General features: G+C 68.4%; 46 protein-coding genes and 1 pseudogene. 32 read left to right on the top strand and 15 right to left on the bottom strand.

From position 1 onward, the window contains the following. A partial coding sequence (locus tag IJ15_RS26405) for a hypothetical protein (protein ID WP_197059770.1) occupies positions 1 to 559 on the top strand: 559 nt, incomplete at its 5' end. Here IJ15_RS26405 and IJ15_RS0106865 read toward each other — a convergent pair. Beyond that, on the bottom strand, positions 505 to 1,248 hold the full coding sequence (locus tag IJ15_RS0106865; RefSeq protein ID WP_031937602.1) for an SDR family NAD(P)-dependent oxidoreductase: 744 nt from the start codon (positions 1,246 to 1,248) through the stop codon (positions 505 to 507). The genes IJ15_RS26405 and IJ15_RS0106865 overlap by 55 nt on opposite strands. Positions 1,249 to 1,450: 202 nt before the next feature. Here IJ15_RS0106865 and IJ15_RS0106860 point away from each other — a divergent pair, with 202 nt between their 5' ends. The 10 genes from IJ15_RS0106860 to IJ15_RS0106815 all read left to right on the top strand — a co-directional run bounded on the left by IJ15_RS0106860 (position 1,451) and on the right by IJ15_RS0106815 (position 10,219). Continuing rightward, the gene (locus tag IJ15_RS0106860; RefSeq protein ID WP_031937601.1) at positions 1,451 to 2,737 is read left to right on the top strand and encodes a hemolysin family protein; all 1,287 of its coding nucleotides are present in this window, start codon (positions 1,451 to 1,453) and stop codon (positions 2,735 to 2,737) included. Between the two features lie 182 nt (positions 2,738 to 2,919). Further along, positions 2,920 to 3,222: an urease subunit gamma gene (locus tag IJ15_RS0106855; RefSeq protein WP_031937600.1), complete on the top strand. Its 303-nt coding sequence runs from the start codon at positions 2,920 to 2,922 to the stop codon at positions 3,220 to 3,222. A gap of 23 nt (positions 3,223 to 3,245) precedes the next feature. After that, on the top strand, positions 3,246 to 3,719 hold the full coding sequence (locus tag IJ15_RS26930) for an urease subunit beta (RefSeq protein WP_051918592.1): 474 nt from the start codon (positions 3,246 to 3,248) through the stop codon (positions 3,717 to 3,719). 51 nt (positions 3,720 to 3,770) lie between these two features. Further along, positions 3,771 to 5,489: an urease subunit alpha gene (locus tag IJ15_RS0106845; protein WP_031937598.1), complete on the top strand. Its 1,719-nt coding sequence runs from the start codon at positions 3,771 to 3,773 to the stop codon at positions 5,487 to 5,489. A 10-nt stretch (positions 5,490 to 5,499) separates the two neighbouring features. Further along, on the top strand, positions 5,500 to 6,090 hold the full coding sequence (gene ureE, locus IJ15_RS0106840) for an urease accessory protein UreE (RefSeq protein ID WP_031937597.1): 591 nt from the start codon (positions 5,500 to 5,502) through the stop codon (positions 6,088 to 6,090). Continuing rightward, complete coding sequence (locus tag IJ15_RS0106835; protein WP_197059769.1) at positions 6,074 to 6,805, top strand: urease accessory protein UreF; 732 nt, start codon at positions 6,074 to 6,076, stop codon at positions 6,803 to 6,805. Before ureE ends, IJ15_RS0106835 begins: the two co-directional genes overlap by 17 nt. Before the next feature lie 10 nt (positions 6,806 to 6,815). Next, positions 6,816 to 7,460 carry an urease accessory protein UreG gene (ureG, locus tag IJ15_RS0106830; protein ID WP_031937595.1) on the top strand — a complete coding sequence of 215 codons (645 nt, stop codon included), beginning with the start codon at positions 6,816 to 6,818 and terminating at the stop codon, positions 7,458 to 7,460. Further along, the gene (locus tag IJ15_RS0106825; protein WP_031937594.1) at positions 7,457 to 8,371 is read left to right on the top strand and encodes an urease accessory protein UreD; all 915 of its coding nucleotides are present in this window, start codon (positions 7,457 to 7,459) and stop codon (positions 8,369 to 8,371) included. The genes ureG and IJ15_RS0106825 overlap by 4 nt, the downstream gene beginning before the upstream one ends. 5 nt (positions 8,372 to 8,376) lie before the next feature. Beyond that, the gene (gene yut / locus IJ15_RS0106820) at positions 8,377 to 9,483 is read left to right on the top strand and encodes an urea transporter (RefSeq protein ID WP_081880623.1); all 1,107 of its coding nucleotides are present in this window, start codon (positions 8,377 to 8,379) and stop codon (positions 9,481 to 9,483) included. After that, positions 9,476 to 10,219: a GAF and ANTAR domain-containing protein gene (locus tag IJ15_RS0106815; protein ID WP_031937592.1), complete on the top strand. Its 744-nt coding sequence runs from the start codon at positions 9,476 to 9,478 to the stop codon at positions 10,217 to 10,219. The genes yut and IJ15_RS0106815 overlap by 8 nt, the downstream gene beginning before the upstream one ends. A 12-nt stretch (positions 10,220 to 10,231) precedes the next feature. On the opposite strand, the gene IJ15_RS0106810 is transcribed toward IJ15_RS0106815, so the two are convergent. The 3 genes from IJ15_RS0106810 to IJ15_RS0106805 form a co-directional block, all read right to left on the bottom strand. Next, complete coding sequence (locus IJ15_RS0106810; protein ID WP_031937591.1) at positions 10,232 to 10,438, bottom strand: hypothetical protein; 207 nt, start codon at positions 10,436 to 10,438, stop codon at positions 10,232 to 10,234. After that, positions 10,435 to 10,587, bottom strand: coding sequence for a hypothetical protein (locus tag IJ15_RS26005; protein ID WP_156112043.1), 153 nt, complete (start codon positions 10,585 to 10,587; stop codon positions 10,435 to 10,437). Before IJ15_RS26005 ends, IJ15_RS0106810 begins: the two co-directional genes overlap by 4 nt. 154 nt (positions 10,588 to 10,741) lie before the next feature. After that, a complete protein-coding gene (locus IJ15_RS0106805) occupies positions 10,742 to 12,289 on the bottom strand; it encodes a bifunctional 3'-5' exonuclease/DNA polymerase (RefSeq protein WP_031937590.1) in 1,548 nt (515 codons plus the stop codon). Positions 12,290 to 12,413: 124 nt separating this feature from the next. Here IJ15_RS0106805 and IJ15_RS0106800 point away from each other — a divergent pair, with 124 nt between their 5' ends. The 6 genes from IJ15_RS0106800 to IJ15_RS0106775 all read left to right on the top strand — a co-directional run bounded on the left by IJ15_RS0106800 (position 12,414) and on the right by IJ15_RS0106775 (position 18,547). After that, the gene (locus tag IJ15_RS0106800; protein ID WP_031937589.1) at positions 12,414 to 13,370 is read left to right on the top strand and encodes an STM4015 family protein; all 957 of its coding nucleotides are present in this window, start codon (positions 12,414 to 12,416) and stop codon (positions 13,368 to 13,370) included. Further along, the gene (locus tag IJ15_RS0106795; protein WP_031937588.1) at positions 13,367 to 14,461 is read left to right on the top strand and encodes an STM4014 family protein; all 1,095 of its coding nucleotides are present in this window, start codon (positions 13,367 to 13,369) and stop codon (positions 14,459 to 14,461) included. Before IJ15_RS0106800 ends, IJ15_RS0106795 begins: the two co-directional genes overlap by 4 nt. Then, complete coding sequence (locus IJ15_RS0106790; RefSeq protein ID WP_231569444.1) at positions 14,445 to 15,269, top strand: STM4013/SEN3800 family hydrolase; 825 nt, start codon at positions 14,445 to 14,447, stop codon at positions 15,267 to 15,269. Before IJ15_RS0106795 ends, IJ15_RS0106790 begins: the two co-directional genes overlap by 17 nt. Then, the gene (locus IJ15_RS0106785) at positions 15,266 to 16,630 is read left to right on the top strand and encodes an STM4012 family radical SAM protein (protein ID WP_081880621.1); all 1,365 of its coding nucleotides are present in this window, start codon (positions 15,266 to 15,268) and stop codon (positions 16,628 to 16,630) included. Before IJ15_RS0106790 ends, IJ15_RS0106785 begins: the two co-directional genes overlap by 4 nt. Before the next feature lie 2 nt (positions 16,631 to 16,632). Continuing rightward, positions 16,633 to 17,490 carry an STM4011 family radical SAM protein gene (locus tag IJ15_RS0106780; protein WP_197059771.1) on the top strand — a complete coding sequence of 286 codons (858 nt, stop codon included), beginning with the start codon at positions 16,633 to 16,635 and terminating at the stop codon, positions 17,488 to 17,490. A 100-nt stretch (positions 17,491 to 17,590) separates the two neighbouring features. Continuing rightward, positions 17,591 to 18,547 (top strand): DUF808 domain-containing protein, encoded by a 957-nt coding sequence (locus IJ15_RS0106775; protein WP_031937584.1) that lies wholly within the window; start codon positions 17,591 to 17,593, stop codon positions 18,545 to 18,547. 7 nt (positions 18,548 to 18,554) lie between these two features. Here the strand turns inward: IJ15_RS0106775 and IJ15_RS0106770 are convergent, their stop codons facing one another. Beyond that, positions 18,555 to 19,400, bottom strand: a complete 846-nt coding sequence (locus IJ15_RS0106770; protein ID WP_031937583.1) for an alpha/beta fold hydrolase — start codon at positions 19,398 to 19,400, stop codon at positions 18,555 to 18,557. Positions 19,401 to 19,562: 162 nt separating this feature from the next. Beyond that, positions 19,563 to 19,778, bottom strand: a complete 216-nt coding sequence (locus IJ15_RS26400) for a response regulator transcription factor (RefSeq protein WP_031937582.1) — start codon at positions 19,776 to 19,778, stop codon at positions 19,563 to 19,565. Between the two features lie 456 nt (positions 19,779 to 20,234). Here IJ15_RS26400 and IJ15_RS26000 point away from each other — a divergent pair, with 456 nt between their 5' ends. Then, positions 20,235 to 20,423, top strand: coding sequence for a class F sortase (locus IJ15_RS26000; RefSeq protein ID WP_156112042.1), 189 nt, complete (start codon positions 20,235 to 20,237; stop codon positions 20,421 to 20,423). Between the two features lie 49 nt (positions 20,424 to 20,472). Here IJ15_RS26000 and IJ15_RS0106760 read toward each other — a convergent pair whose 3' ends face one another. Then, the gene (locus IJ15_RS0106760) at positions 20,473 to 20,880 is read right to left on the bottom strand and encodes a helix-turn-helix domain-containing protein (RefSeq protein ID WP_031937581.1); all 408 of its coding nucleotides are present in this window, start codon (positions 20,878 to 20,880) and stop codon (positions 20,473 to 20,475) included. A gap of 479 nt (positions 20,881 to 21,359) precedes the next feature. Between IJ15_RS0106760 and IJ15_RS25995 the strand changes: the two genes are divergently transcribed. Beyond that, positions 21,360 to 21,728, top strand: coding sequence for a hypothetical protein (locus IJ15_RS25995; protein ID WP_156112041.1), 369 nt, complete (start codon positions 21,360 to 21,362; stop codon positions 21,726 to 21,728). Positions 21,729 to 22,000: 272 nt separating this feature from the next. Here IJ15_RS25995 and IJ15_RS0106755 read toward each other — a convergent pair whose 3' ends face one another. From IJ15_RS0106755 to IJ15_RS24840, 3 genes and pseudogenes are all read right to left on the bottom strand, one after another. Beyond that, entirely contained in the window at positions 22,001 to 22,204 is a 204-nt protein-coding gene (locus IJ15_RS0106755) for a cold-shock protein (RefSeq protein ID WP_031937580.1), read from the bottom strand. Positions 22,205 to 22,457: 253 nt separating this feature from the next. Further along, on the bottom strand, positions 22,458 to 22,628 hold the full coding sequence (locus IJ15_RS25990) for a hypothetical protein (RefSeq protein ID WP_156112040.1): 171 nt from the start codon (positions 22,626 to 22,628) through the stop codon (positions 22,458 to 22,460). Positions 22,629 to 22,913: 285 nt separating this feature from the next. Then, positions 22,914 to 24,873 (bottom strand): annotated as a pseudogene (locus IJ15_RS24840) (acyl-CoA dehydrogenase family protein). 166 nt (positions 24,874 to 25,039) lie between these two features. On the opposite strand from IJ15_RS24840, the gene IJ15_RS0106740 reads away from it, so the two are divergent. From IJ15_RS0106740 to IJ15_RS0106725, 4 genes are all read left to right on the top strand, one after another. After that, entirely contained in the window at positions 25,040 to 26,476 is a 1,437-nt protein-coding gene (locus IJ15_RS0106740; protein ID WP_051918587.1) for a DUF1254 domain-containing protein, read from the top strand. 5 nt (positions 26,477 to 26,481) lie between these two features. Further along, the gene (locus tag IJ15_RS0106735; protein ID WP_031937578.1) at positions 26,482 to 27,408 is read left to right on the top strand and encodes a LysR substrate-binding domain-containing protein; all 927 of its coding nucleotides are present in this window, start codon (positions 26,482 to 26,484) and stop codon (positions 27,406 to 27,408) included. Positions 27,409 to 27,665: 257 nt separating this feature from the next. Next, entirely contained in the window at positions 27,666 to 29,000 is a 1,335-nt protein-coding gene (locus tag IJ15_RS0106730) for an MFS transporter (RefSeq protein ID WP_031937577.1), read from the top strand. 4 nt (positions 29,001 to 29,004) lie between these two features. Further along, complete coding sequence (locus IJ15_RS0106725; protein WP_031937576.1) at positions 29,005 to 30,921, top strand: FAD-dependent monooxygenase; 1,917 nt, start codon at positions 29,005 to 29,007, stop codon at positions 30,919 to 30,921. Positions 30,922 to 31,005: 84 nt separating this feature from the next. On the opposite strand, the gene IJ15_RS0106720 is transcribed toward IJ15_RS0106725, so the two are convergent. Then, on the bottom strand, positions 31,006 to 31,488 hold the full coding sequence (locus IJ15_RS0106720; protein ID WP_031937575.1) for a hypothetical protein: 483 nt from the start codon (positions 31,486 to 31,488) through the stop codon (positions 31,006 to 31,008). A 51-nt stretch (positions 31,489 to 31,539) separates the two neighbouring features. Beyond that, on the bottom strand, positions 31,540 to 31,869 hold the full coding sequence (locus IJ15_RS0106715; protein WP_031937574.1) for a UBP-type zinc finger domain-containing protein: 330 nt from the start codon (positions 31,867 to 31,869) through the stop codon (positions 31,540 to 31,542). 80 nt (positions 31,870 to 31,949) lie between these two features. Between IJ15_RS0106715 and IJ15_RS0106710 the strand changes: the two genes are divergently transcribed. Further along, positions 31,950 to 33,548, top strand: a complete 1,599-nt coding sequence (locus tag IJ15_RS0106710; RefSeq protein WP_031937573.1) for a Na+/H+ antiporter — start codon at positions 31,950 to 31,952, stop codon at positions 33,546 to 33,548. A 65-nt stretch (positions 33,549 to 33,613) separates the two neighbouring features. Here the strand turns inward: IJ15_RS0106710 and IJ15_RS0106705 are convergent, their stop codons facing one another. Then, positions 33,614 to 34,327: an IclR family transcriptional regulator gene (locus IJ15_RS0106705; protein WP_231569443.1), complete on the bottom strand. Its 714-nt coding sequence runs from the start codon at positions 34,325 to 34,327 to the stop codon at positions 33,614 to 33,616. Between the two features lie 164 nt (positions 34,328 to 34,491). On the opposite strand from IJ15_RS0106705, the gene IJ15_RS0106700 reads away from it, so the two are divergent. The 8 genes from IJ15_RS0106700 (at position 34,492) to IJ15_RS0106665 (ending at position 42,427) form a co-directional block, all read left to right on the top strand. Next, a complete protein-coding gene (locus IJ15_RS0106700; protein WP_031937571.1) occupies positions 34,492 to 34,941 on the top strand; it encodes a nuclear transport factor 2 family protein in 450 nt (149 codons plus the stop codon). Positions 34,942 to 35,011: 70 nt separating this feature from the next. Then, positions 35,012 to 35,848, top strand: a complete 837-nt coding sequence (locus IJ15_RS0106695; RefSeq protein ID WP_031937570.1) for an SDR family NAD(P)-dependent oxidoreductase — start codon at positions 35,012 to 35,014, stop codon at positions 35,846 to 35,848. Further along, the gene (locus IJ15_RS0106690; RefSeq protein ID WP_031937569.1) at positions 35,841 to 36,653 is read left to right on the top strand and encodes an SDR family NAD(P)-dependent oxidoreductase; all 813 of its coding nucleotides are present in this window, start codon (positions 35,841 to 35,843) and stop codon (positions 36,651 to 36,653) included. The genes IJ15_RS0106695 and IJ15_RS0106690 overlap by 8 nt, the downstream gene beginning before the upstream one ends. Continuing rightward, positions 36,650 to 38,110, top strand: coding sequence for an FAD-dependent oxidoreductase (locus IJ15_RS0106685; protein ID WP_031937568.1), 1,461 nt, complete (start codon positions 36,650 to 36,652; stop codon positions 38,108 to 38,110). The genes IJ15_RS0106690 and IJ15_RS0106685 overlap by 4 nt, the downstream gene beginning before the upstream one ends. A gap of 108 nt (positions 38,111 to 38,218) precedes the next feature. Beyond that, a complete protein-coding gene (locus IJ15_RS0106680) occupies positions 38,219 to 39,508 on the top strand; it encodes an MFS transporter (protein WP_031937567.1) in 1,290 nt (429 codons plus the stop codon). Positions 39,509 to 39,574: 66 nt separating this feature from the next. Next, a complete protein-coding gene (locus tag IJ15_RS0106675; RefSeq protein WP_031937566.1) occupies positions 39,575 to 40,063 on the top strand; it encodes a nuclear transport factor 2 family protein in 489 nt (162 codons plus the stop codon). A gap of 243 nt (positions 40,064 to 40,306) precedes the next feature. After that, positions 40,307 to 40,828, top strand: a complete 522-nt coding sequence (locus tag IJ15_RS0106670) for an NfeD family protein (protein ID WP_197059767.1) — start codon at positions 40,307 to 40,309, stop codon at positions 40,826 to 40,828. 9 nt (positions 40,829 to 40,837) lie between these two features. Continuing rightward, a complete protein-coding gene (locus IJ15_RS0106665; RefSeq protein WP_081880619.1) occupies positions 40,838 to 42,427 on the top strand; it encodes a flotillin family protein in 1,590 nt (529 codons plus the stop codon). 54 nt (positions 42,428 to 42,481) lie between these two features. On the opposite strand, the gene IJ15_RS0106660 is transcribed toward IJ15_RS0106665, so the two are convergent. Both IJ15_RS0106660 and IJ15_RS0106655 read right to left on the bottom strand, forming a co-directional pair. Next, positions 42,482 to 43,243: an alpha/beta fold hydrolase gene (locus IJ15_RS0106660; RefSeq protein ID WP_031937563.1), complete on the bottom strand. Its 762-nt coding sequence runs from the start codon at positions 43,241 to 43,243 to the stop codon at positions 42,482 to 42,484. Positions 43,244 to 43,326: 83 nt separating this feature from the next. Beyond that, on the bottom strand, positions 43,327 to 44,645 hold a 1,319-nt coding region (locus tag IJ15_RS0106655), incomplete at its 5' end, for an MFS transporter (protein ID WP_031937562.1).

Below are 44,645 nucleotides of genomic sequence, written 5' to 3'. Positions count from 1 at the left end.
CCACGACGTGGTAGTAGATGCGGTCGCCGCGAGCGACCGCATCTACTGCCAACTCGGCCAGCGCGGCGACGAACGGCGCGGACTCCTCGGACGGCTCGGCGGCCTCGTCGAAGATCCACACCCGGGCCGCCGCAGTCACGGCGCCGCCATCCACGCCGGCGAGCGCGTCGCGCAACTCGTCGGCGACGGCGAGGACGACGGAATCCTCGCCCGCGGCGACCAGGGACCCCCGCCGCGGCCCCGCCACGATCTCCTCGTAGGACCGGCCGGTGAGGGCCTCCTCGAGCCTGCCGAGGGCGACACGCGGCTCGATGCGCTTGGCCTCCAGGACCGGAGTGCCGCTCGCCGCCGCGCGGACGCGCGGACGGGAGGCCTCCGCCGGGTCGATGCGGTACAGCGCCCGGTCCGCCTCGACGACGTCCGGGTCGAGATCGAGCAGCCCGTCCAGAGCGGCGGCAGCAGCCTCGTCGGACGGGGCCGTGATCTCGGCGAGGCCCTCCCCGGTCAGCGCAGCATGATGCTGCCGCCGTCCACCATGATCGTCTGTCCGGTGATGTAGGAGGCGTCGGCGCTGGCGAGGAACACCGCGACCCGTCCGATGTCGGCCTCGGGATCCCCGAAGCGATGCAACGGGGTGCGCCCGAGCAGCTTGTCCTCGATGCCCGGGTTCGCCGCGATGTACGCCTGCACACCCTCGGTGAGGGCGAGGGGCGAGATCAGGTTGACATTGATGTTGTCCGGCGCCCATTCGTTGGCGGCGACACGGCTGATGGCGCGAATGGCCTCCTTCGCCGCCGCATACGACGCCTGATTGACCTGTCCGTCGATCCCCGCGCCCGACGCGAAGTTGATCACCGAACCCTCCGTGGCCTTCAACTGCTCGTGGCACGCCTTCATCAGCCAGAACGTGGGATAGAAGCCGGTACCGAACGACAGGTCCATCATGTCCTGCGTGGTCTCCAGCAGGGGCGCCTGACGCGAGACGTGTGCGTTGTTGACGAGGACGCCGACAGATCCGAACGCGTCGACGGCGGCGCCGCAGATCTCCGCCGCACTGGGCTCGAGCGAAATGTCCGCGTGCAGATAGCGGACCGAGTCGCCGAGTTCGGATTCGAGCGCGCGTCCCGCCTCGTCGTTGATGTCGACGGCCAGCACGCGCGCACCCTCCTTGGTGAAGGCGCGGGTGATGCCCCGGCCGATGCCACCGACGCCGCCCGTGACGATCGCGACTTTTCCGTCAAGCCTCATGATTCTCCTCCGATTGGTTTGTGGTCCTTGCCGATTCGTGGAGCGCTGCTGTCCGTCGATTCGACGATACGGGGAGGTCGACGTCTCCGTCGCCTACAGGCCGCGCGCGACGGCGCTAGTCTCGGGGTGAGGGCGCCGACGCGTCCAGGTGAGGTGAAAGGACCATGGACCGCCACCGACGAAGACACCGACGGTGTCCGCCGTGACCGGCGGCACGCTCCTCAACGTCGTCCTGGTCGTGGTCTTCATCCTGATCGGCGGCGTCTTCGCGGCCACCGAGATCGCACTCGTGTCGCTGCGGGACGGTCAGCTCCGTGCCCTCGAACTGCGTGGGCGTCGTGGCGAACGAGCGGTCGGCCTGGCCCGGAATCCGAATCGGTTCCTGTCCGCGGTGCAGATCGGCGTGACGGTCGCGGGCTTCTTCTCCGCGGCGTACGGCGCGTCCACTATCGCGCCCAGTTTCGCTCCGGCGCTGCAGAACTGGGGGCTGTCGAGCGGGGAGGCGGACGCGGTGGCGTTGATCGTGACCACGCTCGTGATCGCCTACCTGTCGCTGGTCCTCGGTGAACTGGTACCCAAACGCATTGCGCTCCAGAACGCGACCGGGGTGGCACTGGTGACCGCGCCACCGCTCGAACGATTCGCCGGACTGGTCCGTCCGGTGATCTGGCTGCTGTCGATCTCCACCGATGCGCTGGTACGGATTCTCGGTGGCGATCCGTCGCGCAAGGGCGAGGAGATCACGCACGAGGAACTGCGTGATCTGGTGACGGGGCACAGTGCCGTGGCCGAGGAGGAGCGCCGGGTGCTGTCGGAGGTGTTCGACGTTGCCCGGCGCTCGCTCGTGGAGGTCATGCGTCCCCGCCCCGATGTGGACTTCCTACGGGCCGACAGTCCGGTGCGGCGCGCCCGCGGTGACGCCCTCGCGCGGGGGCACAGCCGCTACCCGGTTCTCGCGGAAACCCTCGACGACGTCGCCGGATTCGTCCACCTGCGGGATCTGCTGCTCGCGCACCCGGAGGACACGCCGACCGTCGGTGATCTGGTGCGCCCGCTGCTGCGTATGCCCGGTTCCAAGCCTGCCCTCGCGGCCCTGACGGTGATGCGCCAGGACAACTCGCAGATCGCACTGGTGGTCGACGAGTACGGCGGCACCGCCGGGATCGTGACCCTCGAGGACATCGTCGAGGAGGTGGTCGGCGAGATCGGGGACGAGTTCGATCCGCACCCGTCGGAGACGGTCGGCGCGGAGGAGGAACCCCGGCTCGTGGACGGGCGCCTGCTCGTCGAAGATTTCGAAAGTGTCACGGGAACAGTGCTTCCCGACGGTCCGTACGAGACGGTAGCCGGTTTCGTGCTGGCGGAGTTGCAACGCCTGCCGCGGGTGGGCGACCGCGTCGACGTCGACGGGTGGCGGCTCACCGTCGACGCACTGGACGGCCACCGCATCTCGACCCTGCGTCTGGCATCGCGACGGGACGGTCCGTAGGAGCGGTCGCGGTGACCGGTGGGTCGGTCGGTCCGCCCCCCCGTGGTCGTTACGGTCTTGATCCCTCAATCGGGGGAGCCGTCCGGCGGATCTGACGTAGCGTTCGGTGAGTCCAGTAGAGAGCGTCGACGGTCGGTGCTGCCCTGCCCTGGCCGCGCTCTCCCGGGCCACAGGAGGCCGGCATGCATCTGACGCCGCGTGAACTCGACAAACTGACCATCCTCATGCTTGCGGATGTCGCGCTCAGGCGGAAGGCGAAGGGGCTCAAGCTCAATCATCCCGAATCGGTTGCGGTGATCTCCGCGGCCGCCCTCGAGGGCGCGCGGGAGGGTAAGACCCTCGAAGAGGTGATGACCGACGCGTCGCATGTCCTCACGGTCGACGACGTGATGGAGGGCGTGCCCGAATTGATTCCCCGGGTGCAGGTCGAGGCGGTGTTCCTCGACGGGAGTCGACTGGTCACGGTGCACTCACCGATCCGCTAGCGAACGACGAGAAGGCTGCTGCGATGAGCAAATCCGGCAAGACAGGCAAGTCAGGAAAGGCGGGGAAGCCCGCCGGACCCGGTAAGTCCGGGCGGTCCGGTCAGGCCTCGCGCGCGGTGCCCGTCGGCGGGTACGTGTTGCGTGACGAGCCGATCGAACTGAACGTCGGGCGCCCGCGGCAGAAGGTGACGGTCCGCAACACGGGGGACCGTCCCATCCAGGTCGGGTCGCACTTCCATTTCATGGAGGTCAACCGCGCCCTCGCGTTCGACCGGGAGGCCACCTTCGGGTGGCGGCTCGACATCGCGGCCGGCACCGCCGTCCGGTTCGAGCCCGGGGACCGGAAGGAGGTCACGTTGGTTCCCTTCGGCGGCAAGCAGCGCGTGTACGGCTTCAACGGCTTCGTCGACGGCTGGGGACCGACGCATGCGCCGTACCGTCCCCGGTTGGCGAGGGCGGTCGCGTTGGCGAAGGAATACGACTTCCGATCCGATTGAGCAGCACAGGTTTCGGCGACACATTCCGATGTGGAGAAGAGGTACGGACTCATGACCAAGATCTCGCGGGCGGAGTACGCGGGCCTGTTCGGCCCCACCGAGGGCGACAAGATCCGCCTCGGGAACACGGACCTGTTCGTGGAGATCGAGAAGGATCTGCGGGTCATCGGTGACGAGGCGCTCTACGGCGGAGGCAAGACCCTGCGGGACGGCATGGGGCAGGACCCCACGTCGTGCAGCGTCGACGGTGCACTGGACCTGGTGATCACCAACGTGGTCGTCCTCGACGCGTTGCTGGGAGTCGTCAAGGCCGACGTCGGGATCAAGGACGGCCGGATCGCCGGCATCGGCAAGGCGGGTAACTCCGGCACGATGGACGGTGTGACGCCGGGCCTGACGACGGGGCCCGCGACGGACGCCATCTCGGGTGAGCAGTTGATCCTCACGGCCGCCGGTATCGACCCGCACGTGCACCTGGTGGCCCCCCAGCAGGCGTACGCCGCGCTGAGCAACGGCGTCACGACCCTGTTCGGGGGCGGATTCGGGCCGACCGACGGCACCAACGGCACCACCATCACCTCCGGCACCTGGAACATGGCGATGATGTTGCGGGCGAACGAGGGGCTACCCGTCAACATCGGCATGCTCGGCAAGGGCAACTCGTCCGGCGACCAGTCGCTCATCGAGCAGATCGAGGCGGGCGCCGCGGGCCTGAAGGTGCACGAGGACTGGGGTGCCACTCCCGCCGCGATCCGTGCGGCCCTCCGGGTGGCCGACGACATGGACATCCAGGTGGCCATCCACACCGACACCCTCAACGAGTCGGGCTACGTCGAGGACACCATCGCGGCCTTCGAAGGCCGCACCATCCACACGTACCACAGCGAGGGTGCCGGCGGCGGCCATGCGCCGGACATCCTGCGGGTCACCGGCGAGGACAACGTGCTGCCCGCGTCGACCAACCCGACACTGCCGTACGGCATCAACACCCAGGCCGAGCTGTTCGACATGATCATGGTGTGCCACAACCTCAATCCGAAGGTCCCCTCGGATGTGTCGTTCGCGGAGAGCCGGGTGCGCGCCGAGACGATCGGCGGCGAGAACGTGCTGCAGGACATGGGCGTCATCTCGATGATCTCGAGCGACTCCCAGGCGATGGGCCGGGTCGGCGAGACCTGGCTGCGTGCGATCCAGCTCGCCGACTGCATGAAGCGGGCACGGGGCAAGCTGCCGGAGGACGCGGACGGCAACGACAACTTCCGGGTCCTGCGGTACGTCGCGAAGGTGACGATCAATCCCGCACTGACGTTCGGTGTTTCGCACGTTCTCGGCTCGATCGCGCCGGGCAAGATGGCCGACCTCGTGTTGTGGGATCCGGGCTTCTTCGGCGCCAAACCCAAGATGGTGATCAAGGGCGGGATGATCAATTGGTACGCGATGGGTGATCCCAACGCGTCGCTACCGACACCGCAGCCGGTTATCTACCGACCGATGTTCGGCGCCCACGGCAAGGCGCTGGCGGAGAGCTCGGTGTCGTTCGTGTCGCGGGCGGCGCTGGACAGCGGCATCAAGGAGCGCCTCGGGCTCGACCGTCAGGTGATGGCGGTGAAGGGGACCCGGACCATCACCAAACGGGACCTGATCCGCAATACCGCGACCCCGCGGATCGAGGTGGATCCGGAGACGTTCGCAGTGAAGGCCGACGGGGTGCACGCCTACGTCGAACCCGCGGAATCGATTCGGCTGAACCAACTCTACTTCTTCAGTTAGGGGTGTTCTCGTGCCGGACGAGCGATTTCGGGAGCCTGTTCGCGTCGACGCGGTCCTCGGCAACGTCGACGATCCGGACTGGCGGTCCCGCCTCGAGGGAGCAAAGGTCGACCTGCTGGTCCTCGACCAGTGGGAGGCACAGAAGAGCCGGCTGCGGCGCACCACCCAGGACGGTGTCGAGATCGCGCTCTCGCTCGACCGCGGCGTCCAGTTGCGCGACGGCGACGTTCTGGTCCGGGACGCCGGCGACGGCAGCCTCGTGGTGGCACGGATCAACCTCAAGGACGTCATGGCGATCGAGCTGACCGGTCTACTCGACGCGACACCCGAGACGATGATGCAGACCTGTCTGGAGTTGGGCCACGCGATCGGGAATCAGCACTGGCCGGCAGTGGTGAAGGGCGGCACCGTCTATGTGCCCCTCACCGTCGACAAGGCGGTGATGGGGTCGGTGATGCGCACGCACGGATTCGAGGGCATCACGTACGAGTTCCGGCCCGGCGCCGAGGTGATCCCGTACCTCGCGCCGCACGAGGCGCGCAGGTTGTTCGGAGCAGCGGCGCGCGAGGGTGAAGGGCACACCCATGCCCCGCAGCCCTGAGCCTGACGGCATCGATCCGGCATCGCCCGCGGGGATCACCCGGGCGATGCGGCTGATCCAGTTCGCCGACTCGATGTTCCCGGTCGGGGCGTTCTCGTTCTCCAACGGACTCGAAGCGGCCGTGGCCGAGTCGGTGGTGACCGACGCCGTGACGCTGCGCGAGTTCGTACTTACCGTCGTCCGTCAGGCGGCCACGTGCGACGGCATCGCGGTGCTGGCGGCGCACCGCGGCACCGTCGACGACGACTTCGGCCGGGTGCTGGCCGCGGACCACGCGGTGCTCACGCGCAAGCTCGGCGAGGAGGCACGCACCATGTCGACGCGGATGGGAAAGAAGCTCGCCGAACTCGGCTGCGAGCTGACCGGAGGAGTGACGTTCGGCAAGTGGCTCGCCGCTGTCGAGGCGGGGGAGACGCCGGGCACGTATCCGGTGGGTGTCGGGATCGCGCTCGCCGAGATGGGATGCCCCGAGCAGGACGCCTTCGCGGCGCATCAGTACGGGGCGGCGACGACCGTACTCGGCGCGGCACTGCGGCTGCTGCGGGTGGATCACGTGGCGACGCAACGAATCCTGTTCGACGTCAACGGAAACGTCGAGGACGACTACGCCGCGGTTGTCGATCACACGCTCGACGACATGGCGACGTTCGCCCCGATGGCCGACGTCCTGGCGGCCGTCCATGTGCGTGCCCACGTCCGGATGTTCATGACCTAGGAGGTCGACGATGAAGAAGACGACGCGCATCGGGATCGGCGGTCCCGTGGGGTCGGGCAAGACCGCCCTCATCGAGGCGATGACGCCCGAGTTCATCGACCGCGGCACCAGCGTCCTGGTGATCACCAACGACGTGGTCACCACCGAGGACGCCAAGCACGTCCGCCGCGCGCTCAAGGGCGTCCTCGTCGAGGAGCGGATCGTCGGGGTCGAGACCGGCGCCTGCCCGCACACCGCGGTCCGGGAGGACCCCAGTATGAACCTCGCGGCCGTCGAGGACATGGAACGGATGTTCCCCGGCACCGACGTGGTGTTCATCGAAAGTGGTGGCGACAACCTGACTCTCACGTTCAGCCCGGCATTGGTGGACTACTTCGTCTACGTCATCGACGTCGCGGCCGGTGACAAGATCCCCCGCAAGAACGGCCCCGGTATCTCGCAGTCGGACATCCTGGTGATCAACAAGACCGACCTGGCGCCGTACGTGCACGCGGATCTCGGAGTGATGGCGCACGATTCGGCGCTGATGCGAAACGGGAAGCCGTTCATCTTCACCAACTGCATGACCGGCGAGGGGATCTCGGACGTGGTGGAGCAGATCGTGCACGGCGTCCTGTTCGACGCCCCGGGGAAGGCCGAGGCGGCCTCGACATGACGACGCGTTCGGTCGGGTCGGTCCCGGAGCTGGCCCCGTACCAGGACGAGCCCCGGCAGGCGCCGTCCGGGCGGGTCGGCAAGACCGGGATCCTCGACCTGCGCTTCGAGGACCGGGGCGGACGGTCGATCCTGGCACACCTGTACCGCAAGGCCCCGCTGCTGGTGCAGCAGGCGCTGTACTGGGACGAGAACCTACCCGGGATGCCCTGTGTCTACATCATTTCCACTTCCGGGTGCGTGCTGCAGGGCGACCGGCTGCACATCGGCATCGACATGGGGCCGGGGTCGACGGCGCACGTGACGACCCAGTCGGCGACGAAGGTGCACGAGATGGACGCCAACTACGCGTCCCAGGTGCAGACCGTCACGCTCGCGGAGGATTCGTACCTGGAACTCATGCCGGGCATGACGATCCCGCATCGGCACGCCCGCTACGTCGCGCACACCGACATCACGATCGATCCGTCGGCGACGCTGCTGTTCTCGGAGATCGTGATGCCCGGTCGCAAGTACCACCGTGGCGGGGAATTGTTCGAGTACGACGTGTACTCCACCTCCGTGGCCGCGAAACATCCTGGTGGGGAAGACCTGTTCGCCGAGAAGCTGCTGATCGAGCCGGGCCGGTGGCCGGTGCGCCTGGCCGGGGCCATGCGGGGCCACGACGTCCTCGCCAACGTCGTGCTGCTCACTCCGGTGGCCCACGCGGAGGCGATCCTGGACCGGATCGTCCCGGGCCGGCAGAGCTCGGTGTTCGCGGGCGCGAGCCGGTTGCCGAACGACGCCGGACTGATCTACAAGGTGCTCGGGCCCGAGAGCGAACCGGTACGCGCCCAGGTTCGCGAGTTCTGGTCGCTGGTCCGCGAGACGGTCCTGGGCGCCTCCATTCCGCCTGTGCCGCTGTGGGGTTGAGCGCCGTGCCCTCGGTCGGGGCGGCCTGGGGCCGCGTGGTCGAACGGAACGCAGTCGTCCGCCTCGTGGACACCGACCTCCGGGGAGCCGGTCAGGTCATGTTCCAGGACAACGCGGCCACCGGGCTGCTGTTCGTCGTGGGGATCTTCTGGGGTGCGATCGCGACCGAATCGGTCTCGGTGGCGATCGGTGCGGTGGTGGGCCTGGTGGTCGCCACGGCCACGGGGATGCTGCTGAACTCCGACGACGCATCGATGCGCGCCGGACTGTACGGGTACAACGGCATTCTCGTCGGCGCCGCGATTCCCACCTTCCTGGCCGGCGGCCCCATGCTGTGGGTGTATCTGGTGGTGGGCGCGGCCGCCTCGACCGTCGTGTTCATGGCGACCGCAAACGTATTCAAGACCTGGGGCGTGCCGGCGCTGACGTTCCCCTTCAACCTGGTGATGTGGTTCCTCGTCCTGGGCGCGTTCCAGTTCCTCCACGTCGGGACGTCGCCGCTGGCGGCAGCGCAGTTCCCCCAGCCGATCGGGGAGTCCGCCGCGCACGCGGACGTCACCGTCGGCTATCTGTGGAACACGCTGTTCCGGAACGTGTCCCAGATCTTCCTGATCAACGACACGGTGACCGGAATCGTTCTCGTGATCGCCCTCCTGGTCGCGTCGCGGTGGGCGGCACTGTTCGCGCTCATCGGCTCGGCCGTCGCGATGGCGACGGTCCTCGCGCTCGGCGCCGACGCCACCGCGATCGGCAACGGGCTGTACGGGTTCAGCGCCGTCCTCACCGCCGTCGCCCTCGGTTCGGTGTTCTACGACCCGTCCTGGCGGGTGCTGATCTACACGATCTTCGGCATCCTGGTGACGGTGGTCGTGCACGCCGCGCTGCTGTCGGCGTTCGCACCGATCTCGCTGCCGGTGGGCACCGCGCCCTTCGTGTTCGCCACGTGGCTGTTCCTGCTCCCGAAGAAGCGGTTCGTCCCGGTCCAGCACGCCACGATCGCCGGCGGCGCGGCAGAGTCCGGGTCGAAGCGGTCCCGTGGCACGTCGACGGGAATAGAATCGACGCAACGGTCGGGGCATCGAGACGGTGAATCCGGGGGATCCGATGGGTGACGAGCGAGCGATTCCGGACGAACAGTCGGAGCTGCAGGGAAGCGTCGACGAACTCACGTCCTCCCTCCAGGAACTGTCGGGGATGCTCGACGATGTCGACGAGCTCGAGCATGTCCTGCAGTGCCTCGTCGAGAGCGCGGTCCGCATCGTGCCGGCCGCCGACATGGGTGGGGTGACCATCCTTCGCGACGGGAAGGCAGAGACGGCGGCGGCCACCGATCCGCGGGTACGCGAGATCGACAGCACTCAATACGATCTCGACGACGGTCCCTGCCTGCGTTCGGCGCGAGAACAGGTTTCACAGAATATCGGCCGCGACGAGATCCGACGGCGATGGCCCGAGATCGCCGCCGTCGCCGACAGCCACGGAATCGGCAGCTTCGTCGCCTCCCCGTTGACGCTCGACGACCGGGTGAGCGGATCGTTCAACCTGTACAGCCCGGACGACGACGGCTTCCGCACGCTGGACGAGTCCCTGCTCGAGGCCTTTACGACGGCGGCAATGGTTGCCCTGCGCCAGACGCAGCGCTACGACGGGGCGCGGCGGTCCGTCCGAGCGTTGGAGTCCGCGCTGAAGTCGAGAGCATCGATCGATCACGCCATCGGTGTCTTGATGGCGTTGCACGGACTCGATCCCGACGCCGCCTTCGCGCTGATGGTCAAGACCTCCCAACAGACCAACACCAAGCTCCGCGACGTCGCGCAGCAGCTGCTCGACAAGATCGACCGCTCGTAGTCGGCAGACCGGTCAGATGAGAACGGCGGCGGCCACGACGCACAGGACGATCAGGGCGGCCGCCGACGCGGCGATGACGATCGAGCCGCCGAACAGCAGGGTTACCGCGGTCACCGACGCGGCCGACAGCGCCGCGATCCGCAGTGTGCAGCACCCCTCGCGCGCGATCGTCTCGCGGTCCTCCCGTACACGGACCTCGGAGTCGGACAGGGTGGTCATCCGGCGACCTCCTCGGGGTGGTGCCAGTCACGGGGCACGGATGCCTCCGACCGTCCGCGGGCTCGCGTGGTGGTCTCGAGACGGCGGGATGCTGTGGCCGCGGTGAGGATCTCGTGGTCGGAATGACGGGACAGGTAACGATGGGTCATGGGTGCCCTCACGAAGTGCTTACAACGGAGGGGAGGCATGAAGCAGGCGACACTGTAGCGGCGACACGCTTCCCCGCGCCGGCTGTCTGCCCAACCTTGCTGCTCAACGGTAACGGCTGACGGTGACGTCCGGCAATGCGCCGCCGCCGAATCGTTATCCGGCGTCGGAGGGTGCCGGTTCCGCGTAGCAATCCCTGATCTCGACCTCCATCGGAAACCGTACGGGCGTATCGCCGAACAGCAGTCGCGTCGCCGACTCGGCCGCCGCGACGACGTGCGCGGCCGCCGCGTCCGGGCGCCTGCTGTGGACCACCACCTCGTCGTGCTGGAAGAACACGAGTTCACCGTCGCCGGGGTCGGCGGCCAGGCGGCGACGCAGGTCTGCGAGCAGGCACAGTGCCCACTCCGAGGCCGTGGCCTGCACGACGAAGTTGCGGGTGAATCGGCCGCGGGCGTGGGCGTCGCCGTCGGACCACCACGCGTCGTCCGGTGGGGGACACGCGCGTCCGAGCCAGGACCGGACCACCTCGCCGCGTTCACCGGCTCGGGCGGCGTCCTCCACGAACTGCACTGCGACGGGAAAACGCTTGCGCAGCAACCCGAGTAGTGCGCGGGCGTCGCCGGCGGTGGCTCCGTAGAGGACGCCGAGGATCGCAACCTTCGCCGTCGCCCGGTCCCCACCGAACGCCTCCGCCGCGACGGGCGAGTACAGGTCGTCGGCGCCGGCGGCGGCCATCATCCGCGGATCCCCCGACATCGCCGCGAGTATCCGGGGCTCGAGTTGACCGGCGTCGGCGATCACGAAGGTGTGACCCGCATCCGCGATCACGCTGGAGCGCAGTGCCTTCGGGATCTGCAGTGCGCCTCCGCCGCGGCTGGCCCACCGTCCCGACACCACACCGCCGGGCACGTACACCGGTCGGAAGCGGTCGCCGCGGACCCACGCGTCCAGCCATGTCCAGCCGTTGGTGCTGTGCAACTTGGCCAGGTCGCGGTAGCGCAGCAACGGCTCCACCGCCGGGTGGTCGATCTCCCGCAGCAGATACGCGCGGGTGGAGGACAGTTCGATGCCCTCGCGTGCGAACGCCGCGACCACCTCCGGCTGCGACGCCGGATTGACTTGACGCCCGAACGCCGCACTCACGTCGTCGGCGACGGCGCGCAGGCGGTCCGGCAGCATGTCGTCCGGGACCCGCGGCCCGAGTGCGTTCTCGAGCAGCGTGCGGTGCGCAGCCGCCGAGAACGGGAGGCCGTCGAAGCCCATCTCCGCCGCCGTGAGCCCGCCCGCGGACTCGGCGGCGACCAGCAGTCGCAGCCGCGGATCGTCCCCGACCGTCTCGATCTGACGCCGGTGCCGCTCGACGACGACGTCCGGCGCGGTCCAGGGCACGACGTCGAACAGGCCCAGCCGGTCGTCGACCGGGGTCTCTGCCACGGGGACGTACCGGCCCGCGCGGGTCTCGAGCAGCGCACCGGTGAGCGTCAGGTCGTGGCACCGCTGCACCCGCACCCCTGCCGCCAGCAGCGGTGGATACACCCGCGTGGTGTCCTCCCACGCCCAACGGGGCCGCTCGGTGGCCTCGATCTCGCGGACCGCGGCGGCCACATCCGGCACGTGCAGCGGCGCGCCCAGTGCCCGGCCGGACTCGTCGGTCCGGATCAGCGTGGCACCGTCGCCGTCAGGTACCAGCACCGTTCTCACGCAGACCAGTGTGCGGGACGGCACCGACACGGTCGTGTCGGACCGGGGAGATAACCTCAGCCGGACCAACCGCCGAACCCGGGCATAATGCCCATCGAGTCCACCCGACAGCAGGAGTGCCACGGTGACCATCAATGATCTGCAGAAGGAGTTCCACGGCCTCCCGGTTGTGGAGTTCCCCATCGATACCGACGCGGCCCCCGCGGTGCCCGGGCAGGGTCCGGTCGCCTGGCGGATCACCGTTCCCACGTACGAGGCGCCGATGGAGTGGCCGGAGGCGTTGGCCAAGTTCCTCGCCTCGGTCGATCCGTCGAGCGTGCAGGCGATCGTCGTCGGCGGCTGGTCCGACCCGTACGAGGAGAGTTCCGCCGACGTGGTGGCGGCGCTCGTCGCGGCGGCCGGTGAACTGCCCGCATTGCGGGCCCTGTTCCTCGGGGACATGACCTTCGAGGACTGCGAGATCTCGTGGATCACCCAGTCGAACATCACTCCGCTGCTGACCGCGTTTCCGCGACTCGAGCGCCTGGGGGTGCGCGGTGGCACCGGCCTGACTCTGACCCCGGTCCGGCACGAGAACCTGCGCCACCTGGTGATCGAGACGGGCGGCCTGTCCGTCGACGTGGTCCGGGCCGTGGCCGCGTCGGATCTGCCGGCCCTGACCGACCTCGAGCTGTGGCTGGGCGACGAGAACTACGGCGCCGATTCGACGGTGGAGGATCTCGCGCCGATCCTCTCCGGGAAGACGCTCCCGCGGTTGACGCGCCTCGCGCTCTCGAACAGCGAGTACCAGGACGAGATCGCAGCCGCCGTCGCGGCCGCAGCGGTCGTCCCGCAGCTGCGTGTCCTGGACCTGTCGAAGGGCGTCCTGCTCGACACCGGTGCCGAGGCGCTGCTCGCGGGGCAGTCGCTCACCCACCTGGAGTCGCTGGACCTGCACCACAACTACCTCAGCGACGGCATGCGGGAGCGCCTGCGGACGGCACTCGAGCCGTCCGGCGTGCAACTGAATCTCGACGGTGAGGACGCCGACGAGGACGAGTACGACGGGACGATCTACCGGTCGGTCGCTGTCAGCGAATGATCCGTCCCCGACTGGCGGTCGTGGGCAATCCGGAGAACCGCCGCGTGACAATGCTGTTGGACGCCGCGGCCCGCTCCGGCCTGCCCACCCCGCGGGTGGTGTCCTGGAGCGAGGTGCTCACCGCGCGTGGAGCGCGCTTCGACGCCGACGAGTGGGTGCGCCTCGACTCGCCCGGCGAGAACCCCGCCGTGGACGCGATGCTGCGCGGCCCCGGCGATCCGACCCGGATCGCCGACGGCCCGCGCGGGTACGCGTCGCTGCTCACCGCGGTCGGCACGCTGCACGGCGGCCGTCGACTGACGGACCCGGCCGATCTGGCGGTGTTGTTCGACAAGCGCCGATGCCACGCGGTCCTCGCGAACAGTGGTGTGCCGGTGCCGATGTCGCCAACCTCGGGCAACGATGCGCCGGTGCCGCGGAACTGGTCGGAGGTGCGCGATCTGGCCGAAGCGGCCGGGCTGCGGCGGTTCTTCGTCAAGCCCGCACACGGATCGTCCGCGGCCGGGGTGGTCGCGGTCGAGACCGCCTCCGGTGGCCGGGTCCAGGCCCGCAGCAGCGTGGAGATCGCCGCGGACGGGATCTACAACTCACTGCGGGTGCGCCGACGAACCGGCGACGCGGAGGTGGGAGCCCTGATCGACGCGCTGGCCGGGGAACGCCTGCACATCGAGGCCTGGTTGCCGAAGCCGTCGATTGGCGGCCGCGCCGTCGATCTGCGGATCGTGGTGGTCGCCGGGCGGGCGACCCACGCGGTGCTGCGCACCAGCACTCATCCCATGACCAACCTGCACCTCGGCGGGCAGCGCGGCGACCTGGACACCGCGCGGGCCGCATTCGATTCCGCGGGGTACGGCTGGGAGAACGCGCTGGCCGTCGCGGAACGGGCCGCCGCCTGCTTCCCCCGCACCCTGTGTGTCGGGGTGGACCTGCTGCCCGCCGCGGACTGGCGCGGTGCGGCCGTCGGCGAGGTGAACGCCTTCGGCGATCTGCTCCCGGGCCTGAACGGGCTCCCGGGCCGCGCCGACGATCTCGACACCTACGCGGCGCAACTGGCCGCGATCGAAGGATGGGCAGATGCTGCAGCAGCCTGACATGACCACCGTCGTCGGATCCGACGACATCCTGCTGATCACACTCGACACCCTGCGCTACGACGTGGCATGCGAGCTCGCGGCCGCCGGGCGGATCCCGAACCTCGCGAAGCACCTGCCCGGCGGGCAGTGGGAGCAGCGCCATGCTCCCGGCAGCTTCACGTACGCGTCGCACCAGGCGATGTTCGCGGGATTCCTGCCCACCCCGGTCGGGCAGGGACCGCACCCGCGGCTGTTCGCGGCCGACTTCGCCGGGAGCGAGTCCACCGCGGACGGAACTTTCGTGTTCGCGGAGTCCAATCTCGTTGCGGGCCTCGCCTCCGCCGGTTATCACACGGCATGCATCGGCGGCGTCGGCTTCTTCAACCGCCAGGGCGCGCTGGGATCGGTGCTGCCCGGGATGTTCGACGAGGCGCACTGGTCACCCGAACTGGGGGTGACGTCGCCGACCTCGTTCGAGGCGCAGGTGGACGTGGCGGCCGGGGTGGTGGACCGGCTTCCCTCCGACCGGCGACTGTTCCTGTTCGTCAACGTTTCCGCACTGCACCAACCGAACTGGTTCTTCACCGCCGGTGCCACCGCGGACGACGGCGACACCCGGGCGACGCACGCAGCGGCGCTGGAGTACGTGGACCGGCACATCGGACGTCTGTTCGACGCCGTGTCGAGCCGGCGACGGTGTTTCGCGATCGTCTGTTCCGACCACGGCACCACCTACGGCGAGGACGGCTACACCGGCCACCGGCTGGGCCACCCCCTGGTGTGGACGGTGCCGTACGCCCACTTCTTCCTCGAGGGACCGAGATGACCACCGTCGACCTGCCCCTGCCGGTGCCGCCGGATACCGTCACCGCGGATTACGTTGCGCCGTACCAGAACTATGTGTACGCGTATCCGCACAAGACCGCGTACCGGACGCTGGACCCGCGCCCGGCGCTGACCGAACTGTGGGCGGACGAACCCCAGGACGCGCTGTCGCTGTATCTCCACGTGCCGTTCTGCGAGGTGCGTTGCGGCTTCTGCAATCTGTTCACCCGGGTCGGCGCGCCGGACGAGCTCACCACCCGCTACCTCGACGCCCTCGAGCGGCAGTCCGAGGCGGTGCGGGAGGCGCTGGCCCCGTCGGCGGAGTTCGCGACGGCGGCCTTCGGCGGCGGGACCCCCACCTACCTGACCGCGTCGGAACTGGACCGGCTGTGCGACATCGCCGAGGGCATGGGCGCCGACCTGCGGGCGATCCCGCTGTCGGTGGAGGCGTCGCCGGCGACGGCCACCGCCGACCGGCTCGCGGTCCTCGCCGAACGCGGAATCACCCGGCTCAGTCTCGGTGTGCAGAGCTTCGACGACACCGAGGCCCGGGCCGCGGTCCGGCCGCAGCGTCGCGCAGACGTCGAGGCCGCCCTGCAGCGCGTCCGGGACGCCGCGATCGACGTCCTCAACATCGATCTGATCTACGGAATCGACGGCCAGACACCGCAGTCCTGGGCCGCCTCCCTCGACGCCGCGCTGGCCTGGCGGCCGGAGGAGCTGTACCTGTACCCGCTGTACGTGCGGCCGCTGACGGGCCTGGCCCGACGCGGCGGCGGGCCGGACCCGGACTGGGACGCGCTCCGGCTCGACCTCTATCGCCGCGGACGCGACCACCTGATCGCGGCGGGCTACGTGCAGGAGTCGATGCGGATGTTCCGGCGCGCCGACGCACCCGATCACGGTCCGAACGACTACGCGTGCCAGACCGACGGCATGATCGGACTCGGTTGCGGCGCAAGGTCGTACACCCGTTCCCTGCACTACTCCTTCGACTACGCGGTCGACGCGCGGGAGGTGCGCGCCATCATCGACGACTACGTCGCGGGCACCGTCGACGACTTCCGCCGCGCCGTCGTGGGACACGCGATGACCGAGGACGAGTCCCGACGCCGGCACCTGCTGCAGTCCGTGCTGCAGGCCGAGGGAATGCCGCTGGCGGACTATCGGTCCCGATTCGGCGCCGACCCGCACGAGCACTTCGGTACCGAGCTGGACCGGTGGTCCGGGCGCGGGTGGCTCGTCGCCGACGGTGGCCGGCTGCGGCTGACCGAATCGGGCCTGGCCTACTCCGACGCGCTGGGACCGGATCTGTTCTCGCCGCAGGTGCGCGCCGCGATGGCCGAGTACGAGGGCCGTTGACGGTGCTGACCATCCTGTACCGCGGACCGCTGGCGTCGTGCGACTACGACTGCCCGTACTGCCCGTTCGCGAAACGTCGGGACACCCCGGAACAGTTGCGCGCCGACCGCGCCGCGCTGGAACGCTTCTGCGCGTGGGTGGCGGGCCAGGACGAGGAACTGTCGATCCTGTTCACACCGTGGGGGGAGGGCCTGGTCCGCTCCTGGTACCGGCGGGCCCTGGTGGAGTTGTCCCGGCTACCGCACGTGCGACGGGTGGCGATCCAGACCAACCTCAGCTGCCGCACCGGGTGGCTCGCCGACGCCGAGCGCGACACCGTCGCGTTGTGGTGCACGTACCACCCCGGCGAGACCCCGCACGATCGGTTCCTCACCAAGACCGCCGAACTGACCGCGCTCGGTGTGCGCTTCAGCGTCGGCGTCGTGGGACTGCCCGAGCATCTCGTCGCAGCTCGCCGGTTGCGCGCCGAGCTGCCCGATCCGGTGTATCTGTGGGTCAACGCCGCCGAGGGGCACCAGTACACCGACGCCGATGCAGCCGAGTGGACGACGCTCGACCCGCTGTTCGAGTACAGCCGGCATCCGCACCGGACGCGGGGGCGGGCGTGCCGCACCGGTGACACCGTGGTGTCCGTCGACGGCGACGGCACGGTCCGGCGCTGTCATTTCGTCCCCGAGGAACTGGGCAACCTGTACGACGGCTCCTTCCGCGACGCGCTGCGACCACGGCCCTGCCCGCTGGACGTGTGCGACTGCCACATCGGGTACGTGCACACCGAGCAGCTCCCGCTGTACGACGTCTTCGCCGGTGGGGTGCTGGAGCGAATCCCGGCGGAGCCGGTCTGGCTGCCGATGACCTGATCGGTGCCGCGCCGGTGACCGCGGGTTCGGTACCGTTCTGTGTCGACCCGCGAGTGCGTGTCGACAGACCGGATCTGCACATCCGAACTGGGAGGTTCCCGTGGCTGGTGGTCTTGTCGCCCTGTTGGACGACGTCGCAGCGATCGCGAAAGCGGCCGCGGCATCCATCGACGACATCGGCGCCGCGGCCGGCAAGGCCAGCATCAAGGCGGCGGGCGTGGTCGTCGACGACACCGCCGTCACACCCCGCTACGTGCACGGGTTCTCCCCGAAGCGGGAGTTGCCGATCATCCGCAAGATCGCGATCGGATCGATCCGCAACAAGCTCCTGATCATCCTGCCGGTCGCGATGATTCTCAGCCAGTTCCTGCCGCAGGCCCTGCCCTACCTGCTGATCGCCGGCGGCCTGTTCCTCTGCTACGAGGGCGCCGAGAAGGTCTACGAGGCGCTCACCGGCGGTCACCACGAGGACGAGGACACGGCCGCGGCGCAGGACGGGCCCGAGCGTGAGAAGGCGATGGTCAGCGGCGCCATCCGCACCGACCTGATCCTGTCCGCCGAGATCATGGTGATCTCCCTGTCGTCGGTCGAGGACGAACCGTTCCTCACCCGGCTGGCGGTGCTCATCGTCGTCGCGATCCTCATCACCATCCTTGTCTACGGCGTCGTCGCCCTGATCGTGAAGATGGACGACGTCGGTCTCGCACTCGCGCAGCGCAAGTCGACCGTCAGCCAGCGGATCGGCCGCGGCCTCGTGGCCGCGATGCCGAAGGTGATGGCGGTCCTCACCGTCGTCGGAATCGCCGCGATGCTGTGGGTCGGCGGCCACATCCTGATCGTCAACGTCGGCGAAGCCGGATTCCACTGGCCGGCAGACCGTCTCCACGACCTCGAACACTGGTTCGGTGAACTCGTGCACGGTGGCTTCGGCGGCGTCCTGTCCTGGACCGCGGGAACCGTGGCATCGGCGGTCGTCGGACTGATCATCGGTGCGATCGTCGTCCTGATCGTGCACCTGATCCCGAAGCGGAAGAAGAAGGAGAAGGCGGCGCACTGACGCGGGATCACCGCCTGAGCGCGAGCATCGCCGCCGTCACCTCATCGGTAGCCGCCGCGGGAATCGCGGTCGCTGCATTTTCGATCACGAGTAGCCGGGCCCCGGGGATCTCCTGTGCGCACGCCTCGCCGTTGCCGACGGGAAAGAATGGGTCGTGCCTGCCGTGCACCACCAGTGCAGGGATCGTGAGCTCGGGCAGACGTTCGCGCCAGCGCGGTCCGCAGTCGAGCTTGGAGAACACCATTCTCAGATGGTTCGCCATCTGGGCCGCAGGCTCGGTGCTCTGCGCGCGGTCCCAGATGCGTTCGGCGGTCATGCGCGCGGCGGCGGGGTCGTCACCGAGGATGTCGGCGCCGACGGCGACGAACTCCGCCACGCCGGCGCGGTCGGACCAGTCCGGCATCGGGCGTGAGAACAGCCTGCCCATTGTCGCCTCGTCGTGGTCGGGCAGATCGTCGTCGACCGGCCCTGGAGCGACAGGCCGCGTTCCGACGAGCGTGAGTGCGCCGAAAGCGTCCGCATGATCGAGCGCCGCGACCTGGGCGACCATTCCGCCGACACCGATACCCGCCAGGTGCGCCGGCCTCGAGTCGAGTTCGTGGGCGAGCGCCGCGGCGTCCGACGCCAGATCGCGCAACGTATAGGCCGGCGACCGGGGATCGACGGTTGTCGACGCACCGCAATCGCGCAGGTCGTACCGCACGACGTGGTGCCCGCCGCGGGCGAGAGCGGCGCACAGGGCGTCGGGCCACGAGAGCATGGTGGTTCCGCCCACGAGGAGGATCAGCGGCGCTGTCGCGTCCCCGAAGTGCTCCACCCCGAGTGTGACGCCGTTGGCGTCGATCGTTTTCATCCCGTGTGCCACAGAGGTTCTCCCCTAGTCATCGTCCGTACCATCCGGCCGGTGCCCTGCCCGCAGATGCGGCCCTTGCACAGATAGACCCCTCACGGAGAGGAAAGTAATCGGGCTCGCCGGATCGAACAGATCGATGACGCTCGGTATCGGAAAGCGGAACTAGAGCAGCCGCAGACGAATCGCCGTCTCGATCGCCTCTGCCCGGGAATGCGCACCGAGCTTGCGGTAGATGCTACGAATCTGGGACTTGACCGTGTTCAGTGACACGAACATCCGCACGGAGATCGTCGTCATGGTCCCGCCGCTCGCGAGTTCGCGGAGCACCTCGAGTTCCCGCTGGGTCAGCCGCACGGTGGTCACGCGTTCGGTGACCAACCGCGGGCAGCTCCTCGGGTCGATCCCTGATGTGGTCAATGTCTGCTCGAGGCCGGCAGCGGCAATCCAGTCCAGCGCTTCCGGCGTGAGAGTGAGGAACGGCAGGGCAGCCGCTCTCGGCGCTGGTACCCGAGAACCCATTCGCTGCGTCGGACCTGTCATTCCTCGATTCCACCGCACCGATCCAGCGGCCGGATCTGCCGCCGAACACGCTGGCAATTCCGGACCTGAACATCAGCGCAGCATGGTTTCCACCGGAATCGGTTCCGGGGGCATGGTGCTTCCCGCTCCGAGGTTCGTCTCACATCTCGCAAACGGCGTTGCGTTCGGAGCCGGTGAAGGCGCCAATCTGGTTGCCGGCCACGTCGACGACGGGGACCGCACCCGAGGCGCGACGTGGGCGCTACACCAGATCGAGCCGGGCACACCCATCTTCGTGAGCGACAGTCCGGTCAGGTGTGGACCTATCGCGCGAGCAGTTTGCGGCTGTACGAAAAGACGGCGCTGCCGGATGATCTGTTCGATACCGCAGGCGAGCCACTGCTCGCTCTCGTAACCTGCGGTGGAACAACGGTTCCCGATCCGCATCTACCTTCCGGCTTCACGTACGAGGACAACGTGGTCGTGACCGCGCAGCCCGCCTGAGGTCGCACGCGGCCCCATCAGCGTGTCCGGCATGTACCGCCGGCGGTGTTCAGTCGGTGGTGCTTTCGCGATCGATGGCTTCGCTCGCCTGCTGCTGCTGCGCCTGGCGGAGTTCGGTGTTGATGCGCTGTGCATCGCTGAGTTGGTCTTCGAGGGTGATGATGCGGCAGGCGGCCTCTGTGGGGGTGCCCTGGTCGATCAGTTCACGGGCGCGGGCGGCGACGCGGAGCTGGTAGCGGGAGTAGCGGCGGTGACCGCCCTCGGATCGCAGCGGGGTGATGAGATTTGCGGTGTCGAGGCTGCGGAGAAACGCCTGGGTGACGCCGAGGAGTTCGGCGGCTCGGCCCATGCTGTATGCCGGGTAGTCCTCGTCGTCGAACTTGTCGCCCGGGCCGCTGGCGTTCTGGCTACTGTCGTCTGGCTTCGGCGGAATGTGCGTGACGCCTTTCGTGTGCACGGACGTGGGCCCCGGCGCCTGTGCGGCGCCGGGGCCCGAGGGGATTTACTTACTCAGACCGGCCATCGGGCCGGCATCCGTACTTGTTCCCCGCCTCGGTGGACGGGACTCGATCGTGTAACAGCTGACAGTGCACCACCTCCCAGTTGGGGATATTCCTTCGACGCTCCGGGACGGCGATCTCGCTACCGCCCGGGTGCGGCATCGAACTGCCGACGCCGCAAGTATTGCAACTACCTGTTGTTCCCTGCATTTCTCTACCGGGCCGATCTTGCTGCCCGGTAGATGGCGGGACGCGTCGAGTCCTTCGACAAACACATCAACACATCTTCTCGACACGTCCCGCCCTACTACCAGCTTGTTCCTCCATGCAGGCAGTTCGTCCTCTGCCTGCCGTTTCGGATCCTTCTGTATCGACAGAAGGAACAATACAACGGGCAGGTGCGCTTGTCTACAGTCGCCACTGTAGACTTTTTGTGATGGTCGTCACCCATTCGATGATTCAGGTCGCGCCGGCGAAAGTGGTCCGGTGCCGGCGAGTCCGCGTGGCGGAGGAGCGGGCCGTGGATATCCCGGCTCCGGTTCGCTTCGGTGAACCACTCACTGACAGAATGGAACCCATGTCTCTCACTCTTGATGCAGCGTTCTGGCGCCGCGTGAATGCGGATCGACAGCGCGTGCACGACGAGCGGGAACGGGCGACCCGAACAGGCGGACGGCGGCCGGTCGAGGATGACGCGGTGCGGGCTGTCCCGCTCAGTCGTGCCGCCGCGATGAAATCTGCACGGGCGGAGCTGACCGCCGTGGCGCGGGCTGCGGAGAATCTGCGCGGGGTCGTTCATCCCTGAAAGATGCTTTGCGCCAAAGGGTTCGGTGGCTGGAGGATGATCCGGGTTCGGTGTGCGCCCGCTGTCGGGCAGTATCGCCACCGTCCTGGCAACAGGACCCTCTGCGGGGCTGTCCGAGGGCTCAGGTTTCTCGGATCGGTCTGCGGGGCTAAGGATTTCCCGGTAGCTCGAGTTCTCCCGTGGGAAACGCGTCGGGCCCCGCCCCCTTGCATGGAAGGGGCGGGGCCCGACGTGGCCTCACATCCCCGCGAGGGGGAAGAAACGGGGGTGGGTCAGATTACGGTGATACCGGTCGCCTGGGGGCCCTTCGCGCCCTGACCGATCTCGAACCGCACGCGCTGGTTCTCCTCGAGGTTGCGGAATCCGCCGCTCTGGATCTCCGAGTAGTGCGCGAAGACGTCAGCAGAACCGTCCGAAGGTGCGATGAAGCCGAACCCCTTCTCGGAGTTGAACCACTTCACGGTGCCTTCTGCCATGTGAATTTCCTCTTCTCATACTCAACGACCCTGCCGAAATTGGGCAGAGTCAGGCCAATATTGCACGACGAGAAGATTTCCGAACGAAATATCCACACCGCCCGCAACAAAGAATTTGCGAGCGTGGCTAACGCGAACAAAAACTACGACCAACCACAGTCAACCACACATTCGGTGGGAAGTCCCGAAATCGGCCCCGTGGCCCGCGCTGGGGGATACCGGCGAGAAGTGTCAGAAGCGTTGGTGTGGAGGGCTACCGGGTGCTGAAGAGCGCGCGATGGATCTCCTCGCTGCTTCTCGGTGTCGGGTGCGAATCCGCGACGACGGGGCCGGCGAGCTCATCGACGGCAGTCCGGTCCCCCTCAGCTGCGGCTCGTGGGTCGTAGAAGAGTCGTCCGTCGACCGGATCGTGCTTGCTGTTCACGGCGTGTCCTTTTTCGTCTGTCGGTATCGCGCGGGCGGCGGGCTCCCGAACGGCCGGGGCGCATTTCCGCGCGAGGATGTCGATGGCTCGCCCCGCCGACGCTGGTAGGCGCCGCGGCTGACTCGCGTGCTCTCGATCACTGTCTGGCGTGCGTGGGTCGGCGCGGGAACGAGTAAGTCTCCGGGCGGTCCCCACTGTACGGCTCGTCCCGAAGAATCGGCCGTCGGCCACGCACTTTCGTCCTCCGCGCTTGCCCGGAGAGCGCGGGAGCGCTCTCCGGATCCGCTAGTCCACAGATTCCTCCGTGGCCGCCTCGGCCGGGGCGGAGAAGCGTCGGGCCAGGTTCTCCTCGGTGGAGGCGCCCGGCGCCCAGGGCGCGATCCACGGCCCGGTGCCCTCCGACGGATCCAGCACGCCGGCCTCCAGCCAGGTGTAGTCGCCGCCGAGGACGTCACGGGCGATCCGATGGTCGGTGTCGTCGGTGTTCTCCCACAGTGCCGCGAACAGTCGGTCGACGCGCAACCGCGACTGTCGGCAGAAGGCGTCCGCGAGGTCGGTGGCGGTCGCACCCCGGTCGGGAGTGTCGGCGCGTTCCATCTCGGCGCGAACGCACGCCGCCGACATCGCGAACAGTTCGGCGCCGATGTCGACGATCCGGCCGAGGAAGGCCTGGTGTTTCTCCATGCCGGCCTGCCAACGTGCCATCCCGTAGAAGGTGGAGCGGGCGAGCTTGCGGGCGTTCCGTTCGACGAACCGCAGATGCGTTGCCAGTGAGCCGAATTCACCGTACGACGTGGGCAGCTGGCCCTTGCCGGAGAACAGGTGCGGCAGCCACCTGGCGTAGAAGCCGCTCGCGCCGAGCGCCGCCTTGGCCTTGTGCTGCATGTCGGCTGCAGGGTCGGCCAGGTCGCCCGCTGCGGTCAGGTGCGCGTCCACGGCCTCACGGGCGATGAGCAGTCGCATGATCTCGCTCGAACCCTCGAAGATTCGATTGATCCGTAGGTCTCGCATCAACTGCTCGACCGGGACCGCACGTTCACCGCGCGCCGCCAGCGACGCGGCCGTCTCGTAGCCGCGACCGCCGCGGATCTGGACGAGGTCGTCGGCGATCCGGCAGGCCATCTCGCTCGACCACAGCTTGGCCAGTGCGGCCTCGATCCGGATGTCGTTGCGTCCCTCGTCGGCCATCTGGCCCGACAGTTCCAGTACGGCCTCGAGTGCGTACGTCGTGGCCGCGACGAACGAGATCTTGGCGGCGACGGCGCCGTGCTCGCCGACCGGCCTGCCCCACTGCACGCGCTCGGCGGACCACTCGCGGGCGATCTTGAGTGACCACTTGCCCGCCGCCGCGCACATCGCGGGGATCGCCAGTCGGCCGGCGTTCAGGGTGGTCAACGCGATCTTCAGGCCGTCGCCCTCCCGTCCGATCAGGTTCTCGGCAGGGACCCGAACCCGGTGCATCCGGGTGACGCCGTTCTCGATTCCGCGCAGACCCATGAAGGCGTTGCGGCGTTCGACGGTGATGCCGGGGGAGTCCGCCTCGACGACGAACGCACTGATACCCCCGCGGTGCCCCTCGCCGCGCGGCACCCGCGCCATCACCACCAGCAGTTCGGCCACCACACCGTTGGTGGTCCACAGCTTGACGCCGTCGAGGAGATACGCGGAGCCGTCCGCGGTCGGGGTGGCGGTCGAGGCCATCCGTGCCGGATCCGAGCCGACGTCCGGCTCGGTGAGCAGGAACGCCGAGATCGCACCCTTCGCGCAGCGCGGCAGGAACTTCTCCTTCTGATCGTCGGTTCCGGCCAGCTTGAGCGGTTCGGGTACGCCGATGGACTGGTGCGCCGACAGCAGTGCGCCGAGGCTCCCGTGCACCGATGTCACGATCATCAGTGCGCGGTTGTAGGCCACCTGGGACAGCCCGAGTCCGCCGTACTCGGTGGGGACCTTGAGCCCGAAGCATCCGAGCGCGGTCAGTCCGGCCACGTACTCGTCGGGGATCCGGGCCTCGCGTTCGATCACCGACCCGTCGATGCCTCGGCAGTACCGCTCGAGATCGGCGAGGAACGCCTCGGTCCGCGCCTCGTCGGCGGCGCCGGGCCGGGGGAATGGATGGACGAGGTCGAGCCGGAACCGCCCGAGGAACAGTTCCTTGGCGAAGGAGGGGCTTGTCCCAGCCGCTCTCCCGGGATTCTTCGGCGAGTGCTCGCGCCTGTTCTTCCGTGACCTGGGTCGGTGCCGCCATGATCCGCCTCCTCGACGAGAGCGATCGGAGAACTATCGACAAAGCTACTGGCGAGTATTCCCCTCTATCTGCGTCGGCGGAAGGGATCACCCCGTGTGGGTGAGGACGGAGGACCCGGCAGTCGCTTACCGTCGGCGCCGACGATCGTCGGACGGGGAGGTTCAGAATGCACGACGCAGGAGATGCCCTCGGGCAGGCCCTCGCGGGGGTCGGGATGCCCGACCGCGTAGGGACCCCGATCGGAACGTTCGAGTTCTTCGACGGGGTACCCCTGCCCGAGACCACCAAGAGTCTGTACGACGGCCTCGACTTCCTGCGGGGCGTCGAGGTCTTCCTCAACTCGGTCCCGGGAGCCTCGCTCGTCGCGATGCGGCGCGGGTTCCGCAGCGTCGGCATCGACGGCCTGGGCACGATCGCCTACACCGACCCGCGCGCCAACTCGGGCAGCTACTTCCTGACCCCGAACACCGAGACCACCTACGCCACGATGTTCTTCGACCTGCGCGACGGGCCCGTCGTGATCGAACCGCCCGCCGAGTCGCTGTGCGTGGTGGACGACTTCTGGTTCCGCTACGTCGCCGACATGGGGATCGCCGGACCGGACCAGGGCAAGGGCGGCAAGTACCTGTTCCTGCCACCCGGCTACCAGGGCGAGGAACCCGACGGCTACTTCGTCTACCGGACCCCCACGTTCACCAACTGGGCGGTCTTCCGGGCGCTCGGTGGCGTCGACGCGGTCAAGACGACCCGGGTCTACCGCCTCGCCGATGCCGCGGATCCGCCTGCGATGGCGTTCGTGAACGTCGCGGACAAGAAGTTCAACACCGTGCACGCGAACGACTTCTCGTTCTTCGAGGAGATCGACGAACTGGTGCAGGAGGAACCCGCGGAATCGCTCGATCCCGAGCGGGCCGGTCAGCTCGCGGCCGTCGGGATCCGCCACGGGACGCCCTTCGCGCCGGACGAACGCATGCGCGGCATCCTCGACACCGCCGCGCGGACCGCGGCCGGGATCAGCCGGGCGCTCGTGTACTTCCCGCGCGACGCGGACAGCTATCTGTACGCCGGCTCGTCGTGGAAGCAGGCGTTCGTCGGTGGCAGCTACGAGTTCCTGCGCGACCATGCGCGCCTCCTCGACGCCCGCACCCTGTTCCACTACTTCGCGACCGTGATCACCCCGGCGATGGCGCACGCCCAGGTGGGGGCGGGGTCCGCGTACGCCTACACGGCCGAGGACGCGGACGGGGCGATCCTCGACGGCGGCAAGAGCTACCGCCTGACCCTCCCGGCGAACCCGCCCGCGAAGAACTTCTGGTCGGTCGACATCTACGACACCCAGACACGGTCACTGCTGCAGACCGACAACCCCTACCCGAGTCTGATGAGCCTGAGTGGCACCGTCGTCTCGGAGGACGACGGGTCGTTCGTGCTGTGGTTCGGGCCGACGCCGCCGCCGGGTCGTGAGTCGAACTGGATCTGCACCGTCCCCGGCAAGAGCTGGTTCCCGATGCTCCGGCTGTACGGTCCGCTGGAGCCGTGGTTCGACGGGACGTGGGCGCCGGGCGAGCTCGTCGAGGTGGGAGAATCGATGCCTGGGAGGTAACCACCATGGTCAGCTCGGCGAGGCCGCCGGCGTACACGATGCGCCAATTGTTCGTCTTCGTGGCCGTCGCCGAGACCGGCACCATCCGGGCCGCCGCCGACCGGCTGCACGTGTCGCAGTCCGCGGTCTCGCTCTCGATCACCGAACTGGAACGGGCGCTCAAGTCGCAGCTGTGCGTGCGGCGACGCGCACACGGCGTGCAGCTGACGCCCACCGGCGAACGGGTCCTGATGCGCGCGAAGGCGCTGCTCGAGCAGGCCGGCGACCTGGCTGCGGAGGCGTCGGGCGCGGAGGGTGCGCTCACCGGTCCGCTCGCGATCGGCTGCTACTCGTCCCTGGGGCCGACGCTGCTGCCGCGGCTGCTGTACGAGTTCAACCAGCTCCATCCGGGGGTTACCGTCGACTTCGTCGAGGACACCCAGGACCGGCTCGAGCAGCGGTTGGCGTCCGGGGAGCTGGACCTGGCGATCGTCTACGACCTGGATCTGTCGCCCGCCCTGCGCTCGACTCGGATGGACACCCGGCAGCCGGCGATCCTGCTGCCCGCCGACCACCGTCTTGCCGATGCGCCGGTCGTGGAGCTCGCCGAGCTCGCCGACGAGCCGATGGTGCTGCTCGACGCCCCGCCCAGTTCGTTCCACGCGCTGCAGATGTGCAGCCATGCCGGGTTCACCCCGCGCGTGCGGTTCCGGCCGAAGAACTTCGAGACTGCCCGCGCGCTCGTGGGCCGGGGCTTCGGCTGGACGCTGCTGATCCAGCGACCCCACCTCGACGTCACCTACGAGGGGCTCGGCGTCGTTGTCCGGCCCGAGGTGGAGCCGCCGGTGCCCGAGGTCGACATCCTGCTGGTGTGGTCGCAGGATGCGCTGCTCAGTCGGGCGGCCCGCGCCTTCGTCGAGTTCGCCGCCGACGGGGACGCCAGCCCGTTCTGAGCCGGGTGTCGCCACGATCACACCCCGAAACCGGTCCCGGCGGTGCAGGATGCAGTACGAGGGCCGCGATGCTCCCACTTTTCGAACGTTTGACCGGCCTTCCCCCGTAACCACAGGTTTTGTGGGTATTCACCACGATTTCTTGCGCTTTTCACGAGATGTGATCCAGGTCAAGATGTCCTGCAGGCCGCTTCGTCGGCACGTGTGCAGGTGTCTTCGCCCTGTGTGCACATCCAGAGTTGAAAGGCACCGAACCCATGACGGCAACCATGGCTGCGGCCCCGCCGCAGGAGTTGCAACGCAAGGCCCGCAAGGCCGCGCTGGGCAGCTTCGTCGGCACCGCGATCGAGTGGTACGACTTCTTCATCTACGGCACGGCTGCCGCGCTGGTGCTCGGCCATCAGTTCTTCCCGAACTCGTCGGATCTGGCCGGCACGTTGGCCTCGTTCGCGACCCTCGCCGTCGGCTTCATCGCGCGCCCCATCGGTGGCGTCGTCATGGGCCACTTCGGTGACCGCGTGGGACGCAAGTCGATGCTCGTCATCTCGCTGCTGCTCATGGGCTTCGCGACCGTCGGCATCGGTGTCCTCCCCAACTACGACGCGATCGGCGTCTTCGCCCCGATCCTGCTGGTGACGCTGCGCTTCATCCAGGGTCTCGGCGTGGGCGGCGAATGGGGCGGTGCGGTCCTGGTCGCCACCGAGAACGCCCCCGAGGGCCGCAAGGGCCTGTACGGCGCCGCACCCCAGATCGGTGTCCCGGCCGGTGTCCTCGTCGCGAACCTGGTCTACCTGCCGTTGACCGCGTTCATGAGCGACGAGGCGTTCAAGTCGTGGGGCTGGCGGATCCCGTTCCTGCTCAGCGCCGTCCTCGTCCTGGTCGCCATGTGGATCCGGCTCGGCCTCGAGGAGAGCAGCGAGTTCCAGGAGTCCAAGGACGCCAAGGATGCTGAGCAGCCCGAGAAGCTGCCGATCGTCGAGGTCCTCACCAAGCACTGGAAGACGGTCCTGCTGGCCGGCGGCACCTTCATCGCCACCAACGGCATCGCGTACGCGTACATGGTCTACGTCCTCAAGTACGGCGAGACCGAGCTCGGCTTCAGCAAGACCACGATGCTGTTCCTGCTGATCAGCTCGTGCCCGTTCTGGATGGCCGGCATGGCGTTCAGCGCATGGAAGTCCGACACTCTGGGCCGTCGGACGGTCTACGTCCGCAGTTCCATCGCGTTGGTGATCGTCGCCGCCGTCTTCTTCCCGCTGATGGACACCGCCGTCCTGCCGGTGATGGTCGTCGCGATGATCGCGATGGGCTTCGTCCTCGGCTGCTGCGCCGGCCCGCAGTCCGCGCTGTTCGCGGAGCTCTTCCCGCCGGCGATCCGCTACTCGGGTGCCTCGCTCGGCTACCAGATCGGTGCCATCCTCGGCGGCGGCCTCGCGCCCATCATCGCCACCGCGCTGTACGCGAGCTTCGAGACGTCGCTCGCGATCACCGGCTACTTCGTGCTGATCGCGCTGATCAGCCTCGCCAGCATCCTGCTGCTGAAGGTGCCCGGTACCCAGCCCTCCCGTCCGATCGAGCAGGAAGCGGTGTAGATCAGTGTCGACCTACTACCAGCCCAAGAAGTACGCCCCCTCGGCGTTCGAGTCGATGACGGCCACCGACGAGACGCTGCCCGTCGTCATCGTCGGCGCCGGCCCCGTCGGCATGGCCGTCGCGCTCGGCCTCGCGCAGCGCGGCATCCCCGTCACGATCATCGAGGCCGCCGACCAGGTGTCGTTCGGCAGCCGCGCGATCTGCATCTCCCGCCACAGCCTCGAGGCCGCCGCGCGCCTCGGCTTCGGCGCCGAACTCGAGAAGATCGTGCTCCCGTGGGTCGGCGGCCGCAGCTTCTACCGCGACCAGCAGGTGCTGCACTTCCAGATGCGCAACGCCGACCACGACGTCCGCCCGCCCATGATCAACGTCTCCCAGTCGGAGTTCGAGCAGATCATGGTCGACACGATCGAGGCGAACCCGCTCATCACGCTGTACTGGTCCGCGAGCATCGCGGGCGTGCTGCGCGCCGACGACGAGGTCACCGTCGAGGTCGACACCGCCGACGGCAAGCGTCACCTGCGCGCCCGCTGGGTCGTGGCCGCCGACGGTGGCCGCAGCCGCATGCGTGAGCTCGCCGGACTGCGTCTGCAGGGCAACAACTACGACGGCCGCTACGTCATCGCCGACATCCACTGGGAGTCGGAACTGCCAGCCGAGCGCATGGTCTGGTTCGATCCGCCGAGCAACCCCGGCTCGACGATCATCATGCACAAGCAGCCCAAGGACATCTGGCGCATCGACTACCAGCTCGATCCGTCCGAGGATGCCGAGATCGAGACCCAGGAAGACCGCATCCGGGATCGCATCACCAAGCACCTGGAGTGGCTGCAGAACGATCTGCCGTGGACGCTCGAGTGGCACGGCTTCTACAGTGCCCGCGCGTTGGCGCTGCCCGACTTCACGCACGACCGCCTCCTGTTCGCGGGCGATGCGGCGCACCTGGTGCCGATCTTCGGTGTCCGCGGCCTCAACTCGGGCATGGAGGACGCCGAGACCCTCGCCTGGCAGCTCGCGGCCGTGATTCACGGCAACGCCAGTTCGGAACTGCTGCAGGCATATTCGGTGGAGCGGCACGACGCATGGCGGCAGAACGTCGCGAACGCCGGCAAGAGCACGCTCATCATGTCGCCCGGCAGCCACGGCTACCAGACGACGCGCGACGCGATCCTCGCGCTGGCCGTCGACCGTCCCGAGTTCGGCCACCTGATCAACCCGCGTCAGTCCAGCGCCACCAACGCACGGATCTCGCCGCTGACCTGGCCCACCCCGGTCGATGCCGCGGGTGTCGCCGCGGGCGACCCGGTCGACGACCGGCGTGTGGTGATCGCCGACGGCACCGAGACGTCACTCAACGTGTTGCGCGGCAACGGTTTCGCCGTGCTCGGTGTGAACGTCGACGCCGCGGCACTGGCCGCCGCGACCGCCACCCTCGCCGGTGCACTCGCGCCGGAGTCGGTCCGCGCGGTCCTGATCGGCAGTGACACGTCCGATGCGTCCGTCGCCGTCGTGCCCGACGCCGACGGTGGTGTCGCGGCCGCACTCGGTGCCCGCGACGGCGAGGTGTTCGTGATCCGCCCCGACGGTGTGCTGCTGTGCCGCATCGACGGCGTCGGACGCATCGACGACGTCGTGCGCCACCTGTCGCTGGGCGATGCGCCCACCGGTGCCAGCGCCGCCGTCGACAGCGGGCCGGTCATCGACCCGGCCGAGCTGCGTCGCGAGAACGTGTGGATGGGCCTGTCCGACGCCCTCGACCAGGCCGCCGAGACCGACCGCGAGGGCTTCCTGACCCGACTCGCGCTCGTGCTCGGATCGCAGGTGGGGCAGCGCGAATTCGAGGAGGCCATCGCGGCCGCCACCGACCAGTCGCTCACCGTGCCCGCGGACGAGAACACGGGTGCCGCTGTCGGCGCCTGAGTACGTGTTCGAATCCAGCGCCGTCCGGCAGTAGCGGGCGGCGCTGGATTCGTCTTCGAGGACCGTCGTGCCGACGGTGGCTACTCACTCCTCCGGACTCTGTCCGCCCCTCCCGCCGTCGGCGGCGTCGCCGCGAGCCTCGATGGCCTCGACGGACTTCTCGAACTGCTTTCCCAGGACACGGGTTCCGACGAGTCCGAGCATTGCCGCGAGCATCCGTCCCTTGAGGTTCTTGCCGTCGCGGACCACGACCGCGTCCACGTCGGTCCCGCCCGCGGAGTTCTCCGTGAGCGTGTAGGTGTGGCCCGAGGCGCCACCCCACAGGTTGGAGTCGGTGGTCGTCATGACGACGTGGTGGGGGTCGGTCCAGTCGTAGTGCAGGCGTTCCCAGATTCCGCTCGAGCCTTCGGTGACGTCGGCATCGTGCGGGCCTTCGTGGTGAACCTGGAGGTAGCGGTCCGAACTGTTGCCGAACAGTTCCCCGCGTCCCGGCCCGAAGTCGGTGAGACCGGCAACGAACTGCTCGGGGGTCGCGGTGGTCGTCTGATGGAGATGAATCGTGGTCATGACGCCTTCCTTGACACGTGGTGGCCGGAGACCGGCGACCGGGATTCGGAGTCAGCCCATCTCGACGTGGCGGTAGCACCATCGCCAGGTCTCACCGGGCTCGTGCGACCGCATGACGGGGTGCCCCGTCTGCTCGAAATGCCCGGTCGCGTGCCGGTGTGGACTCGAATCGCAGCATCCGACGTGCCCGCAGGTGAGGCACATCCTCAGGTGCGCCCAGTTCTGTTCGTCGAGCGCCGCGCATTCCTCGCAGCGGCCGGGCGTGCGTGGTTCCGGGTCCGGCCCGGAGGCGGCCGCCAATTCGATGCAGGGCCCCGCTGACGCCGGATCCTGGGATCCGAGTCGGATGGCATCGGCTGCACGCCGGAGCGCTCTCTTCATCACCTCCCATCCTGCATGCTTCAGAGAGCGATTTCCACAGGTCGATTTCCGTGGACCGAGCCGTCGGACGGAGAACCGTCGTGAACGTGGCACTGCTCGTCGTCGCGGTGGCGGCGCTGCTCGCCGCCGCCCTCGCGCGGCGTCTGAACTGGCCGGCGCCGTTGCTGTTGGTCATGGTCGGGCTCGTCGGATCGCAGATTCCTCGCCTTCCCGACACCGCACTCGACCCCGATCTGGTGCTGTACGCGGTGCTGCCGCCGCTGCTCTACTCGGCGGCACTCGACAGCTCCTCGCTCGCGATGCGCCGCAACGCGCGGCCCATCGCTCTGCTCGCGATCGGCCTGCCACTGGCCACCACGGCGGTCGTCGGGGCGGTCGCCTACTTTACGATTCCGCAGTTTCCGCTGGCCGCGGCGTTGGTGTTGGGGGCGGTCGTGGCGCCGCCGGATGCGGTGTCCGCCAGTGCGATCGGACGCCGTCTCGGCCTGCCCCGGCGAATCATGACCTTGTTGGGAGGTGAGAGCCTGCTCAACGACGCGACCGCCCTCACGGCGTACCGGGTGGCCCTCGCCGCGGCGGTCGGCACCGGAGTGACGCTGATGGAGGGGGTGCGGACCTTCCTGGGTGCCGCGATCGTCGGCACGCTGATCGGACTCGGAGTGGGGATCGTCGTCGACGCGATCCGTTCGCGGCTGTCGGACCCGGTGATGGAGAGCGGGATCGGACTTCTCGTGCCCTTCGTCGCCTACCTGGCGGCCGAGGAGGTGCACAGTTCCGGGGTGATCGCGGTCGTAGTCGCCGGGCTGTTCCTCGGTCAACGCTCGACCCGTGCAGGCTACGCGACCCGACTGCAGGACACCGCCGTCTGGAAGGCCGTCGACGTGGTCCTCGAATCGTTCGTGTTCCTGCTGATCGGGCTGCAGTTGCCGAGCGTCGTGCAGGGGCTTCACGGCCGCAGCGTGGCCGCGGTGGTCGGCGCCTCCGTCGCCGTGCTCGCCGCGGTGATCGCCGTCCGGCTGGTCTGGGTCTTCCCCGCGACCTACCTCCCGCGTCTGCTGTCCGCCCGGATCCGTCAGCGGGAGCCGGCTCCGCGCCTCCGTGGGGTGTTCGTCGTGGCATGGTCGGGCATGCGCGGTGTCGTCTCGCTGGCCGCCGCCTTCGCGATCCCGTTGACGGTCAATTCGGGCGCGCCCTTCCCTGAGCGCGACATGATCCTGTTCGTCACCTTCGTCGTCGTGGTCGGCACCCTCCTCCTGCACGGGTTGACCCTGCCGTGGCTGATCACCCGGTTCGGGGTCGACAACGAGGACGAACACCGTGCGGACTCCGTCGCGCTCGCTGCGGCCCAGGACAAGGCCGCGCGGGCCGCCACGGAGGTGCTCGACAGCCTGGTCGCGAACGCCGGCGAGGATTCCGCGGCGGTCCGGGAACGGGCCGCGGAGATCCTGCGCACCTGGAGCGAGCACCGCGCCCACGCGGCCTGGGAACGGCTCGGCCGCAGCGAAGCCGAGTTGGGGGAGAGCCCGTCCGCCGCATTCCGCGCACTGCGCCTGCAGATGCTCGCGACCGAGCGGAGCGTCTTCATCGCCGAGCGTGACAACGGGCGCATCGACGACGAGGTGCTGCGGCAGGTGCTGCGTGAACTCGATCTCGAGGAAGCGACCTTGAACCGGGAGTGAGCCCGGGCGGTTGACTTCGAGGGCGGAACTGCTCGACCACGAAGCGAAGCCGAGCAGTTCGCGCGTCAGCGCAGCAGCAGCGCGCCCAGCCGCCGGGCCGCGGCCATGACGGCCTCGCCCAGCTTCTGCTCCTCCGACGAGTCGAACACCGAGACACCGATGCTCACGAGGTCGGCGGGCCGACGGTTCGGGAGCGTCGCCGAGATACCCGTGACCGAGTGGGTCACTTCCCCTGAGGTCACCGCGAACCCGCGCTCGCGGGCGCGGGTGACCTCGGGGCGTTCGCCCTCCCGCGGCGGCAGCGCCGCGAGCATCGCCAGTCCCGCGGACCCGCGGTTGATCGGGTCGACCTGACCGGCGTCGAAACCGACGTGCGCGCGCGAGTTCCGCGGTTCGATGACCATGAGCGCGCGGACCGAGTCCTCGCCCTCCCGGACCGCGAGGTGCACAGTCGCCTCGACCGTATCCGCCAGTTCCTCGAGGATCGGGCGCGCGAGTTCGCGCAGATCCTGCTCCACCGAACCCGCGAGCGTGACCAGCCCCGCGCCCAGCAGGATGCGCTTGTTCTCGGTGCGCCGGCACAGCCGGTGTGCCTCGAGGGTGCGCACCAGGCGATCCGCGACCGTGCGGTGCACGCCGATCCCCTCGCCGATCTCGGTGACCGTCAGCCCGTACTTGTGCTGCGTCAGCAGCTCGAGAATCTCGAGGCCGTTGTGCAGCGTCTTCGACATCCGCGAATCGAGCTGGACGGCGCCCGTTCTTCCAGGACTTTCGTTCATTTGTTCATCGGAACCGACCGATGCCATGGATCCCTCCCTTGACGCATGTGAGGTGAGACACCTACTCTTCTTCTTAATCGCACTATGCGTTCGATTATCGCACACATGGGCGGGGCGGTGCAATCCCAATCGGGGTGCACCGGAGAGTGACCGAGGAGTTCGTCATGACAGGTATCGAGAGCGGCGCCGATGTCGGCGCAGTGGCGATCGTGGAGATCCACCAGCTGTACGGCCGGCAGAGCCACTTCATCGACGAGGGGCGCGCGGCCGAGTGGGCGGCCACCTTCACGGCCGAGGGTGAGTTCCACTCGCCCAGCTACCCGGCCCCGGTCGTGGGCGCGCCCGCGCTGACCGCGTTCGCCGCCGCGTTCTTCTCGAACGCGTCCGTCGCCGGCGAGGCGCACCGGCACGTGATCACCAACATCGCCGTCGACCGCGTCGGCGACGACGAGCTCGAGGTCCACGCCTACCTGCAGATCGTCGCGACCCGGATCGGCGGGGAGTCGCGCCTCGTGCGGTTCACCACCGTCGCCGACCGGGTGGTGCGAGAGGGCGGCCAGTGGCTCATCGCGCGCCGCGTCGTCCGCCGGGACGATCAGACCCCGCAGTCCTGACACCTCGGGGCTCGCCAGACGAGTAGCCCGAATCTTTTGCAGAACATTGTTTTTGGAGGAACGCCCGATCATGACCGAAACCGCTGACACCGAGAACCCCGGCCGCACCGACGCGTCCCTGATGACCGCGCTGTACCCGGAGATGGCCGGCAAGGTCGCCGTCGTCACCGGCGCAGCCCGCGGTATGGGCGCGGCCTTCGCGGCCGGTCTCGCCACCCGCGGCGTCCACGTCGTCGGCGCCGACATCGACGCGGAGCAGATGACGGCCACTGCGGACGAGATCAACGCCGCGCTCGCCGCGGCCTCGCTCGCCGAGACGCCCGGACGCGTCGTCGGCGCCCGCATCGACGTCACCAAGGCCGACGAGCACGAGACCCTCGCGCAGACCGCGCTGAAGGAGTTCGGCCGCATCGACTTCTGGATCAACAACGCCGGCATCTTCCCGTTCGCACTGGTCGACGAGATCTCTCCCGAGCAGATCGCCGCTGTCCTCGACGTCAACGTCGAGGGTGTGCTGTTCGGCGCGCAGGCCGCGTCCCGGCACATGACGCCGGGCGGCGCGATCGTGAACATGTCGTCGGTGTCGGCGCTGCGCGTCCGCCGCGGCCGCGGCGCGTACTGCACCTCCAAGGCGGCCGTCGCGCACCTCACCGAGTCGCTCGCGGTCGAGCTGGGCGACAAGGGTATTCGCGTCAACGCGATCGCCCCCGGCTACATCGACACCGAGATGACCCGCTGGGTCCGCGAGGATCCCGCCGCGCTCGAACACGCGCTGAACGTGGTGCCGCTGCACCGTCTCGGCTCACCCGAGGAGGTCTTCGGGCCGCTGCTTTTCCTGCTCTCGGACAGCGCCCGCTACGTCACCGGCCACTCCATCGCCGTCGACGGTGGTTCGCGCCATGTCTGAGTCGATGGGTCGTTCCGCAGGCTCCACTCCTGAGACTTTCCCGAACGTCGTCCTCGTCACCGGCGCCGCCGGCGGCATGGGCGCCAACCATGCGAAGGCCCTCGCCGCGCAGGGCGTGCACGTGTGCGTCGCCGACGTCGCGGACACCTCGGCGGTCATGGCCGAGATCGAAGCCGCGGGCGGCAGCGCGTCGGCGCACCAGCTCGACGTCGCCGACTCGGACGCATGGACGCGGGTGATCGACGAGATCCATTCCACCAAGGGCGAACTCGGCGGTCTGGTCAACAACGCCGGCATCAGTCGTCGGCGCGAGTTCATGGACACCCCGGACGACGTCTGGGAGCTGACCATGCGGATCAACCTGTTCGGCCCGTTCTACGGGATGAAGGCCGCCGCACCGCTGATGCGGGAGAGCGGCGGCGGATCGATCGTGAACATCTCATCGATCTCCGGCCAGGTCGGCTACTTCTCGCCGGCGTACGCGTCGAGCAAGTGGGGGCTGACCGGGCTGTCGAAGTCGGCGGCCGGACAGTTCGCGCAGTGGGGCATCCGGGTGAACTCCGTGCATCCCGGGCTGGTGGGCACCGCTCTCGTCGGGGGAGCGGACGCCTTCGTCAAGGCCTCGCTGGAAAGCATCCCGGCCGCCCGCATGGGCACCGTCGACGAGATCACGAACGCGGTGCTGTTCCTGCTGTCGGACCGGTCCACGTACATGAACGGCAGCGAGGTGACGGTCGACGGCGGCCTGGTGTCCAACGGGCTGTACCACCGCATCCTCGCCGAAACGGGAGGAGTCCTCTCATGAGTGAAGACAACTGGGACGTTGTCGTCATCGGTGGCGGCGGAGCGGGCCTCGCGGCCGCGGTGTCCGCGGCCGAGCAGGGCGCATCGGTGCTGCTGTTCGAGTCGCAGACCGAACTGGGCGGCTCGACGCAACTGTCGGCGGGCCTGTTCACCGCCGCCGGGACCAGCGTCCAGCGGGGCCTCGGGATCGAGGACACCGCCGAGAAGTTCTTCCAGCACTACATGGACCTCAACCACTGGATGCTCAAGCCGGGCCTGATCCGCGCTTTCTGCGAGAACGCCGGTCCCACGCTGGAGTGGCTCATCGGTCTGGGTGTGGAGATCCCCGCCCGCGAGTCCGCCAACGCGCACATGCCCGGTCTGGCCCAGGCCGGTGTCGAGGACGTCTGGCGCGGTCACGTGCCCAAGGACCAGGGCTACGGCCTCGTCCAGGCGCTCGACAAGGCCCGCCGCGACGAGGGCGTCGAGGTCGTGATGAACACCCGCGTGCAGTCGCTGCTCGTCGAGGACGGCCGGGTCACCGGTGTCGTCGCCGACGACATCGAGGTCCGCGCGTCGGCGGTCGTGATCGCCAGCGGCGGCTTCGCGCAGAACAAGGACCTGGTCGACCGGCTGTACCCGTTCGCGAACCGTGGCGGAGACTCCCTCTTCGTCGTGGCCGCCGAGGGCAGCCAGGGCGATCACCTCGTGTTCGGTGAGCAGGTCGACGCGGCCGTCACCGGTGAGGGCTGGGGCCTGATGCTGCCCACCGCCTACTTCCAGCGGTTCCACCACTGGCAGTCGGGTTTCCCGCCCAAGTCGCGGATCTACGTCAACGGCGACGGCCGCCGCTTCATGGACGAGGACGCCTCGTATGCGGTGTCGACCGGGATCATCGACGCGCAGCAGGGCGGCGCCTGGGTCGTGTTCGACGACAGGGCTAGACTGAATCTTCCTGCAGGCTATACTGATTGGGCTTCGGAGCGGATTCTCGAAGAGGCCGATGCCGGGCGCACTCTCCGAGCGGACACGGTCGCGGAACTCGCCGGGGCGATGGGCGTGCCCGCCGATGCGCTCGAGGTGGCCGTCGCTCGCTGGAACGATCAACTCCCGAACGGTGCCGACGACGACTTCCTGCGTCATCGCACCCTCTCCAACAAGGGTTCGACCACCAACCCGGACCCGATCGACCAGGGCCCGTTCTACGCGGCCCGGTTGCTGCCGGCCGAACTCGTCTGCACCCACGCGGGCGTCGAGATCGACAGCAATGCGTCAGTACTGGACCGGACCGGTCGTCCGGTCGACGGACTGTTCGCGGCCGGCGAGGCCGGGGCCGGAATCCTCGGCCTCCGGTACGTGGGCGGCGGCAACGCCGTGGCGAACGCCCTCACGATGGGCCGGATCGCCGGAATCAATGCCGCGCGCACCGCACGCGGCGAGTCGACGACATCTACGGCTCTGACAACAGCAGGAATCTGACACCGAGCGTGTTGCGTACCAGACACTTACAAAGGACCATCCATGCCAACGAACGATATTGTGGAGCCCGCGGTTCGTAACCCCGAGCCCGCCCGAGGACCGGATCCCGTGCAGACAGACGCCCAGCCGACGCAGTCCACCGTCAAGGTGGTGCGCGCGGCCATTGTCGGCACCGTCGTCGAGTACTACGACTTCGGCATCTACGGCTACATGGCGACCATCATCGCGTCGCTGTTCTTCGTCTCGGAGAACGACACCGCCGCCCTGCTCGGCACGTTCGCGACCTTCGCCGTCGCGTTCTTCCTGCGAGTGCCCGGTGGCATCTTCTTCGGCCACATCGGCGACAAGTACGGCCGCAAGAACGCCCTGTCCTGGACGATCCTGCTGATGGTCGTCGCGACGGCCGCGATGGGCATGATGCCCACGTACGTCACGCTCGGCGTGTGGGCGACGGCGATCCTGGTGCTGGCCCGCTGCTTGCAGGGCTTCGCGGCCGGTGGCGAGCTGGGCGGCGCCAACGCGTTCGTGTCGGAGTCCGCTCCGGCCAAGTGGCGCGCGTTCCAGACCTCCATGGTCAACTCGGGAACCTACATCGGCTCGCTCGTCGCGTCGCTGACCGCGCTGGCGCTCACCTCGGTGTTCACACATGACCAGATCATGTCGTGGGCGTGGCGTATCCCGTTCCTGCTGTCGGTCCTCATCGGCGTGGTCGGTATCTGGATCCGTAACCACATGGAGGACACCCCGCAGTTCAAGGAACTCGAGGACAAGGGCGAGACCGCGAAGGTTCCCGTCAAGGAACTGCTGACCACCTCGGGCTCGTCGCTCGTGAAGATCATCTTCCTCGGTGCGCTCATCACCGGCGGCTACTACATCGCCTCCGTGTACGCGGCCACCTACCTGCAGAAGGCGGGCGGACAGTCGTCGACCGTCGCGTTCCTCTCCACGTCGCTCGCATTGGTCCTGGGTGTCATCACGTTGCCCATCGCGGGCTACATGGCCGACCGCTACGGCCGTAAGCCCGTGCTGTTCGCCGGCACCATCGCGGCCGTCGTGCTGGGCGTCCCGATGTTCATGCTCATGGCGGGCGGCAGCATCTGGCAGGCGGTCGTCGGCCAGTCGGTGCTCTTCATCGCGGTCTCGGTGGTCAACGGCGCGTCCTACGTGACGTACGTGGAGATGCTCAAGGCGTCGGTCCGCTACAGCGGACTCGCGCTGGGCAACAACATCACCAACATGGCGCTCGGTGGCACGGCCCCGTTCATCGCGACGTGGCTGATCGACATCACCGGCAACAATCTGGCGCCAGCGTTCTACTTCGTGTTCTGCGCGCTGCTCACCCTAGGTGCGATCTTCTTCGTCAAGGAGACCAAGGGCATCGAGCTCCGCGTCGACTAGTCCGGCCCCGTCGGATCCTGCCGGTGGCAACACCGGCAGGATCCGTTCGCCACGAGAGGAGAGCGCGTGTCGCTCATCGACAAGCAGGAGATCACCGAGGTCCTGTACCGCTACGCACGGGCGGTGGACCGCAAGGACTTCGACCGGGTGGCCGACTGCTACTTCCCCGACGCGATCGACAACCACGGCGGATACCTCGGCACCGTCGACGGTCTGATCGAGGACATGAAGTCCCGGCACTCGTCCATCGACTCGTCGCTGCACTACGTGACCAACGTGTTGATCGACCTGGACGGCGACACAGCGCACGTCGAGTCGTACTGCCTGTGCTACCTGCGGCAGGCGCCGCAGGTTCCGGGCGGCCCGCAGTCGCGGGCCACCGTCAAGTGCCGCTACGTGGATCGCTTCGAGAGGCGCGACGGGCAGTGGCGCATCGCCGACCGCATCGTCGTGTTCGACGAGTCCGTGACCGACGAGATCGTCGACGCCCTGTCCCCTTCGTGGGTTCGATCCCGTCGCTCGTTCGAGGACCCGGTCTTCACCGGAAAGCCCTGAACCGCAACACTTCCAGGTCAGTAGTGACGGCAGCGCCGGCACCCCCTCCGTGGGGGTGCCGGCGCTGCCGTGTTCACATTCGCGCGGACGCAGGTTGCTGCGGGTCGACGGCGTGCACGACCCCACCGCGGCGGTGGAAGGTGGCCCTTCGCAGACCTCGACATCGCCTGCGTTATGGTCGACGGCGAATCTACTGTCCGGGGAGGGGCGCTAGTGACAGTCTTCTTTCTTGCCTGTCTTGCAATGGGTCTCGTGGGCCTCGTCGGGACGCTCGTCGTCGGAGAGGGCGGATCCGACGGGCCGGGTGGAGGGGATGCCGCGGGGGGTCTGCCGTTCCTGAGTCTGACCACCGTCGCCACCGCGTTGTTCGGCGTCGGTCTCGGTGGTAGCGCCGTCATGCTGTCGGGCGGAACCGGTGGCATCGCGGCGATCGCCGCCGCCGGGTGCGGGATCATCCTGGTCGGTCTCACCCGCGGTGCCCTACTTCCCTACCTCCTGCGGCAGCAGTCCAATTCCCACCTCGGACGCGACAGCTACATCGGCCTGACCGGCACGGTCACCATCGCCATCGAACCCGGCCTGTGGGGCGAGATCTCCTTCACCGACACCGAAGGAAGCCGGGTTCGTGCGCGTGCCGTGTCCGCCGAACCCGCACCGCTGCCCGTGAACACCCCCGTCTACATCGGCGACGTCGACGACGACAATCTCCACGTTGTCACAATCCCCGACGGCGCATCGGATTCTGCTTTGCCCGAAACGAACTGAGGAAACCCCATGATCGCAATCGTGGGCGCCGTCCTGGCTGCCCTGGTGGTCTTCGTCGGACTGCCGTTGATCTACGTCCGCAACTACGTCAAGGTGCCCCCCAACGAGGTCGCGGTCTTCACCGGTCGCGGTACCCCGAAGATCGTCCGCGGCGGTGCCCGCTTCAAGATCCCCGGCATCGAGCGCGTCGACATCATGTCGCTCGAGCCGTTCAACGTGAAGATCGATCTGCAGAACGCCCTCTCGAACGACGGGGTCCCGGTGAACGTCGAGGCCGTCGGCCTGGTCCGCATCGGCTCGGCGGACGAAGCTGTGCAGACCGCCGTCCAGCGCTTCCTGACCTCCGACCTCGACGAACTCCGCCGGCAGATCAACGACATCCTCGCCGGGTCGCTGCGCGGAATCACCGCGACGATGACCGTCGAGGATCTGAACTCGAACCGCGAGACCCTCGCCCGCAGCGTCGTCGACGAGGCCGGCGGCGACCTCTCCCGCATCGGCATGGAAGTGGACGTCCTCAAGATCGCCGGAATCAGCGATCACAACGGCTACCTCGAGTCCCTCGGTCAACGGCGTATCGCCGAGGTCAAGCGCGACGCAGCCATCGGCACCGCGAACGCCGACCGTGACGCCCAGATCCAGTCCGCGAAGGCCCGGCAGGAAGGCGCCGTCGCGCAGGCCGAGGCCGACACCGCGATCGCCACCGCCAACCAGGCCCGCGACGTCGAGCTGGCGAAGCTCCGGGCCCGCACCGAGGCGGAGAATGCCGAGGCCGACCAGGCCGGTCCGCTGGCCCGAGCGACCTCCGAGAAGGCGGTCCGGATCGCGCAGCAGCAGGCCGAGGCCGCTCAGGTGGAGGCCCGGATCGAGGTCGATCAGCGACGCGCCGAACAGGCCAAGGCGGCACTGCAGGCGGACGTCATCGCGCCCGCCGAGGCCGAGCGTCAGGCGTCCGTCGCCCGTGCCGAAGGCGAGAAGCAGTCCGCGATCCTCCGCGCTGAAGCTGCCGCCGAATCGGCGCGACGTTCGGGTGCTGCCGCCGCCGACGCGCGCAAGCTTGCCGCCGACGCCGTCCGCACCGAGCAGCAGGCGGAGGCTGACGGCATCAAGGCTCGACTGGCCGCTGAGGCGGAGGGTCGCACGGTCGCGGCCGAGGCGCTGCGCGCCGAGCAGCAGGCCGAGGCGGACGGTCTCCGGGCCCGGCTCGAGGCCGAAGCCGACGGCAAGCGGAAGGTGGCCGAGGCTCTCAACGCCTACACACCGGCCGCCGCCCAGATGTTGATGCTTCCCGATGTCCTCGCGGCACTGGTCGAGGCGACCGCCGCAGCAGCGAAGCCGGTGGGCGAGATCGACAGGATCTCGATCGTCGGTGGCGCGGAAGGAATCTCCGGCAGTGTCGGCTCGATCCTCGGGATCAGCCCGTCGACGATCGCGGGAGTGATCGAGACCCTCGAATCCTCCGGAGTGAATGTCACCGGCATGCTCAACTCCGTTGGGCAGCAGAGTAGGAGCGCGTCGTCTGTCGGATCTCCCGGTGAGACGAGTCCGGCAGCCGTGGGCGTCACAGGCAACGGGGCGGGTGACCCGACCCGGGTCTGATCGGTTGCACCGAGACCGGCCCGCCCCGTCGACGATGAGGGGCGGGCCTGCTCGTCACTGCAACGGTGCGAGTGTCTTCTCGATGCTGGTGATCATCGCGACCGGAGCCTCGAACATCGCGTAGTGCCCGGCGTTGGCGAGGACGTCGAGCTCGCACTGCGGCAGCTGCGTCATCCAGGTGGCCTTCACCGTCTCGGCACCGAGGGCCGGATCGTGCTCACCGACAATCGCCTTGATCGGGATCGACGTCTGCGGCAACTCGGCCGCGAAGTCGGCGCCCGCCCACGAACGCAGGTAGGCACCGAACGCCGGACGGGTGGTGAAGTCCACCGAGAACTGCGTCATCTGCCGCAGCCACGTCGCCGACTGGCGGTTGCCGGTGGTGAAGTCGAGGATCGCGTAGCGGTTGCCGTCCTCGTTCTCGGCGCCGGTGAACAACGCTTCGCTGTCCGCGTCGAACGGGACACCGGACGCCGGCACCGGGCTGATGCCGATCACCGCGGTGATCCGCTCCGGGGCGTCGGCGAGCACGCGCAGCGCCGCGGCGCCACCCATCGAGTGCCCGATCAGGGCGAAGCGATCCCAGCCCAACTCGTCGGCGAGGGTCAGGGTGTCCGCCGAGATCTCCGCGAGCGTGAAGTCGCCGGCCTCGTCCGTGCGGGCACCGTAGCCGCGGTAGTCGATCAGGGCATAGGTGTAGACGTCGGTGTCGATCAACTCGGGCATCATGCCCCAGCCCTCGGACGTGCCGAACCAGCCGTGCAGCGCGATCACCTTGATCGGACCGTGACCGACGATCTTGTGTGCGATTGCCATTCGAAGTTCTCCTAGCTGGTCGGGGAGGGCTGGCTGAAGGGTCCCTTCACACGCTGACAGCGCATGAAGGGACCCTTCAACTCTCATGCGACGTCGTCTAGATCCACGCCCTTGGTCTCACGGCTGAACAGCAGTGCGGTCACCGTGATCGCCATTGTGATCACCAGGTAGCCGACAACCATACCGACGCCGTGGTTCTCGATCAGCCAGACGGCGATGAACGGGGCCGGTGCACCGGCGATGATCGACGATCCCTGGAACACCAGCGACGAACCGGCGTAGCGGTAGCGGGTCGGGAACAGCTCGGTGATCCACGCGGCCTCCGGGCCGGCGAGCATGCCGTGGAAGAAGGCGCCGACGCACACGCCGAGCCACAGCATCGGCAGGCTCTCGAGCTGGACCAGCCAGAAGAACACCGGTGCCCACACCACGAGGATGACGGCGGGGACGAGCATCGCCTTCTTGCGGCCGATGTGATCGGACCACGCGCCGCCGGTGATCATGCCGACGAACTGGAACAGCGACGCGAACGTCACGGCCAAGATGATGTCGCCGCGGTGGAAGTCGAAATACGTCGTGGCGTAGGCGATCACGAAGACGGTATAGACGTAGAACGCGATGTTCTCGCCGAGTCGCATGCCGAGTCCGATCAGGACGGCGCGCGGACGACGCAGTGCCTCGAGGATGCTCGAACGCTCCTCCGCCTGCGGGTTCTTGGCGGCCTGCTCCTGCGCCGCCTTGAAGACGGGGGACTCCTCGACACCGCGACGCACCCAGAAACCGACGATCAGCAGCGGGATCGCGAACAGGAAGGCCACACGCCAGCCCCACTGGTCGAACGCCTCGTCCGAGAGGAAGACGCCGAGGAGGGAGACGATGACGGTCGCCAGGACCGTGCCCATCGGCGCACCGGCCTGCGGCCAGGACGCCCAGAATCCACGCCGCTTCGGTTCGCCGTACTCACTGACCAGCAGCACCGCGGCACCGAACTCGCCACCGAGGGCGAAGCCCTGGATCATGCGCAGCACGACGAGTGCGACCGTGGCCCAGATGCCGATCTGGTCGTAGGTCGGCAGCAGGCCGATGGCGGCGGTCGCTGCGCCCAGCATGATGAATGTCGTGACGAGCATCGGCTTGCGGCCGAACTTGTCGCCGAGATGGCCGAAGACGATGCCGCCCAACGGGCGGGCGATGAAGCCGAGGCCCTGGGTCGCGAGCGCCAGCAGCAGCTTCGCGACGCCGTCGTCGCCCGGGAAGAACAGCGGACCGAGGACGGTCGCGGCGAGGATGCCGTAGATCGCGAAGTCGTACCACTCGAGTACGGCGCCGGCCATGCTGCCGGTGAGGACACGCTTGAAGCTGGACTTGGGCGGCTGGTCGCTACCGGCCGGGCCGGTCGGCG

It is taken from the genome of Prescottella defluvii (genome assembly GCF_000738775.1).
In the GTDB taxonomy this organism is placed as follows: domain Bacteria; phylum Actinomycetota; class Actinomycetes; order Mycobacteriales; family Mycobacteriaceae; genus Prescottella; species Prescottella defluvii.
The sequence above is the reverse complement of the archived record's forward strand: the minus strand, read 5'-3'. Positions and strand labels throughout refer to the sequence as shown.

Coding starts and splice junctions, on each gene's coding strand:
- IJ15_RS0106720 (WP_031937575.1), bottom strand. CDS start 31,488: ATGACCACGATTCATCTCCATCAGACGACCACCGCGACCCCCGAGCAG.
- IJ15_RS0106845 (WP_031937598.1), top strand. CDS start 3,771: ATGACCAAGATCTCGCGGGCGGAGTACGCGGGCCTGTTCGGCCCCACC.
- IJ15_RS0106790 (WP_231569444.1), top strand. CDS start 14,445: ATGCTGCAGCAGCCTGACATGACCACCGTCGTCGGATCCGACGACATC.
- IJ15_RS0106795 (WP_031937588.1), top strand. CDS start 13,367: ATGATCCGTCCCCGACTGGCGGTCGTGGGCAATCCGGAGAACCGCCGC.
- IJ15_RS0106785 (WP_081880621.1), top strand. CDS start 15,266: ATGACCACCGTCGACCTGCCCCTGCCGGTGCCGCCGGATACCGTCACC.
- IJ15_RS0106810 (WP_031937591.1), bottom strand. CDS start 10,438: ATGACCACCCTGTCCGACTCCGAGGTCCGTGTACGGGAGGACCGCGAG.
- IJ15_RS0106755 (WP_031937580.1), bottom strand. CDS start 22,204: ATGGCAGAAGGCACCGTGAAGTGGTTCAACTCCGAGAAGGGGTTCGGC.
- IJ15_RS0106825 (WP_031937594.1), top strand. CDS start 7,457: ATGACGACGCGTTCGGTCGGGTCGGTCCCGGAGCTGGCCCCGTACCAG.
- IJ15_RS26005 (WP_156112043.1), bottom strand. CDS start 10,587: ATGACCCATCGTTACCTGTCCCGTCATTCCGACCACGAGATCCTCACC.
- IJ15_RS25995 (WP_156112041.1), top strand. CDS start 21,360: ATGGTCGTCACCCATTCGATGATTCAGGTCGCGCCGGCGAAAGTGGTC.
- IJ15_RS0106865 (WP_031937602.1), bottom strand. CDS start 1,248: ATGAGGCTTGACGGAAAAGTCGCGATCGTCACGGGCGGCGTCGGTGGC.
- IJ15_RS0106670 (WP_197059767.1), top strand. CDS start 40,307: ATGGGTCTCGTGGGCCTCGTCGGGACGCTCGTCGTCGGAGAGGGCGGA.
- IJ15_RS0106855 (WP_031937600.1), top strand. CDS start 2,920: ATGCATCTGACGCCGCGTGAACTCGACAAACTGACCATCCTCATGCTT.
- IJ15_RS26930 (WP_051918592.1), top strand. CDS start 3,246: ATGAGCAAATCCGGCAAGACAGGCAAGTCAGGAAAGGCGGGGAAGCCC.
- IJ15_RS0106730 (WP_031937577.1), top strand. CDS start 27,666: ATGACGGCAACCATGGCTGCGGCCCCGCCGCAGGAGTTGCAACGCAAG.
- IJ15_RS0106660 (WP_031937563.1), bottom strand. CDS start 43,243: ATGGCAATCGCACACAAGATCGTCGGTCACGGTCCGATCAAGGTGATC.
- IJ15_RS0106690 (WP_031937569.1), top strand. CDS start 35,841: ATGTCTGAGTCGATGGGTCGTTCCGCAGGCTCCACTCCTGAGACTTTC.
- IJ15_RS0106770 (WP_031937583.1), bottom strand. CDS start 19,400: ATGAAAACGATCGACGCCAACGGCGTCACACTCGGGGTGGAGCACTTC.
- IJ15_RS0106835 (WP_197059769.1), top strand. CDS start 6,074: ATGCCCCGCAGCCCTGAGCCTGACGGCATCGATCCGGCATCGCCCGCG.
- IJ15_RS0106715 (WP_031937574.1), bottom strand. CDS start 31,869: ATGAAGAGAGCGCTCCGGCGTGCAGCCGATGCCATCCGACTCGGATCC.
- IJ15_RS0106735 (WP_031937578.1), top strand. CDS start 26,482: ATGGTCAGCTCGGCGAGGCCGCCGGCGTACACGATGCGCCAATTGTTC.
- IJ15_RS0106740 (WP_051918587.1), top strand. CDS start 25,040: ATGCACGACGCAGGAGATGCCCTCGGGCAGGCCCTCGCGGGGGTCGGG.
- ureG (WP_031937595.1), top strand. CDS start 6,816: ATGAAGAAGACGACGCGCATCGGGATCGGCGGTCCCGTGGGGTCGGGC.
- IJ15_RS0106815 (WP_031937592.1), top strand. CDS start 9,476: ATGGGTGACGAGCGAGCGATTCCGGACGAACAGTCGGAGCTGCAGGGA.
- IJ15_RS0106700 (WP_031937571.1), top strand. CDS start 34,492: ATGACAGGTATCGAGAGCGGCGCCGATGTCGGCGCAGTGGCGATCGTG.
- IJ15_RS0106685 (WP_031937568.1), top strand. CDS start 36,650: ATGAGTGAAGACAACTGGGACGTTGTCGTCATCGGTGGCGGCGGAGCG.
- IJ15_RS0106665 (WP_081880619.1), top strand. CDS start 40,838: ATGATCGCAATCGTGGGCGCCGTCCTGGCTGCCCTGGTGGTCTTCGTC.
- IJ15_RS0106705 (WP_231569443.1), bottom strand. CDS start 34,327: ATGAACGAAAGTCCTGGAAGAACGGGCGCCGTCCAGCTCGATTCGCGG.
- IJ15_RS0106695 (WP_031937570.1), top strand. CDS start 35,012: ATGACCGAAACCGCTGACACCGAGAACCCCGGCCGCACCGACGCGTCC.